Genomic DNA, 57,671 nt, shown 5'->3' with positions numbered 1-57,671 from the left:
AGACTTTGCTCGACCATCCCAAAAATTTGACCGATAATAACCAGAATTGATTATCGTTGGACTGTTCCTCGCCCCAGGTTTACCATTTATCATTTCTAAAGTAGCCTTTTCATCACCATAGCCTTTTTTGGGATCGTGACATGTCGCACAGCTTCGATCATTTGCCCCAGATAAGCGCTGATCAAAGAACAGAATTTGCCCCAGCTTTACCACATCAGCAGCCATTGGATTGTCAGCAGGGATTGGGACCTTACCTAAAGGAACTAATGGGCTATCATTTTTAAGAGTTTGAAGTAACTTTTCAGGATCTATATCTGCTTTAGACTCCTCTTTGTTGGTACAACCAGATAGAGTAACGATAGCCAATAACGCTGCAAACATTAAACCAATTTTTTTCATAAAAATGGCCTCGCTTTCAAAAATATCTCATTAAAAATATTTTTATAATATAATTATAATTCTTATTATTAAAATAACAGGTGTAGATTTTGACTAAATTATTAACAAAATCGCCTTATCTTGGAAATTGGTAACCTTGTTGGTCTTGTCAAGATTCGCAAAAAAAATGAACATAATATAAAAAGTTGTTGACAAAAGTTGTATTTTTTAGCATTATTAAATTCATAAAACCAATGAGTTTACTTGGTATTAAATTGAGGTGAGGATTCATGTACTTAACAATCGATGGAATTGAAAAAAGTTTTATAAATGATAAAAAAGAAAAATTGAAAGTACTTGATGGAATAAATTTAGGTGTTGAAAAGGGCAGCTTTGTTTCAATTGTTGGTCCATCAGGCTGTGGTAAGTCTACATTGCTTTATTTAATCGCTGGACTTGATAAGGCTGATGAAGGCGAAATCCGAATCTCTGGTAATCAAGTCACAAAGCCAGGACCCGATCGTGTGGTTGTATTCCAAGAAGCAGGTTTATTTCCATGGTTAACCGTTCTTGAAAATGTTACATATGGTTTAAAGCTGAAAAAGATCCCAAAGGAAGAAGCGAAAGAAAAAGCGCTCGAAGTTCTTAAAATGGTTCATTTAAGTAAATATGTGAATTCCTATCCACATCAGCTTTCCGGTGGAATGAAACAGCGGGTTGCGATTGCTAGAGCACTAGTGATGGAGCCAGATATTTTACTAATGGACGAGCCGTTTTCAGCGTTAGATGAACAAACAAGAATGGTTTTACACAAAGAATTATTAGAAATATGGCGAAAAACGAAGGTTACGATTTTTTTCGTTACACATAATATTCGTGAGGCTGTACTACTGTCGGAAAAGGTTGTCGTATTTGCTACTCGCCCAGGTAAAATCAAGGAAACGGTTCACATTAAAACGATGCAGGATGGAATTATGCCTGACAGTGTGACCTTAAACAAAGAGCAAAGAATCCTGACGATTTTACAAGAAGAAATAGAGAAGGTTTTGAAGGAGGAGATGGGCGATGACTACAGCTTTAAGACGAATCATATTCATCGCGGCGATAGCGATGATATGGGAAGTTACATCTAGAACTTCCGGGCTGCCGGAGTTTATGTTTCCAAGCCTGTCGCAAGTGTTTGAAACACTTTTCAATGGACTTGTCAGTGGGCAAATTACCGAAGCGGTTGGGAAGAGTATTGGACGTATTTTACTAGGGTTTTCCGTCGCAATTATTCTAGGACTTATTATGGGTTATTTCATCTGGCGCTATAAATGGGTGGAAGACACTCTAGGATTTCTTGTCACTGCCTTGCAGTCTATTCCAAGTATTGTCTGGTTCCCACTCGCGATTATCTGGTTTGGTTTAAATGATTTTTCAATTTTGTTCATCGTCACAATTGGCGCAACTTGGACGATGACAACGAATGCAACAAGTGGCTTTAAAAATGTCCCGCCGCTTTATCAGCGGGTGGCAAAAGTATACGGATCATCCGGCTTTCATTTCATCCGGACGGTGATATTGCCGGCCTCAGTGCCACAGCTTATTTCTGGCTTGCGAGTCGCATGGGCCTTCTCGTGGCGCGCATTAATGGCCGGAGAACTGTTAGGTGGTGGCGGCGGTCTGGGACAGCTTTTGGAAATGGGGCGCTCATTAGGTCAAATGGACTTGGTGTTATCGGTGATGTTTATTATCGCCATTATCGGTACGCTAGTTGATAATGTTGTCTTCACACGTTTAGAGCGTAATGTTCAAACAAAGTGGGGCGTTAAACGTTAATATAAAAATGTTTATTAAGGAGTGTAAACTATGTTGAAAAAATCTTGGTTATATCTTATTGTTGCAGCATTATTTATTGGTGTATTAGCCGGCTGCGGTAATGGTGATGATGCAAAAGAAGAGAACAAAACTGGCGGAGAAAAAGAAAAGCAAACGGTTAAAATCGGCTACTTCCCGAACTTAACCCATATCGCTACAATCGTAGCACTAGAAAAAGGTTATTTTAAAGAAGAATTCGGTGAAAAAGTAACAATCGAAACAAAAACCGTTGCTAACGGTGGACTATTTATGGAAGCTATGTCAACAAAAGCAATTGATGTTGGTACAGTAGGTCCAGGTCCACTATTAAACTTTTATGTGAAAAATAAAGAATATCATTTAATTTCTGGTGCCGTTAACGGTGGTGCTGTGTTGGTTGCTCGCGATGGTACAGGAATTAAGGAAGTAAAGGATCTTGACGGCAAAAAAGTAGCGATTCCAGTTATCGGAAGCACACAGGATGTTATGCTTCGTAAAGCGCTGAAAGAAGCAGGCCTAAAAGCAAAAACTAGTGGTGGAACTGTTGATTTATATGCAGCAGCTCCAGCAGACACCGCTGCGCTTTTTGTTCAAAAATCAGTAGATGCAGCTGCTACACAAGAGCCTTGGGGCTACGTGCTTGAAAATCAAGCAGATGGAAAGCTCATTCTTGATTGGGACGAGTTTGCGTGGGGGAAAGAGTCAACGAACACTGTTGTTGCAGCACGTAGCGATTTCCTTGAAAAAGAAGACTTAACCAAAGCCTATTTAACTGCCCACAAAAAAGCGGTTGATTTTATTAAAAATAATCCTGAAGAAGCACAAGCAATCGTGATTGCTCATCTTAAAGAATTAACAGGCAAGGAATTAAATAAAGATGAAGTAAAAGCTGCATTCTCACGTCTTGAAGTAACAACTGACGTGAATGAAAAAGTCATTCAAGAAATGGCTGATATCAGCAAAGAAGCAGGTTACATTCCAAGCAACAAAATCGACGGATTAGTTGATTTAAAGGTATTAAAAGGTTTAGCTAAATAAGCATAATAAAGGTCTGATAGATCACTCTGTCAGACCTTTTAGTATTTATCGCCAATTTCTTGATCGGAGTACACTGCTATGAGGATGACAGCTTTTTCTGGGCCGATATTTTTCACAAAATGCGGTACGCTCGCATGCCAACTGAATGTATCACCTTCCTCTAATTCTGCAAGATCTTCACCTTGGCTAGCGAGGATCTTTCCTTCCAAAACAATATGACACTCGATGCCTTCGTGGGCATTTTCCGCTCCCATTGATGCTCCTGGTGCCATCGCGACACTCATCATTCTTAAATTTCCAAAAGCGCCTAAATGTTCGATTGTTAATTCGTTATGGGTTGAATGAGTTCGTTCTGCCTTTTTTACAACTCGCATATGCTGCTTCTTTTCTAAAAGTAAATATGGAAGTGGAACATCAAGAAAGTTAGCGATGGCTTGTAATGTATTGATTGAAGGAGAAGTATTATTATTTTCAATATTACTGACAAAGCCTTTTGAGAGACCTGTTCCCTCACAAAGCTGGGCAATTGTTATTTTCTTTCGATTTCTAATTGCTTTAATTTTTGCACCGATATCCAATTTGTCCACCTCGTGTTTTCTAATAAAAAACTTATTTTTATATTAGCAAAAACAAAAATGACAATCTAGTGCAATCCAGAAGCTGACATACACAATTCGGCTGATGAAATTTTTTGAGATAGAGTTTATACTATTTCTATATGTTAAAAGAGGTTTGGACAGATGAGAGGAGAGAATAGTATGAACCAGAAACTTGACACAACTGAATTTGCTCCGTATTATGCACCATACGTAAATCGTGTCCCAGAGGGTGACATTATTGAAATTTTATCATCCCAATTGGAAAAAACGCTTAACTTCATACTAGCTTTTAGTGATGATGAAGCTTTATTTCGCTATGGAGCCGGGAAGTGGAGTGTGAAAGAAGTCATTGGTCACATCATTGATACAGAAAGAATCATGGCTTACCGCTTGCTTGCGATTGCAAGAGGGGAAACAGTCTCTTTGCCAGGTTTTGATGAGCAATTATATGTGAAAAATGCCCAGTTTGACCAATTATCAGTGAAGGAATTAAGTCGAAGTTACGAAATTGTTCGTCAATCAACGACTCAACTATTAAAATCGATACCGCATGATGCGTGGACAAGAAAGGGTTTAGCTAATGGCACTGAAACAACGGTCCGAGCATTAGCATATATTATTGCAGGTCATGAGCTTCACCATCTAAATATAATTGAGAAGCGCTATATCTCAGGCAAAAAATGATGAAGCTGTATTGACCTAAATATCATGATGGTCATGTTAAAAAAGCCCTTTAACATGACCATTTTTTCTTTAATGCTTGAATAAAGATATTGACGTTCTTTTTTTCCTGCATAATCGGTGAATAAACATAGGAAAGTGTTCGCGTAAAAGATTGATTGTTAAGCTTTATGACCTTCAAAGTTCCTTGTTGCAAATCACGTTGAATGACGCTTTGCGATAACAAAGATAAGCCGAGACCGTTAATTAAAGTTTCCTTAATCCCCTGCGTACTGCTAATCGTGAGTAGCGATTTCACCTTTAGTCCATTGGAACGAATCACATGTGAGAGATAATCACGTGTGCCGGATCCGGTTTCCCTCGATAACCATGTTTGGTTTTGTAAATCTTCAATCGTTACTTCATCCATACTAGCAAGCTCGTGATTGGTTGAAGCAACAATAACTAACTCATCTTGGAGAAAAGGTTGAACGGTTAGGCTTTTTTCATTCGTTTGGCCTTCAATTAAGCCGATATCCACTTCATACATCTTCACACAATGAACAATTTCCTCAGTATTGCCAATCATTACTTTAAGCTCAAGCTCTGGATATTCTTTTTGAATATCGATTAAAAGAGTAGGTAAAATATACTCGCCAATCGTAAAGCTGGCGCCAATTAGTAATTCTCCCTTAATCGCATGATGATGCTCCAAAATATCTTGCTTTGTTTGTTCATAAATCGTGATGATTTGCTTGGCCCGCTCGTAAAGCAACTCCCCGGTTGGTGTAATTTTTACTGTTTTCGGTGAGCGTTGAACCAATTGGGTTTGAAATTCTTTTTCTAAATTTTTTACGTGAAGGCTGACACTTGGCTGTGACATTAACAAGATTTCTGCAGTTTTCGTAAAATTTTTTACTTCAACGAGTGTCACAAATGTTTTTAATCCATCATAGTGCAAAACTACCCCACCTAATAATTAGTATTTTTAATGGTTACGATAAATTATATTTATTTTACTAATACGAGCTTATCAGGTAAAGTTGAAATTAATGAAATTATTCGGAAAAATCGTTAGGTGCGGATGTTATCGACAACAAATGCGTGATTTTTAAAATTTTCAATAAAACCTACTTGAAATATCGGAATAATATAGATAATATTAAATTATCAAATTATTATCGATTCAACATCTAAAGTAAGTAATGAAAATATGGAATTGACGCACGATAACGATATATTCCTATGTGAGGTGGATTTTGTTGCAACTGCAAGTAATGAACAGTCCGTTTAATCAGGAGCAGGCAGAGCTCCTAAATCGTATTCTGCCAACATTAACCGATTCGCAAAAGGTATGGTTGAGTGGATATTTGGCTGCTTCCGTTAATACATCCGTTTCAGCAACACCTGAAGCTGTGGTTATTGGTGCCAATCAAACAGCACCATCTTTTGCTGAAGCACCAGTTTCTAAAGAAGTTACAGTACTATTTGGCTCGCAAACCGGAAATGCCCAGCGTCTTGCTGAAAAAGCCGGTAAGACTTTAGCTGAGCAAGGTTTTAATGTAACGGTTTTATCGATGAACGATTTTAAACCGAACAATTTAAAGAAGGTTAAAAATCTGTTAGTTGTCGTGAGCACAAATGGTGAAGGGGATCCCCCAGATAATGCACTCAGTTTCCATGAATTTCTGCATGGCAAACGTGCCCCTAAATTAGATGAACTCCATTTTTCCGTTTTGGCACTAGGAGACACCTCTTATGAGTTCTTCTGTCAAACTGGAAAAGAGTTTGACATTCGCCTAGCAGAGCTTGGTGGAACACGTTTGTATCCTCGTTTTGATTGCGATCTTGATTTTGAAGGACCTTTCTTAGAGTGGCTTCAGGGGGTTACTTCTAGTCTCGGTGAAGTGAAGGGGACTGCGACTGAAGAAGCTCTAGCAACAGTTGGAGCAGCGGCGCTGGCTACCGCTGAAAAAGCATATTCTCGTACGAATCCTTTCTACGCAGAAGTGTTAGAAAATCTTAATCTGAATGGAAGAGGCTCCAATAAGGAAACTCGCCATCTAGAACTTTCACTTGAAGGCTCTGGCCTTACCTATCAGCCAGGAGATAGCCTAGGAGTATACCCTGTAAATGATCCAGAATTGGTTGATGCCTTACTTGATTCACTAAAATGGAATCCAGAATTAACGGTAACGATTAATAAAAACGGTGAGACTTCTACTTTGAAAGAAGCATTCTCAAGACATCTGGAAATTACCTTACTCAATAAATCGATGTTGTTAAAGGCTTCTGAACTTACTGATAATGAGGACTTAAAGCGCTTATTAGCTAGTGATAAAGAAACGATTAACGCTTATACAAGCGGCAGAGATTTGCTTGACTTAGTCCGTGATTTCGGACCATGGAATGTTTCACCGCAGGACTTTGTTTCAATTTTAAGAAAACTACCACCACGACTTTATTCAATTTCCAGTAGTAATGCAGCCAATCCGGATGAAGTACATATGACGATTGGTGCAGTTCGCTACGTAGCACATGGCCGTGAGCGTAAAGGTGTATGTTCAGTATTAATCGCTGACCGTTTAGAGCCAGGTGATAAATTACCAATCTTTATTCAGCAAAATCCAAACTTTAAACTGCCGGAAAACCCACAAGCTCCAATCATCATGGTTGGACCTGGTACAGGTGTGGCACCGTTCCGTTCCTTCATGCAAGAGCGTGAGGAAACTGGGGCAGAGGGGAAAGCTTGGATGTTCTTTGGAGACCAGCATTTCGTGACAGATTTCCTTTACCAAACGGAATGGCAAAAGTGGGTCAAAGATGGTGTGTTAACAAAAATGGATGTGGCATTTTCTCGTGACAGTGCTGAAAAAGTGTATGTTCAGCACCGTTTGAAAGAACATAGCCGCGAAGTGTTTGCTTGGTTACAAGAGGGCGCTTATGTGTATATCTGTGGCGACAAGGATCGAATGGCCCGTGATGTTCAAAATACGTTAATTGACATTATTGAAGCTGAAGCCGGTCTAAGTCGTGAGAAAGCCGAAGAATATTTAAATGATATGAAAAAACAAAAACGTTATCAACGCGATGTATATTGATTTTTGTCTGAAAGGAGTACAAACAAGATGGCCAATCAAGTTTTAAAAGCGCCGGCAGGCCCTCCTAGTGATGTTGAGGAGATAAAGGAAAGAAGTAATTTTTTACGCGGTACCTTAAAAGAAGTCATGCTTGACCGTTTAAGCGCAGGCATTCCTGAGGATGATAACCGCTTAATGAAGCACCATGGCAGCTATTTGCAGGATGATCGTGATGTGCGGAATGAGCGCTCTAAACAAAAGCTAGAACCAGCTTATCAATTTATGCTTCGTGTTCGCTTACCAGGAGGCGTAGCAACAGCTAATCAATGGCTGGTGATGGATGAGCTTGCTGATAAATACGGTAATGGGACTTTGAAGTTAACAACTCGTGAGACATTCCAAATGCATGGAATTTTAAAATGGAACATGAAGAGTACCATTCAAGAAATTAATGGTGCGTTAATGGATACAATTGCCGCCTGCGGAGATGTTAATCGGAACGTCATGTGTGCATCCAATCCATTCCAATCTGAAATTCATGCAGAAGTGTATGAGTGGTCCAAAAAGCTAAGTAATGATTTGCTACCACGTACACGTGCCTATCACGAAATCTGGCTTGATGAAGAGAAGGTTGCCGGAACACCGGAATTCGATGAAGTTGAACCAATGTACGGTCCGCTTTACTTACCTCGTAAGTTTAAAATCGGAATCGCTGTTCCACCCTCAAACGATATTGATGTCTTTTCACAAGACCTGGGCTTCATTGCGATCGTTGACGATGGAAAACTTGTTGGTTTTAACGTTTCCATCGGCGGCGGTATGGGAATGACGCACGGTGACAAAGCTACTTATCCGCAATTAGGCAAAGTGATTGGTTTTGTTAAGCCAAATCAGCTTTATGATGTTGCTGAAAAAACCATTACGATTCAACGTGACTACGGGAATCGTTCCGTTCGAAAAAATGCCCGTTTTAAATATACTGTTGACCGCTTAGGTCTTGAAAATGTGAAGGCTGAATTAGAAAATCGCCTTGGCTGGAGCTTAGAGGAAGCTCGTCCGTTCCAGTTTGATAACAACGGCGACCGATACGGGTGGGTCAAAGGAATCCAAGGAAAATGGCACTTCACTTTGTTTATTCAAGGTGGTCGTGTTGCTGATTTTGATGATTACAAATTGAAAACTGGTTTACGCGAAATTGCCAAGGTACATACTGGTGACTTCCATTTAACTTCTAATCAAAATGTAATTATTGCCAATGTCTCAAGCCAGAAAAAGAAAAAAATAAGTGAGTTAATTGAAAAATTTGGCCTAACAGACGGAAAGCATTATTCGGCACTTCGCCGCAGTTCCATTGCTTGCGTCTCCCTGCCAACATGTGGCTTAGCAATGGCCGAAGCAGAACGTTACTTACCAACGTTACTTGATAAAATTGAAGAAATCGTAAACGAAAACGGTTTGAATGATAAAGAAATTACGATTCGGATGACAGGTTGTCCAAATGGTTGTGCCCGCCATGCTCTTGGTGAAATCGGCTTTATCGGTAAAGCACCTGGAAAGTACAATATGTATTTAGGTGCAGCCCATGATGGCAGCCGTCTCAGCAAAATGTATCGTGAAAACATTGGTGAAGCGGAGATTTTAAAAGAACTAGCTGAAATTCTTCCACGTTACGCCAAAGAGCGTGAAGAAGGCGAACATTTCGGTGATTTCGTAATCCGTGCCGGTATCGTAAAGGCAACAACTGACGGTACAAATTTTCATGAATAATTGAGTTGTATGTAATTGAAAGTGTCTCAGCCTTTTAGTAAGCTGAGGCACTTTTTTGATTTTTATATGGCTGAATGGTTACAGTTGTTGCGTTACGTTACCTTACCTTACGTTACCTCTAGCATGCATTAGATACACTTAGGGGTAACGAAAGAGACCGAAACGTGCCCCTAAGGTAATATTTGATGCGGCTAGGGGTAACGAATGAGTCGCAATCGTACCCTCTAGGTGATTTTTTATGTGCGTAGGGGTAACGAATAAATTATCGCCCCCACATAAATTAAGTCAGGTTACATAAAAAATGTTGTAAGTAGCACAATACATTATGATTTTTCAAAAACTGAACAATTTTACATAATGATAAAATTTATGAGGAGGTAGTGGTGATGGACTTAAACCTAAAAGGCAAAAATGCGTTGGTGTTTGCATCAAGTCAGGGACTGGGTAAGGCTGTTGCTGAGCAGCTTGTAATCGAAGGGGCAAATGTCGTGATTACTAGCCGTGATGAGGGCAAACTTTTGCAAGTTCAAGAGGAATTAACCAGAATCAATCAGGGCCACGTGCTCTACAGTAAGGCTGATATTACGAAACAAGAGGAGATTCAATCGTTGGTCCGATTTGCGAGTGAAACGTTTGGAGGAATTGATATTCTCGTCAACAATGCTGGTGGACCACCTGGAGGCAAGTTTGAGGAATTATCCGATGCACAGTGGCAGGATGCATTTGAACTGAATTTATTGAGCTATATTCGTTTGATTCGTGAAGTGCTACCAGTAATGAAGGAACGCGGAGGAAGAATCATTAATATTGCCTCAACTTCAATAAAACAACCGATTCCCGGTCTGATTCTCTCCAATACATTCCGGCTTGGTATCGTTGGACTAACGAAAACGCTGTCCGTGGAGCTAGCACCATATAACATTTTAATTAATACCGTAGCGCCTGGACGCATTGCGACAGCGCGAACTGAGCATTTGGACCTACTGAATGCTGAGCGACAAGGTATTTCTCCTGAAGAGGCCACTAATCAGTCGAGACGGATGATTCCACTTGGAAGATATGGAACGCCTGAGGAATTTGCAAAGGTGGTAACGTTCCTCGTTTCTGATGCAAGCACTTATATGACAGGCAGTTCATTTTTAGTGGATGGCGGCATGGTGACTTCGATTTAAGGAGCTATGTAGAAGAAGGGTGCAGGCATAGTGACTGCTCCCTTCAAAACGATATCAAGTTTATTTTCTAAAATCAAAATGACTAGATTAATAGAGTAATTTTAGCCCATCTTCACGAAATGAAGTATCTGCTAGTAAATCAAGATTAGACTGCCCGCCTTGGTAACTCACCACTGATACACTACAATTTTCAAGCTTTGGATATTGGTCGAGCTTGTAGGCTTGCATAAGGTAATTTCCAATCGTGACTCCATGAGAGAAGATGAGAATATTACCGCCACTTTCATGGTGGCGAGCCACTACATCATCAATTGCTGCTTTTGTTCGAGCAAAGACTTCGATAAAAGTTTCGCCTTGTGGTGCAGCCAGATGTAAATCTTCCAAACTAAATATTCGCTTTAGCAGTTCCCCATCACTCCCCTTAATTTCAGGAATGACTAATCTTTCAAAAACACCAAAGCACATTTCTTTTAAACGTGAATCGGTAATAACTGGTATTTCCCTTGAGTTAAGGACATGTTTCGCCGTGCTAATGACCCGAGGGCTGTCGCTGGCGTATGCAGCTTCAAAGTGAATATGCTCCAGTCCACGCCCAACGGCTTTGGCTTGCATGATTCCATTTTCAGTTAGCGGAGAGTCGGCGTGCCCCTGTAATCTTTTTTCCAAATTAAATTGCGTTTGACCATGACGAACAAAATAAAGCCTTACCTGATTCTCATTTGGCAACCAAAAACACCTCTTTGATTTTATAAAAATATACATTCAATTATATAAGGTAATCTTGGACTGCACCATCATTAAGCTTGTAGAAGAATTATATTTGCCATGCAAAGTACAAACATTAGGCTATTTATCCAATCAAGACAATTGTCCCATGAATACTCTTAAATAAGGAGGCGATGCCATATGAGTGTGAGAAAAGTAAAGCTTTCACAACTCCAACAAGAGGGAAGAGAGTATTTGCGAAAACAAAGGCTACTTAAAGAAAGCCTACAAAAACAAAATAATCAGCTAAAGGAGGAGGAGCAAGTGACATCACCCAATCAGGAACCGGTAGCACAAGAGCAGCCTCAAGCACAAGTTAAGGAACAAGTTGTTCAGAGTGCTCAATCAGCGCAACCCCAACCACAAGCACAATTAATTCCAAAGGGACCTGCTCCGACAGCTCCGGAACAAGTTATCCATCAGCAAAAGAATCCAGTTATACAAGAACAATCGCAATCAAAGCTAACGGGTAGCAAAAAAATTAAACGAATGGTCACTAATCAAAAGGAAATATTCCATAACAAAGAACGGCAGGTAAATCCGATTCAAGTAAGCAAAGGCCAAGTTGCTCCATCAAAACAACAACTAATTTCTGATCATCCATCGCCGCAACAGGAACAAATCCCTCTAACCCTAATGAGTGAAACAGATGGGCAAACTACATTGCATCAGCCTGTACTGGCCAGCAAAACTACAGTATACGAAAATTATCTGGTATCAACTGATGAAAGTATTGCTGAAGAGTCTGTATTGGAGGACGGGGTAAGTCAACTTGAACAGGATTTATTAGAATTGAGCAATGCCGGAAGTGTTATTTATAAAATACCGGTGTTTTTCAGTCATCAAGATTTGGCGACAATCGGCCCAGCGGAAGCACCACCGTTATCTAGCGAACAGCAATTTGTAATTCGGATGTTTAAGGAGATCAAAAACGTTCTTCTTTTTCCAAGAACATTACCGCATATCAATCAATTTTCGGATACGAGAATCGATAATATCCAGACGATTGTCAAAGCAAGCTATGGTACAGCCGCCGTGCTGGTAGAACCAGCTGTGTCATCATTTGCAGAGCCCTATAATCCGTTTTCTCAATTTGAACCGGCCATGGCCTATAACAACAATCATCCATTGCTGTTGGTTATTCAAGATACGATGACAGAATCAGCTGGCGGAGTGTGGGGGGGCAAAGGGAATCTAGTGCCATTTGGTCCGCTTGTTTGGCATTCCCGAGCGGTGAGCGTCGATGAATTTTTTGAGGGTGTAACGTGGAAAGAAGCATTATTCAATTGGGCCAGCAAGGTTCGTAATCACTATTTTACGCAAACAGGTCAAAGGCGTTAAATGTTTTGAATAATAACCAAAGCTAACTGGTCTCTGACTGGTTAGCTTGTTGCAGTTGTATTGAAATGATGCTTCATTGATTAACATTTACACACCACAATCGGTTCGGTCATACACTAGGTTATAACTAAAAAAGGGTGATGGTAATGCAAGATTATAATGGATTTAGGCCCCACCAGCCTAGCCAATTAAATAACAAAAGTTCTTACTATCAAATGACTGTGCGTGGTCACGGGGAGGTCATGGTTAAACCTGACCAAGCAAAATTAACGATTGGCATCGTAACGGAAAATCAAAATGTTGAAGCGGCCCAGCAGGAAAATGCAGCAACCGCAAATCGTGTCATTAGTGCATTAAAACAGCTTGGAATCGACGACCGTTCAATTAAGACAAATCATTATTCAATTCAACCGCTTTACGATTATGTTGGTGGCAAATCAGTATTTCGAACATACCAGGTTGACCATCAGCTCGAGGTTACCGTAAAAGACATTGCTCGAGTTGGCTTGGTATATCAGGCTGCAATAAAGAATGGGGCTAATCGGGGCGGGAATATTCAATTTTCTGTCACCAACACGGATGTGTATTATCGCCAAGCTTTATCAAAAGCACTTCAAAATGCTCGTAAGAAAGCGGAAGAAATTGCAAGAACGATTGGAGCCGTTCTAAATGAGCTTCCTATCAAAATCACGGAAGAGCAAGAGCTATCCGTTCGTCCAATCCCCTTTAATACGTTTAAGTTATCTGCAGCGCAAGCTCAAGAAACACCACCAATTCAACAGGGCGAGTATACGATTGAGGCGCATGTTTCGGTTATTTATCAATATCAAAACCGTTATCACTAATTCTCAGTATTTAAATCGGATTAATTAGAAAATGTTGCTATTATCTCTTCCCAAGCCCAATATTTTCGTATATAATAAATCTATAAATTTAATAGTATCTATCTTCGGGGCAGGGTGTAATTCCCGACCGACGGTGTTGAGAAGAGATTCTCTAAGCCCGTGAGCCTTTATTAGGCAGGATTTGGTGCGATTCCAAAGCCGACTGTATAGTCTGGATGGGAGAAGATGGAGGTTTAGTGACGTTTATACAGGTTAGACGTTTATTAAGCATACCTTCATACTGCATTCTCCCTCAAGTTGATCAAGCTTGAGGTTTTTTAATGGAATGAAAGTTTGGTAGCTTACTAAATCTCCCCTCTTAGAATGATGGATCCTAATTGGAGGAGAACAGAGTATGAAGAAGAACAGAGTAAGAATTTTAGTTTCACTGGCGATGCTGAGCAGCATTTCCTACATTCTAATGTTTGTGAATTTCCCTGTACCACCATTTCCGGCCTTTCTAAAAATTGATTTTAGTGATATTCCAGCATTAATTGGAGCAATCATCTTCGGGCCAATGGCTGGCGTTGTGATCGAGCTGATTAAAAACATTTTGGATTATTTCATAAAAGGCAGCGAAACTGGTGTTCCAGTTGGCCATGTTGCGAATTTTCTTGCTGGAATTTTGTATATTTTGCCAACTTACTACGTTTATAATAAATTAACATCGAAAAAAGGGATGACTTTCGCCCTTGTACTTGGTTCCGCTGTCATGGCCATTGTCATGAGCGTGCTAAATTACTTAGTTATTTTACCAGCTTATACGTTTTTCTTAAATGCGCCAGCCATGAGTGGTGCAGAAGTCAAAGAGTATATCGTTGCTTTAATATTACCGTTTAATTTAATTAAAGGTGTTGCCATGTCAATACTGTTCATGATCTTGTTTACAAAAATGGGAACATGGTTGAATAAGCAAGCAGCAACATTTCGTTTGAACTAAAATGAACAAGCTCCGAGCCTGATGAAAAGGCCGGAGCTTTTTTGATTTTTTAACTTACTCATTGTAAACATGATCAATGTCCTTGCTTATTTCTAATGGTTTTGCGATGCTGTTATCCGTGAAAACATTGTATATCTCAACAAAATCGGCACGATTTTTTCCGCCATACAGCTTAATGCCAGGACCAGCATTTAGGAAATTTCTAATCGAAATTTGATTTAACACGACATTCTTGGCGCGATATTGAATCGCACAAATAGGATTTCTTTTAAAATCAAGATTAGGGTCACCGATGACCGTCAAGCCATTTATCACAACATTTCGATAGGCAGATACAACTAAAGCTCGCGGTGAGGAATCCATATATAACTCGCAAAAACTTGGCTCCATACTAATGAGTTGGTTCGCCAGAATATTATAAGCCGATTTGGACTCAGCGTCGGTATGTTTATGATGTCCAATATGGCGAAAATTGTACGAACGGTTATCATGGAAGGAGAGGTGCCCCACAATTTGGACATTGGAGGCTGCTGAAGAATTACCATGAGCTTTGATTTCAACCCCGCCAAAACAATATGCAGTCGAATTATAGGCAAGTAAGACATTCCGAGAGCCATCGTCCACTTCAATCCCGTTTGAATTGGAAAAACCTTTTTGATGGGAGCGGCCACTTGGGCAACACATATGGCAACGGGAAATGAACAAATAATCACTATGGTGGGTTGTAATGCCGTCATCGCCAAAGCCGAAGCCGCTCAAACCATCGAGCCATACATAGTGGCTCGAGCCACGTGCCCGATATCCATCACCTGCGTAATTATATTTAGTTGCTGATATATCAAAGCAATGAAGACCAGGATTAATGCCTTCGACATCCTTGACCCAACCAAAGGTCACGTTCGCAAAGGTTAGGCAGCTCGATTTGTTGCCACCAGCACTAGTATTTTCAACAGGACCAAGCCTTTCAACATTCCAGTCAAGACTCATCGACTCGACACAAATATGATGGTCACCTAGCCAATGATGAGCATTTGTTAGTAAGCGAGTACTTTTCGGCGCATCGTCATGGAGCTTTAGCGTTGTCTTTCCTTTACCAGCGCCAAGTATAACTGTATTAGATGGAAGTTTGACTTCCTTGACAATGTATACTCCTTCTGGAACGATAACTTTTACCCGACCCTTGCCAATGGCACTCTTAAAAGCGGCAGTACAGTCGGTTTTACCATCAGCTACGCCCCCAAAATCAAGAACATTGACCTCTTTTTCGATTGTTTCTAATAATTGCTTGTATTCTTGTTCTAATTTTTCAATCCAATCTGGTACAACCTGACCATCTGAGAAACATTTAATCGAGGTTCTTTCCAAAACCGTTGATGTCTTAGCGGTGAGACGCCATTTTCCTTCGCTCAGCTTTTGACTGAGTGAGCGAGGTAGGCGTGACTTATCGGGAGTTTTCTGTGTATCATTGGTACAAATGCGGGAGAAAAACCTCTCTGTTTCGAGCAATGCTGTTTCGATGTGAACTGAAGTACCACTAAGTTGTCTAATAAGCTCCTGATTAGTTTTCGGGTTATGTGATTTATTAAAATGCATAACCATCAAATTCCCCTTTTTCTACCACGCGGCGGATTTTATCCTCGTCCATAATTGAAAGAAAATCCACAAACCATCAACTCCTCACTTTATTATATAGAAATTCGTTATAATATAATGATGAAAATGTTCATCTTTAGGAGGTCAAAATGTATAAAATTGCCCTAGTCGAAGACGATCCAGAGCTTAGCTCCATCATTTCTAAAATGCTTCTTCATTATCAATATGAAATTGTAGTGGTAGAGGATTTCACCAATGTGGTTGATCATTTAATCGAACTCAACCCCGACGTGATTCTCTTAGATATAAATTTACCATATTTGGATGGTTTTCATATTTGTAAAGCGATTAGGAAAAAAAGCAACGTTCCGATCATTATAACATCTGCCCGAAACACAGATGCAGATCAAATTCTTGGTGTGGAACTGGGTGCTGATGATTATGTGGTCAAGCCATTCAGCGTTGAAGTTCTTCACTCAAAAATTAAAGCCAGTATCCGTAGAGCCTATGGAAGTTTTCATGCTGATAAAACCAATCAGGTGATCGGAGAATTTCAGCTTGATTTTAATACGTTCACGCTCTCCTATCATAACAAACGGGTTGAGCTAACGAAAAATGAATTTAAAATCATGAAATACTTATCAGAAAGACCGAATTGTTTTGTGCCACGCGAAGATTTATTAACTGAGCTTTGGGATGATGTTGCGTTTGTCGATAACAACACGCTCAATGTTAATATCTCTAGAATTAAGACCAAATTAGCTGATATTGGCATTCATGAGGCGATTCACACGAAACGGGGCTATGGTTATCAATTTGTTCCGTATTGGCTGGAGAGTCAACATGAATAATAGACAGATTATGTTGGACTTTTTGAAGGATCAATTATTTTTTACGTTCACTTATTTTGGCGGGATTACACTGGTCATTGTTTTTTACAGCCTTGAAGTTCAGGGAGAGCGGGAGGTGGTCTATCCAATTTTGTTAGCAAGCTTTATTTATCTATTGTTTATTGGTGAGCGGGCTGTCCGTTATTGGCGCTACCGTCAGTTGTTACTTAGTTTTCAAGGTGGCATTGGCGATCGAAAACCATACAATAATTCCTTCACGTGTGAACAGAAGCAAGCCCTCGAGACCATTAGCCAACTGGAACATGAGGCGTTAACAAAATTAGACCAACTTGAGTTGCAAAATCATGATAAATATAAAGTCATCTCGCAAATCATCCATAATATTAAAACACCGACATCGGTTATTGATTTGTTGATTCAAAATAGCAAACAGGATGGTCATCCGACGCTTGTAGTGCTTGAAAAGATAAATAAAGAAAATCGTTTGATTAACGAAAACCTTAATCAGGTGCTTAGCTATTTACGTCTAGATTATTTTCAGCACGATTTTTCAATCGAGGAAACCAATCTTGTCCAAGAATTGCGAGATCTTATTAATAAAAAGAAGGATCAGTTTATTTATAATGGCGTATTTCCGCAGCTGGATGTTCATTTGGCCTATGTTCCTATTTTGACTGATAAAAAATGGAACAGGTTTCTGTTGGAACAACTCATCTCCAATGCGATAAAGTACACTGCCATTGGTGATGGTGAAAAAGTGGTCACATTTCGCATTCAAACTGATGACAGCCATACGAAATTAATCATCGAGGACACTGGGATTGGAATCTCTCCTTTTGATATCAAACGTGTCTTTGAACCGTTTTTCACAGGCGAAAATGGTCGGAAAACGCGGAATGCCACGGGAATTGGTTTGTATATAGCAAAGAATATAGCTGATTCACTTAATCACAAGCTTTCGATTACCTCATTGGAGGAGAAGGGAACAACCGTGGTGATCACCTACCTCACAAAATCCTCATAGCTTTCCTTACAAAATTGTAATGTTACTGTAAGTTAGCGTAATTGTGTCATCGATATGGCCTGACTATAATGACAATACATGGAGCTAAGCTTAGGAGGTAAACATGAGTATGATAAAGGCAAGCAACATTAAAAAAGTTTACGGAGGCGGTAAGGATTTTGCAGAAACACTCGCCTTACATCATATTAATTTAGAAATTGATGCAGGTGAATTTACAGCAATCATGGGTCCATCAGGTAGTGGCAAATCATCGTTATTAAAAATACTAAGTGGCTTTGATCAACCAACATCAGGAGAGGTCTTTATCAATGGGAATCCTCTCGGTAAAATGACAGGTGATGAACTATCACTTTTTCGCCGGTCGAATATCGGCTATATTTTTCAGGAATTTAATTTGCTTGATAGCTTAACGATACAGGAAAACATCATGCTGCCGATGATTCTAAATCGTGAAAAGAATTCGGTGATGACCGAAAAAGCGGAACGATTAATGGAGCTTCTCAACATTTCTGATTTGAAAAATAAATATCCTTATCAGGTTTCAGGCGGTCAACAACAACGTACTGCAGTTTGCCGGGCATTAATCAATGACACGTCCGTGATTTTTGCTGATGAACCAACCGGAAATTTAGATTCGAAGTCTTCGAAAGCGGTTTTGGAATGCTTGAAAAAGACAAATGAGCTGCTAAAGACAACGATTTTACTTGTCACACATGATCCATTTGCAGCTAGCTTCTGTGATAAGGTCTTGTTTTTGAAGGATGGTGTAATCCGCACACAGTTGTATAAAAAGGAGTCACAGGATGTGTTTGCTAAACAGATCCTCGATCATTTGGCTGTGTTGGAGGAAGATGATTATGACCTATAATCAGTTCATCTTCAAATCACTGCTGTTTAATTACCGAAAATACTTAGGCTATTTTTTCTGTATCACGTTTTCAATGACGGTGTTTTTTCTGTTTTCGGCAATCTGGTTAGTGCCTGATTTTTCAGAACAGGCCTCTAGAGGGACAAGACAAATTGTCCAAATCGGAGGAGTGATTTCGGTTTTATTCTCGCTATTTTTAATCACTTATTCGTATCAGCATTTTTTTAAAAGTCGAACTAAAGAAATTGGAATTTTGCTTTCTTATGGTTTATTGCATCGCGACTTAAAACGAATGATTACCTTGGAGAATACGGTCATTTTTCTTGTCGCACTGCTCGCTGCATTTATAAGTGGAGGAATATTCTCCAGACTTTTTTTCATTTTGGCCACCGCAATATTGGGTCTTGATGACATCCATTTTTCGCTTACGTATAAAAGCTTCGTTTATACAGCAGTCATGTTTCTCCCGCTTTATTTCCTCATCGTTGTGATGACGATTGTTAAAATCAAGAAGATAAGCTTGTCTTCACTTTTAAAAGAGGGACAAGTTTCCGAAATGAAGAAGCAGGGCAGCGTGATTGCTGCTATTTTAGGCTTAGTCCTGATGGTAAGTTCATTTGTATATTTATATAACTACACGAGTAATTTTACTCATGTTGCATCCATGAAGAAGGTCATCTTGGTTTCATTGCTTGTTTGCATTTTGGGAATTTATCTTTTTTTAAGCCATTTACAGAGTCTTTTATACCGTTACTGGAATAGCAGAAAGACTGTGTATCAGCGAAATATTCTGACGTTGTCTGAATTCTCCAGTCGGTTTGCACAAAACCGTTCGATTATATTTATGATCAGTCTGCTTAGTATGGGAATTGTGTTTTTCGCAACTATCTCTTATACGCTGTATCAGCAAAGCTCTGCGATTGCCGATAAAGAACAGTGGTTTGATGTCATTGTGAAGGATAATCAAGCTGTTGAATTAACGAAGCAGGTTGATATCGATAAAATCATTCAGGAATCGGAAGTAAAGCCAACCGAGCAGCACAACTTACATGTGGTCTATACTGAAGCACCGGAGATGAAACATACAGCATGGCGAACCAACAAAACGGTCATGATAAGCTCCGTATCTGAATATAATCAGGTATTTTCAGCGCGTTTAATAGTAGCACCAAAGTCTGCTATCGTTGTCGATTTTAATCAAAGCAGTAAAGGCGAGTTGCATTATTTTAATAAAACGGTTGACTTAAAGAATGGAGATTCCACCTATAAGTTTATCCACCAAAAAACGGTGCAAAAAAAGCTGTTTGATCGATATGTCTTTGCTCAGCCTGTTATGGTGATTTTAAACGATGAAGATTTTCGTGTGTTATCTACCAATGCTCAGCCTGAAACAGTTGGAAGTATCGAAATGTTTCAGTTTAAAGATTGGCACGATAGTGGTGAATTTGTTACCAGCATGAAGGATGAAATGAAAGCTGCACAGACAAAATTGACTGATCGTCAAAAGCTTGCTTTGAAGTCGGTAATGGGGCAACAAGTTATGCCGATCATTGTTCATTCGAAATATGATCGTTATGTACATGTAAAGCAGGTCGGCGGATTTGCGCTGTTTATTATGTCGTTTATTAGTGTGTTATTCTTTTTGACCGTATGTGTGGTGCTTTATTTCAAGATTTTCACAGACCAAGAAAACGATATTCGCAAGGTTCAATTACTGCACACGATAGGCATCACTAGCGGAGAAGTTAAGGGCTACTTGTATCGTAAAATTAAGCAGGTAATGGTGCTACCAATTTTACTCGGAAGCTTGACAGGTTTGGTGTTATCGGTAGTCATCAATATGCAAAACGTAACGGAGATGGAAATGGCAAATAGTACTATTTTTGCCAATGGCTTAAAGATTTGCGGGCTGTTATTGATTTTCTTTACTCTATACTATCAATGGTTGAAGCTAAAATATCGCCGCGCGATAATCGTCTAATTGTTTGATTTGAGCTTAGGACTTAAAAGGGTTCTAAGCTTTTTTATTTGGGTTCATCTTTATTGTATGAAAAAAATGATGATGGAAAATGTTATAAGAGTGTGCAGATTTGCGGGTGCGGAAAGGTTTGACAATGATGAGAATTCGCTTTGGTTATGTTGCTAATGCTTTAGGTTTATGGAACGCTAGCCCTTCAAAATCGTTAACCTTTGCAAGATACTCTTCACTTGAAGAGTCTGAACGGCTAAATAAGCTTTATGAGGTCACCTCGGAAAATCTCGAGCATACAAAGCGGATTCTCCATTATAACATTGCTCATGAAATTGGGTTATATCGCTTCTCAAGCTCACTTGTGCCATTGGCGACACATCCGGAGGTAGAGTGGGATTTTGTCACGCCGTTTAAAGACAAATGGGCCGAGCTTGGGCGAATGGTGAAGGAGTTTGGAATTCGGCCAAGCTTTCATCCCAATCAGTTTACCTTGTTTACGAGTCCGAGACCTGAAGTGACTGTAAATGCCATTAAAGATATGGAATTTCATTATCAAATGCTTGCGGCGATGGGGGTCGCTGATGAAGCGGTGATTAATATCCATATCGGTGGTGCGTATGGTGATAAAACAGAGACGTTGCTGCGTTTTCATCAAAATATTGCAGGACTGCCGAGCCAAATTAAGAAAGTTACCACACTCGAAAATGATGATAAAACTTATAATGTTGCGGAAACACTTGCAGCATGTGAACGAGAAGGGGTACGGATGGTGCTCGATTTCCATCATCATCTAGCAAATCAAGGGGAATCTGTGCTGGATGCGCATTTTTTAGAGAGGATTTTTAAGACGTGGAAGGGTTCTGTACTTGTTCCTAAAGTGCACATCTCATCGCCAAAATCACAATCAGCATTCCGGTCACATGCTGATTTTGTTGATTTAGAGTTTGTCCTTCCTTTTTTGAAAATCGCTAAAGAGCTTAATCAGGATTTTGATATTATGATTGAAGCCAAGCAAAAAAACTTAGCCATGCACAAGCTAGTCGAAGATATTGCTGCGATTCGTGGGGTAAAGCGGATTGGAAGCTCGGCAGTAGAGTGGTGAATTTGTGTGTTCTGAGTTGTTGAAATGCATTTGCCTAAAGTTCGAAATGTTGCGCCAGGTAAATGCAAAAATGAAATGCATGTACCTAGAGTGTCAAAACGAGGTCCAGGTAAATGCAAAGTTAAAATGCATTTACCTAGGGCAGCAAAAATCCCTCCAGGTAAATGCAAAATGAAAATGCATTTATCTAGAGCACTAAAAAGGCCACTAGGTAAATGCAATCAGAATTTATATTAACTTAAACGTGCTTCCGTCAATAATTTCTACATCTTCACGTTCTCTTATCTGCTCCATTAAGACAAACAGTGCCTCATCTTTTTTCTTTGCCTCAATCATACAATCAATTTGTGGAACGCTTCCTTGTATTTCTTTTAAAAAATGAAAATACATCTCGATGTCTACATAATCGGAATGATGACGGAATTCCTGCTCACTTTTCGGACTAGAGATATGAACCTTGAGCGGTAGAGGCGAGTCGCTCCATGTTCCTACCACACGATCCCAATTTTTGACCCAATCAGAATCTTGATGATAGGCAAGATGATGATGATAATCAAATACTAATGGAATCTGGAGTTTCTCACACAAATACAAGGTATCGTCCAAACTAAATGAAGTGTCGTCGTTTTCGAGCATCATCATTTTTTGAATCGAGCGAGGCACGTCCATCCAGTTATCAACAAATCGTTCGAGAGATGTCTCGGTTTCTTTATAATTGCCACCAACATGCATCACACAACGATGTGTAGCATCAATTTTCATCGCATTTAATAAACGATAATGGAGCTTTAAGGTTTGAATTGAATTTTTGAAAATGTGCTCCTGCGGGGAGTTGATTAAGACAAAGTGGTCGGGATGAAAATCAACTCTCAAGTCATGCTCCTTAACAAAATTGCCTATATCCAAAAGCGCTTTCTGCAAAGGTTTTAGGTAATCCCAATCCAGTAGATCGTCATGATTAGCTAGCGGAATGAGCCGCGAAGTTAATCGATAAAAATGAATCTCAGATGCAGCATTATGCTTTAACAGTCGAAGCGTATTATGTAAATTTGACAGGGCGATGCGTTCCAGTTTCCTAAGAGCAGCCTCACGATCATCAATTTTTTGAAATTGAGCAAAGGTCATCGTTTGCGAGGGAGAGGAGTTTTTCACTTCCATGCTCATTGCCACATAGCCGAGTCGGATAATTGTCATATTTTCACCACATTTCACTAGCATGAGCAGGACTTGAGGATAGTACCGCTCATGCTGCATTAGATTAGCAATTTTCGGTTTTAAAATGATGAAGTGGCGGTGGAATCAGCCAGCCTTTATCCTTGCTTAGCCGGAGTGCTTTCGCCCCAATTGCTGCTTTTTGAACATGAAATTGCCCAAACAATAATGCGATATCTTCGCGAATAGACTGCCCAATTATCGCACTGCAAGCTACTAGACCTGAGGCAAGATCTGCAGATAATTTGGCAGCAATTTCATTGTCCATAAACCGTGCCCCGACGGGAATATCCTCCAAACATGCCTCAGGTCGTTCTGGTGGTGTCGGAGGAAGCCCTACACCATTTGCTTTTAATAATTCCTCGACTTGTTTTCGTTCAAGTTCACATTGTTGAATTGTCTCTTCAAGTAATTTTTTCAAGTCTACATCACCAGCGTGATTAAGTAGGGTTTGGTACGCGGCCTTCATCCCCTTACCAACGTGTAAAAATGACCAGGTACTAAACACCTCGCCATAGTGCATCGGTTCGTCTTTTGGATTTCCGCTTAATATTCCCATTGTCGTCCTCCTTATAAATACGCAATTTTTGTGCCAACTATAATAAAACGCACAAAATTAGCATGTCCATATCTGGATTTGAAATGCTACACGAAGGTTGGTATTTAATCTGGAAACATGAATTTGTGGTGAAGAAGAGGATAAATCGCTAAAAATTATATTAATAAAATAAAAATATGTACATATTTCTGATTTTACTGTATTCTGTAAATTATAAAATCATATATGAACACGATGATGGGTTTTAAGTAGTCTTTTTATTCATGTTTTAGAGAGCTAGTGGTTGGTGCAAACTAGTACAGATAAGGAGATGAATTTCACACCTGGAGTATCTTTTTCGACCTAGGCCTAGGGAAGGATAAGACGGTTTGTCTCGATATTGACTAAAAAGCCGGAGAATTTGAATTTATTATTCTCAAATAGGGTGGTACCGCGATTAGTTAAGTCGTCCCTACGTTTATGCGTAGTGACGGCTTTTTTTATTTTTTGAGGAGCCATCATGATAAACGAAATACTGCTAGGAATTGGAAGGAGTTTGCATTTTGAAAAATACAGAACAATGGTCATCGAAGATTGGATTTATCATGGCTGCGGCTGGATCTGCAATTGGATTGGGAGCAATTTGGAAGTTCCCATACATCGCTGGTGTCAGCGGCGGCGGGGCATTCTTTTTTATGTTTGTTATTTTCACCATTTTCTTAGGTCTCCCGTTACTCATCGCTGAGTTTGTTGTTGGACGGAAGACCCAAAAAAATGCAGTGGAAGCCTACCAGGAGCTAGCACCTGCTTCAAAATGGCACTGGATTGGATATTTAGGAATCATCACTTGCTTTATTTTGTTATCATTTTATAGCGTTATCGGTGGGTGGATTATTAGCTATATTTGGAAAACAGTGACTGGCCAGCTAAGTGGATTATCACAAGAGCAATATGGTGAATTATTTGGTGCAACAATAGCAGACCCATTTGGCGTTGTTTTTGTGCAGGGAATTTTTATGTTGATTACGATTTTTGTCGTCGCAAAGGGTGTTCAAAAAGGAATCGAAAAAACAAGTGAAATCATGATGCCGATATTATTTATTCTGTTTATAGCATTAATCATTCGTTCATTAACGTTGGATGGGGCAATGGCGGGTGTAAGCTTTTTATTCAAGCCTGATTTTGGTCAAATTACACCTGAAACGATATTGTTTGCGTTAGGTCAATCATTCTTTGCCTTAAGCGTAGGTGTTTCAGTGATGGTTACCTACAGTTCTTATTTATCAAAACAAGAAAGCTTGCTTCGTTCTGCAGTTTCAATTGTGGGTTTGAACTTATTTATCATTCTTCTGGCAGGACTGGCAATTTTCCCGGCGGTGTTTTCATTCGGTTTGAAGCCAGATGCAGGGCCTGTTTTGCTGTTTAATGTATTACCAGTTGTTTTCAATCAAATGCCTTTAGGGATGGTGTTTTTTGTCGCATTCCTTGTATTGTTCCTGTTTGCAGCGCTGACATCCGCTTTCTCTATGCTAGAAATAATTGTTTCTGTGATTGCAAAAGGAGACGTTAAGAAGCGTGCTAAATGGTCCTGGATCATCGGACTGGCGATTTTCATATTCGGAATTCCATCAGCATTATCGTTTGGAGTGCTAAGTGACGTGCAGATAATTGGAAAATCCATCTTTGATGTTGCTGATTATTTGGTTAGCAATGTGTTAATGCCAATTGGGGCGTTATTGATCTCGGTTTTCGTCCCTTGGAAAATCAAAAAATCTGCTTTGTATGAAGAACTTTCATTGGGTGGGGGATTTCCTTTAGGCCTATTTAAGCTTTGGTATTTTTTAATTCGCTACATAGCACCTGTAGCGATTATCGTGGTTTGTTATCATGTAATTCGTGGATAAGATATCACCTCGAAAAAGTCTGATTAGAATGAGATGGTTTGAAGTAGTTAGTGCTCTCTTATTTTGATTCTAGTGAAAAAGAGGGCACTAAAGTTTTCATTAGTGCCCTAATTTCCCACTCGATGATTAATAAAGGTAGTTAAACTTTAAATTAGTGACCTGTTTTGCAACTCAACATAAAAATAGGACACTAATACCATATTATGCAAAAACAAAAAAACGCTTGATTCCCACCATCATCAGTAGGAATCAAACGCTTTTTTACTATCATTAATCTTCCATTGTAGATAAGTCGCCAGTTGGAAGGCCAAGCTCCCAAGCTTTTAAGACGCGGCGCATGATTTTACCAGAACGAGTTTTAGGAATAGACTCGCGGATTTCGAATAAACGTGGTGCAGCGTGTGCAGCAAGTTTGTTTTTAACGAAATTACGGATTTCAGTTAGCAATTCTTCACTTTCAACATAACCTTCACGTAAGGTGATGAATGCTTTGATAATCTCACCACGAACTGGGTCTGGTACACCGATAACGCCAGCTTCAGCAACAGCAGGGTGCTCAACTAATTTACTCTCAACCTCAAATGGTCCAACGCGTTCACCAGACGTGTTGATAACATCGTCAACACGACCTTCAAACCAGAAATAACCATCATCATCTTTGTAAGCTGAGTCGCCAGAAATAAACCATCCATTTAAGAAATATTGCTCGTAGCGCTCAGGATTGCCCCATACAGTACGAACCATTGCAGGCCATTTTGGTTTAATCGCTAAGTTCCCCATATGGTTTGGAGGTAGCTCGTTTCCTTGATCATCAATGATGCTAAGTTGAATTCCTGGTAGTGGTTTACCCATTGATCCTGGACGGATTGGGTTACAACGGAAGTTTGCACAGATGGAGGAGCCTGTTTCTGTCATCCACCAGTTATCATGGATTCGCAGGTTCAAGGTTTCGAGTCCCCAACGGATGACTTCAGGGTTTAAAGGTTCACCAGCAGATAACACGTGGCGAAGCTTTGAGATGTCATACTTTTTCGGTAGTTCGTTTCCATTGCTCATCAAAAGGCGGAAAGCAGTAGGAGCACTGAACCATACGGTTACACCGTATTTTTCTAAAGTAGCAAACCACTCGTCAGCATCAAAACGTCCACCCCGGAGTACGTTTGTTACTCCGTTTAACCATGGTGACCACATACCTGCAGAAGTTCCGGTTACCCAGCCTGGATCTGCTGTGCACCAGTAGACATCGTCTTTCTTTAAGTCATAAACATATTTTCCAGCTAAGTATTGGTGAACCATGGCATCGTGTACTTGAAGAACACCTTTTGGTTTTCCTGTGGAGCCAGAAGTATATATCAATAACATGCCGTCTTCACGGTCAACCCACTCGATTACATATTCATCAGAGCTTGTAATTAAATCTTGGAATAAGATTTGGTTTTCTGCCGTTTTTTCTTCGGCACCAACTAAAATGATGTGTTGAAGCTCTGGTAATTCTGAAACCGGAATTCGTTTCAATAATTCAGGAGTTGTTACTACCGCTTTTGCACCACTATCTAATAAACGATCCTTAACAGCTTCTTCCATGAATGCTTCAAACATTGGTCCTGCGATTGCGCCAAGTCTGATAATCCCAAGCATCGCAACATATAGCTCTGGGCTACGAGGCATGAAAATAAAGACGCGGTCACCTTTTTCAACACCGTATGAACGTAAGCCATTAGCAAAGCGGCATGAAAGCGTTCTCAAATCATTAAAGGTATATTCCTCATTACGTTGATTATCGCTATAAATAAATGCTTTTTTATCTCCATTACCTTCATCTACATGACGGTCGATTGCTTCATAAATCATATTTACTTTGCCAGTTTTCGACCAAGTAAATTGCTGTTCTACATTTTTCCAATCCATTTCTTTAGCTGTTTGATCGTAGTTTTGTAAATTTGCATTTGGGTCAATTGTTTCAATCGTTACTGCGCCTAGAGTTCTTTCCATCAAGTATCCCCCTACTAATAAATTTAAACTTTGTTATAAAACAGATTATAATGCAAAACAATATACTATAACAACCATTATTTTTTAAAAAATCAAAAAATTTTTTATTTTTTGTCGAAGGGATACAAATATAAGATGAAAAGGCTTCCAAAAACGTTAATAATCTTTTAGTGAATATATCCATTTTCAATCATGAAGCTTTTTGTTTGGGGTAATTTATGATAGTACGTGATAAAAAACGAATTATCACCTACAAAAATTGACTTATCCGGAGGATTTCTTTTATGAAAATTCTTGTTGTAAAAGGTAATAACCGACCTGCTTCTGAAGGTGTATCGAGCAGAATGTATGAAACGTTTATGGAGACAATTAATAAGGCAAAAAGTCTAGATGTAACGACATTCGACGTATTTGCGGAAGATATGCCCTATTTGGGTCAAGATCTATTTACTGCTATGGGGAAACAACAAAGCGGTGGTGAGTTAACTGATATAGAACAGCGAATCTTAACAGCAAAGCAAAAGGCAATGGATGCCTTTTCAGCAGCCAATATTGTCGTATTCGCTTTCCCGCTGTGGAATCTTACCATTCCGGCCAAGTTGCAAACGTTCATTGATTACGTATATGCAGCCGGATTTGCATTTAAATATGATGCACAGGGGAATTTGATTTCCTTAATGAAAGATAAAAAGGCCATTTTCTTAAATGCCCGTGGTGGAATTTATTCCTCCCCTGAGTCAGCGCCGCTGGAAATGGCTGTGAATTATATGAGAAACGTTTTTGGTGGCGTTTTTGGAATGGAAATTATCGATGAAGTAATCATCGAAGGACATAATGCAATGCCAGATAAAGCGCAAGAAATTATCGAGAATGGCTTAAAGCGTGTAACAGAGGTAGCGAACCAGCTCGCTCTGCAGCCCGTATAACATAATCTAAAAAAAGCGTTCACAAAGTTCGATGTGAACGCTTTTTATCTAAAAGTTAGGATCATGCATCTAGTGGAAATTTGATAGCTTTGCATATTTTATAAAAATATTTATTTTTTGAAAATTATATTATAATGAAAAAAAGGAGGTGCGTCGGATGCCTCAGCTAGATATTTTCATCGGTATCGTGTTTATACTGCTGTTTATTTTTTGCTTGTTGAATTATAAAAATCGAATAGCTGCATACTTTTCGTTAATGTGCCTTTCGATTGCTGTCTTTAATATCGGATACAGCATGGAGTTACTTTCACAGACTGCGAATCAGTTGCAATTTGCTTTTATGGTCGAAATCTTCGGCCTTGTTTTCATCACTCCTTTATGGGCATTGGCGGCCTATGAGTTTCATTTTTATCGAAATAGTTCTTTCCTCATAAAATTTCTCATCTTTATCATCCCGATGCTCACCTTGTTAATAGCTGCGACGAATGAGTACCATCATTTATACTATAACGACTATATTATTAATAGATATCAAGGACTTTCGATGGCCTCCATCATGAAAGGGCCGTGGTATTATGTGTTCATTGCCTATACATATGGTGCATTTAGCTATGGTATTTTGGTATTTTTTTTGTTATGGAAAAAATCTTTATATAGTCTAAAGACCCCTGAGTGTTTGATCTTAACCGGCTCTCTCTTTCCAGGTATAGCATATGTTATTTATGAACTTAATGTTTTACCGATTCCTTATGATTTTACTACTTTGGGCTTTGCTTTATTTGCGTTAACTTTTTCGATTGCGTTGTTTAAGTTTGATTTTTTAAAGCTAAAGGAAATCGCCCGTGAATCAGTTTTTGATGAAGTGAAAGAAGGGATCATTGTGGTCGATAAAATGAATCGATTAATCGATTTTAATCGATCTGCCCATAAAATGTTCGGTTGGCTGATTTCACAAAATCTTGGAAAAAGCTTATTAGAATTTGAGGAAGGCCGGTTGATAGTGGGGCAGTCCTCCGATAATTTTGATATTCAAATTAGGCCAATGGATGTTATCAAGCATATTGGTTTTACGATGACCCCAGTATGGTCAAACAATAAAGCTGTAGGTAAAATTTTAATCTTTCAGGATATTACAACACAAGTTCGCGCAATGGAGGAATTAAAAAGAATTGCCACTCATGACACGTTAAGTGAAGTTTATAATCGAAGGAAGCTGATGGAAGAAGGTGAACGGGAATTTATCAGGGCGAATCGCTATAACACGGACCTTTCGGCACTGATGTTAGATATTGATTATTTTAAAAAAATTAATGATACATACGGTCATTTGGCTGGGGACCAAGTTATTAAAAGTCTTGCAACTCTATGCAAGCAGCGGATTAGGCTGACAGATATAATCGGGAGATATGGGGGAGAGGAATTTTTAATTCTTGCACCTAACACGAATCTCAAACAGGCGCTAGTGATCGCTGAGGACTTGCGAAGGCTTGTTGAGAAAATGGTGATTGAGTACAATGGCCATTCCATAATGGTTAAAATCAGTATTGGAGTAGCATCGAAATCAGGAGTTACACAAAAACGAAGGTTAACTGAACTGATTAATGAGTCTGATAAAGCACTTTATGAAGCTAAAAATAGTGGTAGAAACAAGGTTTGTCCTAGTGAAAAACGCGAAATAGCGAAAATTCTATGAAGCGAGGTTCGAAAGGTTAGTATAACCATTTGAACCTCATTTTTTTATATATTTATAATAATGGGAAGGATCATTGGCTTTCGTTTCGTTTGTTTAAATAAATATTGGCCGACAGTCTTTTTAATGTTTTGTTTCAGAACATTCCATTGTCGAACATTATCTAGAAGCAATTCATTGATTGACTTTTTAACCATGACATTAATGTCTTTGATTAAGTCTTCGGATTCTTTAACATAGACAAAACCACGAGTAATTGTGTCAGGTCCTTGAATGATTCGGGTGTCACGCTTACTTAAGGTTATCACGATAACGACCATCCCATCCTCGGAAAGCTGTTTGCGGTCACGTAGGACCACTTCACCTACATCGCCAACACTAAACCCATCTACATAGGTATCACCGGCAGGAATCGTGCGCGTTTGTCTCGCTTCAGAATTGACTACATCTACAACATCACCATTTTTGATAATAAAAGTGTTGCCCGGTTCAACTCCAACAGATTCCGCTAAAAGTCGATGGTGATGGAGCATTCGATACTCACCATGTATCGGAATAAAAAAGGTTGGTTTTAATAAAGTGAGCATCAGCTTTAAATCCTCTTGGTAACCATGACCAGATACATGCATCCCAGTTGAACTGCCTGAACCATAGATGACATTGGCACCGAGTTGATAAAGATTGTCAATAACGCGCGAAACATCCTTTTCATTTCCCGGTATAGGTGAGGCGGCCAGGATGACTGTATCGCCACGTTCAATTTGGGCATCGCGATAATTCCCAGTCGCTAATCGGGCAAGGGCGGCATTCGGTTCACCTTGACTACCTGTACAAAGAACAACGATTCTTTCAGGAGAAAAATTTTCAATTTCAGATATATCAATGAGTATTCCTTCTGGAATATCGATATAGCCACGTTCCATAGCAACATTCACGACGTTGACCATACTTCGACCTAACAGGGCAAGCTTCCGATTGCTTTTAATGGCTGAATGTACCACTTGTTGGACTCGATTAATATTGGAAGCGAAGGTAGAAATGAAAATTTTCCCGGTGGCTTTCATAAATGCTGCATCCATATGGCTTGCAACGATTTTTTCAGATGGTGTTAGCCCTGGTCGTTCAGCATTTGTACTTTCTGATATTAGTACCAACACTCCCTGTTTGCCGATGTCTGCCATTTTATGAATATCGGAATATTGATTATTCTCTGGGGTGAGATCAAATTTGAAATCCCCTGTGTGAACGATGTTTCCTTGCGGCGTATGAAAAACAATTCCAAGACAATCTGGGATACTATGACTTACTCTGAAAAATGAAATATCAATCTCGCCAAAATTTAGCTTTGAGTTGCTATCAATTTGAATTAATTCAGTGTCTCGAAGCAATCGGTGCTCAGCTAGCTTTAATTCAATTAGTCCAAGCGTAAACCGAGTTGCATAAATCGGTATTTGAAATTTGTTAATTAGAAAAGGTACACCACCAATGTGGTCCTCATGACCATGGGTGACGATTAATCCGCGTATATTGCTTCGATTTTCCTCCAAATAGGTCATATCAGGTATAATTAAATCAATACCTAGCAGGCTTTCATCAGGAAATTTACCACCACAATCAACGATAAACAGATCATGAGCGTATTGAATAACATACATGTTTTTGCCAATTTCATTAATTCCGCCTAATGCCATGATAGATAGTCTATTTTCAGTGGATGTCAATGTTAGCCCTCCCAATTTCAATGAAATATGTATAGTATTCCCAACTTATTGCTGAATATTTGTTAAATTATGGTACTGTATAATCGAGGTGGTTTATTATGAAAATTTTTGAAGCTACGAAAGTGATGAAAAGGATTGATGATTTTCAGATCCTAGCAAATCTTTCTTTATCGATTCATCAAGGCGAACGAATTGCAATTACCGGTCAAAACGGTTCAGGTAAAAGTAGCCTATTAAAGCTGATTGGTGGAATTTATGAGGAAACAAGTGGGAAAGTATGGCGTGATCAGCTTCGGATAGCGTATGTTCCAGAACATTTTCCTGAAACCATTCGATTTAAATTATATGAATATTTGATGTTAATGGGAAAAATGAATGGACAATCAAAGAGCATAATTCATGAGGCAATTACGCAGTTTGCAAACCGTTTTGCGATTTCACATTTCTTATCAACACCATTAAAAAAATGCTCAAAAGGCACAAAGCAAAAAGCGGGTATCATTCAGGCATTATTGATGAAGCCAGAGCTTTTGTTAATGGATGAACCCCTGACAGGGTTAGATGATGATTCGCAAAAAGAATTAGTCAATCAACTGAACCAACTTCCAGCTGAGACTACAATTATTTTTACTGCACATGACTCACTATTAATTGACCATCTTGCACATCGAGTGATTAGGGTTGATGATGGGGCCATTAGTTCAGATACATATAAACAACAAAAGGAAAGAGTTTTGCTAATCAGAGCGCGGATTCCATCAAAGGAAGTAATAACGGATATGCAGCTTGGTCCGCAAAAATTTGTAGGCGATAATTTAGTTGATTTGCTTGTTTTGGAGTCTGAATCGGATCAGGCACTACGATTGTTGCTTGAACGAGGCTGCTCAATCTTAGAAGTCATTGAAAAGAGGTAGGGTGTTGAGTGCATTTATTCGATATCAATTAACAAGTTTTATTCGTTCGTTAAAGTTTATCCCGCCAACGACACTTTTTCTTGCTTGGGTTTTCATATTGTATGCGTATAATAACGCACCGATTTTAAGCAGCTATGGTGTTTCCTCGATTGGGCTGTATATAACGATGACATGGATGACAATGGCGTTGTTTTCTTTAGAAGAGGACAGCGAGAAACATATGTTGTTTTTTCAGTTAGGTAGAAAGTTGAATTTTCTGATTGGAAAATGGCTTTCACTATTAATTGTGATGATTCCTTTAATTATATATGGAATGCTTTATCCTATAATTGGAAATCTCTTTAAAGGGGAATTAACGCTTAATGTCATTGGTTTATCGATATTCAGCCATCTCGTGTTCCAGGCATTTGGGATTTTAGTCGGGACATTGTTTTCGTCAACTAACTTTTCAATTAAAAAATATGCTTGGATTACAGCTGTATTAGTGATTGTTGTTTCTTTGGCATCCACCGCAATGATTGAAAGGCTGCCTATATTGAAATGGGTATTATGGCTGTTCCCCCCGGTGTTTAAGATTATTAATCACATGGAAGGCGAAGATATGATTGTTTTGTTAGATTCACTTGGATTTGATATTTTGTGGGTCGTATGCTATATCACTCTTGGAATCATCTTAACTATCTTTCTTTTTAGAAAAAAAGAACAGTAATCTAGAAATTTAGGCAATCATGAGACTTCAAGAGCTTCTGGATAATGGAAAAAGGATAATAGGGAGTGTTTTTTATTACGATAGCAGCATTAAATGGTTTTATTGGGTTATACAATCTTTTTATGGGGTTCATACAAGACTCAATGGGGCAAATTAGCTTTAGTTCTTATGTTTCAATTGTTTCTTTCGCAGCTGTGGCATTAATCTTGATTTTTGTGGTCGTGCCAATTGTAAACAAAATAAGCGAGTTAAAGAAAGAGATCCAAATTAGAGAATAGTGCAATTGCTAAAATACACCATTACTAAAAAGACCGCAAAATCTTAATGGTTTTTTATGAAATATCATCATTAAAAAGGAGGAAAACCAAGTGTTTTCCTCCTGATGCTTTGTTAGAACGCACCCGATCCACCACCGCCGCCACCTACACCACTGCCGCCGCCTCCGATAGAACTGCCTGAACCTCCTGTTGAGATTTGAGTCGTATCATTGGCGGAGTGAAAGGACGATGACGCAATTGAGCCAAAATAGACCATTGATGCCATATTAACGGGGTAATTATCATAAAATGCATCTTGGACAGGTAACTCAAATGATTCTGTTAACTTCGTGCTTTTATTCATAAACTTTTTATCTTTTATGCCTATCGCAAAAATGTAGACCCGCATTTTTTCATCTTCATTGAGGGATGACCATTCATCCAATTGCACTTCTTTTAACCGTTTTTTTATCATTCCCCATTCTTCAGTTACGGTAAGGCCCAACCAGGTTTTGGGGTAATAGGTTAAAGCGTATAAAATTGTGGTGATAAACAATACTAGAGCTGCCGCAAACCAGCCAAACAAATCATTGGCAGGAAATAAATATAAAAACGGACTTAATATCAAACTAGATAAGCCCACGATCCAGCGGTATCCTTTTTTATTTTCATATAATTCATGATGCTTTAATTCGTCTTTTACAGCCTGAAGCCACTTTGTTTGACTAGCTTGATATTTTTGATGATTTTTCTTTATTTTTGTAAAGGATGCTAAATCATCAAAGCTAAATTTCCCATCTCTTCCAATTTCCTTGAATAAAAACTCAATAAGCATTTCTTCATGCTTTAATAATGGTTTGCGAATGTCGTTTAAGCTAAAGTTCTTCTCATCAATTTGGATAACTGCGCGTTTTCTCACTAAGTCCATCATTGCAGCAGCCATTGTCTCTGCAGGATAATACGCGCCGTTGGTATATACAATTGTCGCTGGGAGGCTCATCGTTTGCTTTGGGATAAACGGCGCTGACTGTTCCGCCTCACGCCTTACTGCAGTACGATTAACCCGTGCACGCAACCATGTCATTAACATAATAAAACATATAATAAGCGCAAATGAGGGAACAACTACCATCGCAACCTTCGAGTAAAAGTCTTTCTTTTCAATAGCTGAAGCAACATCGTCATATAGAGTTTTTTTATCATTTACAATTTCATTTTTCATCGATTTATTTGCAGCAATGGTAGCTGATGGAAAGAGCTTTGCATCATAGGCGACTCTAATATCACCATTTTCACCACTTGGTACCTCGCCGAGATGAAACTGGACAGTTCCATTTTTGTTTATTTTTTCAGTATCAAAGGCTTCATCATAGCCAAATGCTATAACTCCACTCGTTTCTTCGGGTGGGTAAATGGTTATAATATAATTTTCATACGTGGATTCATTGTTTTCATCAAAGAAAGGCCAATAAAATTCAGCCACATCAGAATATACATCGACTCCATTTTGAATGGTGTAAGTGAGTACGATTGTAATAGTTTCGTCTTCACCTTTTCGGTAAATTTTATATAATCCATCCTCGCGTTCGACCTTTAACGATTTCCCATTTTCTTTGGCTTTCAATGAAGATATTTTCGTGCCTTCTTTTGAGATGATTTCCCTAGTAATGCCATTAAATTCACCATCAAAGCTGTAGGTAAAGGTTTCTTCAACATGAACATTTCTATCTTCTAAAAGGTATGCATCGATCTTACCCTTATCGATTGAAAACTCAACCGCTAAACCTTTGTTTGGAACTACAAAAAATACCACAATCATCCCTAATAGTAGAATAATAGATTTTATTCCATACTGTTTCATCAACATCACCTACCTATGATTTGTATTACGATTTACAGAAGAAAAAGGTTTCATTAGATGTTTTGCACACTTTCATGTTACATGAATTTTATAGAAAATGAAAACAGGTGAGTTAGATCTACTCACCTGCTTTGGACTACAATGCGAAAAGAGTACTATTGAATATTCGATACTTGGTTAATAGACGGCATTCGTAAAAGCCGTTTTAACCTATAGGTATTTAGCTTAAATAAATACATTAATCTAAAACCTATGTGTCTTAAGTCGTTGAATAAGACAAACAGAATATTCAAGCGAATCCCTCCACATTGAAGTATAGTGTTAATGAATAACACTAGGTATAGTATTGATTTATTTTGAAAATTTAATCCCTATTTTTAGAAAACTAAGCCTCAGAAAAGAATTGGAAAAAATGAATGAATATATTAGAATAGACAAGTATGAAATGGGGGAATGTTAAGATGTCGAATTTACCAAATTGTCCAAAATGTAATTCTGAATATACATACGAGGATGGAAGCTTGTTGGTATGCCCGGAATGTGCTTATGAATGGAATCCGGCTGATGCAGTAGAAGGCAATGAAGATGTGAAAGTGATTAAGGACTCAAACGGAAACATCCTTCAAGATGGGGATACTGTTACAGTCATTAAAGACCTTAAAGTAAAGGGTAGTTCTACACCATTAAAGCAAGGAACGAAAGTGAAGAACATTCGTTTAGTGGACGGCGATCATAATATTGATTGTAAAATCGATGGTTTTGGGGCAATGAGCCTAAAATCGGAATTTGTAAAGAAAATTTAAGAAGTTTTATCCCAAAATAACAAAAGCGCCTCAATATGGAGTGCGCTTTTGTTTATGTATACTGTTTTAAGTGTTATATATATGAGTTAGACCTCCTGTCACGAATCAACCTTTTTAAAGCATATGTTATTAGCAGATTGAGCATAGACAGGAGGGAAAAGGATGTATTCATATTATCCATACATGTCCACATACCAAAATTATCACAGCTTCCTGGAACAAGCAGCTCCGTTCTGGGGTGATTCATTTTATCGTTTTACCGAAGAAGACGTTAATTGGTATCGACAACGACCCATAAGAGGTCAAGCAACGTGGACAGATGGAGGCAGAATTACAAAGTGTGGTATTCCATGGTCAAAAAACCGCTATTTAACCGCAGCTGTTGGTGCTAATTCGCCATATCGCTGTGGACAGTCACTGAAAATCAGAAACCTTTCCGTACCAGGGGGGAGAGAAATTATTGTCACCGTTGTTGACCAAGTAGCTGGTTATCCTGCCAATCGAATCAGTCTCCACCGTCGAGCATTTGAGGCACTGGGTGCACATCCTAGCTTAGGTGTGATGAATATAGAAATCATACCATCACCTGAACTTGAACAGGAGAGATGGGGAAAGTATTTATTAGAAGTCACCCAGACAGCATATCCAGGCTATAACATTATTGATTACCGATTTGTTGGAAAACAACAGCAATCACCGCAGCAAATAAGAGAAACATATGAGTTTATTTTACAAGCACCACGAGAAAAAATTCGAGTACGCGGTAATGTCGTTTACAATCCAAGCACCAATCGCGTCATATCATTTAACTTAGTAGAGACCTAACATAAAAAAATCAGTCCCGATAATATTAAGGACTGATTTTTTTAGTTAATCGTTTCCATCTGACTATTTAGCGAACAAACCTTGTTTCGTCCAGTGTTTTTCGCCAAATACAAGGCTTTGTCAGATTCATTTATTAATTCATTTAATGCCATTGGCTCACTAAAACTGGAGGTCGAAGCAACACCAATACTGATTTTTGCGAAAATAGTTTGCTCTTCAAATGTAATGGGCAATTTTTCAATCATAACCCGCAAATCCTCCGCAATCTTAAGGGCGTTCTGAAGATTGGTATTCGGAAGGAGAATGAGGAATTCCTCACCACCGAATCGACCGATTATATCAGATTGACGAAGACGCTCCTTACATTTCTGGATTATTTCTTTGATAACCTGATCTCCGGCTAGATGGCCGAACTGATCATTAATATACTTGAAAAAATCAATATCCAACATTAAAAATGAGAGTGGGTTTCCAGAGCGGTAGGTGCGATATAATTCTTTTTCTGCTTCTTCGATCAGTTTTTTACGATTAAACACATTACTCAATCCATCGAAAGACGCCATTTCCTCAAGTTTTTCTAATATAATTGTTTGCTCGGTTATATTCTGAAAAATGAAGATTTTTCCATCTGGTTGATTCTTTTTGTACATGAGCGTAACAGTAAAACCGAGATACATTTTTTGATTATTTCTGGTTAACTCAATTGTAAATTGTTGCGAATTTTGATTAGTAAGCAAAGGACCTTCTGGGTACATTTCAATACTTTTACCAAAACTTTTATTGCTTAACCAAGGGAATACTAAAGTCCCTGCTTTATTAAAATCAATGATTCTGTTTCGCTGATCAATAACGATAAAACCTTCTCTAATATTATCAAAAACACGTTCACGGGCAATTTGTTCAAGATTTAAAAATTCATATTGAAAGATAGCAATAAAAAAGCAAAGGGCAAATATGGCAAAGCCAAAGGTGGTAATATCGTAGGGGATTGCAACGATGTCAAATAAGTATAGTACATAGGCAATCCCCGGACTTGAGGAGCCGAGGTACATCCAAAATGCTTGTGATTTAATATGAAAAGAGACTTCTATCCATTTTTTTAAAAAAAGCAAATGACTTAGCAAAATAGCTAAAAAGGTAAAGGGAATGAATATGTAGAACCAAGGACCACGCACAAGCGTCGTAGTAGTATTGCCTTTGTAATGATGGATGACAAGGTCAGAAAAATACAAATGATGATATTGATTTGTTAACACAATGAAAAAGGTGATGACAGGAATGGTGAAAATGATCAGTTTTTTGAGTATTGAAAGTGGTTTAGGGTAAAACTCAAATGCAATGAGGATTGACAGAGCTGGGATAAATGCGAGACCTGATAACTCTACGATGATTGCAAACTCAACCTCTTGATAAGTTTCTGCTTGTAATTCAAAACCATATCCAATCGTGAATATCGCAATTAATAGACAAGATAATGCAAACAAGTCGGCCATTCTGTTTTTATATTTATAAAGTGAATACAAAAATAAAATGATAAAAAAAATTCCTATGAGAAATTCAATAATTGGCATTTGAATCACTCCGGTCATTTTAAAAACTTCTGTAAGATCATTAATAACTCTATTATAAAATAACAACCGATTTAAGAAAACGATATTGGATACCTTTTATATCTGATACCGTTTTTTTTATTTTTTGCAATACACATAAAATATAGTTGACAGGTAGGAATTATTGGTATTAAAATTTGAATTAATCAAAAAACTTATTTGCTAAAAATGGAAGGCTGATCGGACAACTGAAGGAGTTCAACATATATTTTTTATATAGAAAACTGTAAACTAAAATGCTTACGGCTAAAAGTCGACTGAATTAGTCAACTTTAGAGAGGGGTAACATGTATGAAGATATCCAGTAGAGGTGAATATGCACTTAGAGCACTTATCGTCTTAGGACAGCATCAGGGAAATTTGATGACGATTGAAGAAATCGCCAAGAAAACTCTGGTGACGGTCAATTACCTTGAAAAAATCCTTCTCCAATTAAAAAAATTAAATTACGTTACCAGTAAGAGAGGGGTAAGTGGGGGATATCTTCTTCAACAAAAACCAAGTGAAATTAACATAGGCGAGGTTGTTCGCCAGCTTGAAGGCCCATTATCACCAATGGGGTGTGCTTCGATCACGAAATATGAACCGTGTGAGCTTGAGCAAGGCTGCTTATTAAAACCGCTTTGGTCACTAGTTAGAGATACGATCGCCTTTGTACTAGAACGGACTACTCTTGAAGATTTACTTGAAAATCGGGTTAGCTTACTGAAAGGAGAGGATTTTGTTGTCTTCAAAAAATAAAAAAATTGATCAAGAGGTCATTGATAAAATTGTGAGTTTTTTAGAAAATATTGAGTTCGGAACGATCCAGATTACAGTTCACGATTCACAGGTTACCCAAATTGAAAAGGGTGAAAAATACCGCTTCAGTGTCAAAAAAAGTAATCAACAAATAAATGAAGTACCAAATAACTAAATTCGCAATTATCTTTGAGATTATTAATTATTATTAATCATTCTTATCTAGCTGATTGGTCATCCAAAAGCTCCTGTATGTACATTGCATGCAGGAGCTTTTTGATTATAACAATATATAAAAAATTCGCTGAAACTGGAGGAACGGAAATGAGTGATAATTTAGGGGGGATAGGATGAACAAAATTTCACCAGAACAAATCACGATATCGGAGCTTGATGATAATGATAAAGAGGCTGTACGACAATTATTAATTGAAAGTTATCGGCAGTATGAACCAGAATATTCTAGCCCACAAATATGGGAAGAGTATTTAGCAGATATGATAGCGTCTGTTAATAGTCGAGATGTAGATAAGATTTTCGTTGCGAAAAATCACCATCATATTTTGGGGACATTACAGCTTTTTCGCAATTCAGAAAAAGCCTATGGTATGCCTGAACTAGGAATCTCTGCACCCATCATTAGATTATTAGGGGTTCATCCAAAGGCTAGGGGTTTCGGCGTTGCTCAAAAGTTATTGAAAGCAAGTATTGAGTATGCCAAAGACCAGGGGGCAGTGAGTATATACCTACACTCAAGCGATAAAATGTCCAAGGCAATTTCATTGTATAAATGGTTTGGCTTCATCCGAGACCAATCAAAGGATTTTAATAAACATGACATATATGTGAAGTGTCTAAGGTTAGATTTATAGGCATTTATTCAATAAATCTTTTTTGCCAAATGTTAAACCAAGTATTCTTATTTGATAGATAAATTATAAAGATAGGGGATTTGAACATGAAAAAATTAAAATGGATTTCAATTGCCGTGCTTTTTCTAATGACATTCATGCTGGGGGCTTGCGGTAAGGATGAAAAAGCTTCCACAACACCAAATGACGATAAGCAGGTTACCTTAAAAATAAGTGCGTCCTCAACACCACATGCAGAAATTTTAGAACATATCGCCCCGGATCTTGAAAAAGAAGGTGTAAAACTAGATATTGTGATTACCCAAGATGGCATTCAGACAAACCAACAAACGGCAGATAAAGAATTGGACGCTAACTTCTTCCAACATACTCCATATTTGGAGCAGGTGAATAAGGACAGTGGCTTAAATTTAGTAAAAGTAGTGGGTGTTCATATTGAACCTTTTGGAGTCTATTCAAAAAAAATCAATTCGATTGAGAAATTATCAACGGGTACTAAAGTAGCACTTCCAAAAGATCCTGTTAACTTTTCACGTGGCTTATTATTATTTGCGGACAACGGTTTAATTAAGCTTGATTCTGCTAAGAAAGGCAATTTCACATTAGCGGACATTACCGAAAATAAGAAAAAAATTGAATTTATCCCAGTTGATGGTCCTGTATTAGTTCGTTCTTTAGACGATGTTGAGGCTTCTGCGATTAATACAAATTATGCATTAGAGGGTGGCTTCAAACCATTAAAAGATGCATTGATTATCGAAGGCAGCAACTCACCATATGTAAATATCCTCGTCGCACGTCCTGATAACAAAGATGATGAAGCGATTCAAAAGCTGGCTAAGGCGTTGACATCTGAAAAAGTGAAAAAGTTCATTGATGAAAAATATGAAGGTGCGGTCGTACCTGCATTTTAAAAACGGGAAAATAAGGAGGGGCAGCTTTGATTGAATTCCGTCATGTTTCAAAGGTGTTTGATACAGGAGAGAAGAAAATTGAAGCGTTATCAGATATCAATCTAAAGATTAACAAAGGTGATATTTTCGGCGTGATTGGGATTAGTGGTGCTGGAAAAAGCACTCTCATCAGGACAGTGAATCGTTTAGAAAGCCCAACATCAGGTGAGGTAATCATCGAAGGGAAGAACTTAGAAGATTTGACAGAGAAGAAATTGCGAGATGCCAAGAAAAAAATTGGGATGATATTTCAGCATTTTAATTTATTAAACTCGAAAACTGTTTTTGAAAATGTAGCAATGCCACTGGTCTTAAGTAGAAAAATGAAATGGAAAATAGAAGATCGAGTCTATAAACTACTCGAATTTGTCGGGTTAAGGGATAAAGCAAATGATTATCCACATCAACTGTCAGGTGGACAAAAGCAACGGGTGGGGATTGCAAGAGCACTTGCAACTAATCCTTCCATACTATTATGCGATGAAGCAACTTCTGCATTAGACCCACAAACAACAAAATCTATACTAAATCTCTTAAAGCGGATTAATGAAGAATACAACATTACGATTCTCATGATTACACACGAGATGGAAGTTGTGAAAGAAATCTGCAATCGTGTAGCCGTTATGGATGCAGGGGGTGTGGTAGAAACCGGTAGTGTCTTTGATGTATTTGCCAATCCGCAAACAAACACAGCGCGAAATTTTGTTCAATCAGTAATCGATGAAGTAATTCCAGAAAGCGTATTTGAACTATTAAAGGCATGTGGTAGTAAAAGTAGAATCGTTAAATTTGATTTTCTCGGTTCAAATTCTGGTCAATCAATTGTTTCAAAAATAGCAAAACTGTTCAACGTTGACCTTAATGTATTATTTGGGAATATTTCCGAACTTCAAGGGATACCGTTTGGTCATTTAATTATCGAGCTAACTGGTGATGAGGCAGAAATGGAGAGAGCACTTTATTTCATTGAAACTCAAAATGTGATTGTGACGGAGGTGACAAAGGATGGAAGTGAGCGCAGACCTCATCTTGAATGCCTTGTGGGAAACGCTATACATGGTTAGTATTTCGCTGTTCTTCGGAGGTCTTCTCGGTTTATTCTTAGGCATTTTGCTTGTTGTAACACGGAAGGGACATGTGCTGGAGAATAAATGGATCTTTTCGTTTGTAAATCCAATTGTCAATGTTTTTCGGTCAATTCCATTTATTATTTTACTAGTGGCGATTATTCCGTTTACGAGGCTGATCGTTGGTACATCAATCGGAACCACGGCAGCAATCGTTCCACTTGTGCTTTATATAGGACCTTATATTTCTAGACTAGTGGAAAACTCTTTGCTAGAGGTTGACGAAGGCATCATCGAGGCAGCTAAGGCGATGGGGGCGACTCCGCTTCAGATTATGACTAAATTTTTAATCCCCGAAGCCTTTGCCTCGTTAGTTCTTAGTATTACAACTGCGACGATCGGTTTAGTCGGTGCTACGGCAATGGCCGGGGCTATCGGTGGTGGCGGGCTTGGTGATGTAGCAATTTCTTATGGATATCAGCGATTTAGCACGATTACGATTTTAGTAACAGTAGTAATCCTCGTGTTAATCGTCCAAGGAGTCCAAACCATCGGCAACCTGCTCGAGCGAAAATTCAGACGGGTAAACTAGCCAAATTTTTATAAAAAATCTGCCTAAAAGGGTAGAAAAAGTTAAGCGATATTTTCAATTCTGGGGGAAAAGGAAATGAGCAAACAAAGACAAATTAAACTTGCGGCATACTTAATCGGAACAGGAATGCACATTGCCTCATGGCGTCATCCTGATGCACAACCAAATGCAAGCATTGATGTAAAGCAATTTCAAAAGCTAGCCCAAATTGCTGAAAAAGGAAAATTTGACTTAGCATTCATTGCAGATACCCTGGCAATTAATCATGAATCACATCCGCAAATACTAAATCGTTTTGACCCAACTGTTTTAATCACAGCTATCGCTGCGGCGACTGAAAAAATTGGGATAGGCGCTACTGCCTCAACGACATATAGTGAGCCTTATCATCTCGCACGTCAATTTGCATCTGTTGATCATATCAGTAATGGTCGCGCTGCTTGGAATCTAGTGACAACCTCTGATGCAACAGGAGAGACAGCCTTGAATTTTAGTCGCGATACACATTGGGACCATGATGAGCGCTATAAACGAGCCGAGGAATTTGTGGACGTAGTGAAAGGTCTATGGGATTCGTGGGAAGATGATGCTTTTTTATACAACAAGCAAACTGGTGAATTTTATGATAAAAATAAAGTCCATGAACTTAATTATAAAGGGAAATATTTTTCGGTAAAAGGTCCTTTGAACATTGCCCGCTCTAAGCAAGGCCAGCCGGTGATTGTTCAAGCAGGAGCATCGGAACCCGGGCAGCGACTTGCTGCTCGAGTTGCTGAAGTTGTCTTTGTTCATTGGGACAATATTGCGGAGGCAAAACAATTTTACAAAAAGCTTAAATCACAACTTAGTGATTTTGGCCGAAGCGAAGCTGAATTACACATTCTCCATGGTATTTCACCAATCGTTGGAGAAACCGAAGAAATTGTCTTGCAAAAATATCAAGAATTACAGAAGTTAATCGACCCCTACGAAAGTCTTAAATTTGTTTCAGGATATATGGGGAACGTTGATTTTTCAAAATATGATTTAGATACCCCAGCAAAAGGAGTGGAGTTTCCAGTCGTTAACTCAATCCAAAGTCATTTTTATGAAATGAAAAAAATCATTGATTCAGAGGATCTTAAAGTGGGAGATCTATATAATCGCTTCTTTGGGCCAGGACGACGGGACGCATTTGTTGGAACACCAACGCAAGTTGCGGATGAAATCGAAAGATGGTTTACAGAAAAAGCTGCCGATGGATTTATGCTTCAGTTTCCCCTTTATCCGAATGATTTAGAGAATTTTGTTGAATTAGTTGTCCCAATTTTACAAGAACGTGGATTATTCCGGCTTGATTATGAAGGCGAAACGCTTCGTGATTATCTCAGCTTAAAGAAACCTGAAAATATCTATTCACACGCAAAAGTAGTTTCGAAGCAAAAATAAAGAAGGGAGGAACACCAATGTCATTTGTGCGCCAAGATTTATTTATTCGAAATCAACGGGAAGCAGAGCTTGTAGCATATGCAGAGCGATTAGCGAATGAAATTGCAAAGACAGCTGTTTACTATGATGAAACAGGTAATTTTCCGTTTGAGCAGTTTGAGTTCCTAAAAGAAGAAGGTTATTTTAAACTGACTGTTCCGAAAGAATATGGTGGAGATGAGATATCTTTATATGAAATGCTATTGGTACAAGAACGATTGGCTAGGGGTGATAGCTCAATAGCCTTTTCAGCAGGCTGGACCCTATTAACTTTTATGAATGTTCGTGAGACTAGAGGGTGGCCTGAGCATATCCTAGAAAAGCTATCCCGAGCAGCTGTTGAAAATGGAGAGCCTATTAATGTTATCAATACGGAACGAAATGCCGGTAATATTGCACGAGGTGGTCGTCCAGGAACCATTGCACGAAAAACAGCTGGTGGATATATTATCAGTGGACGAAAGGCGTACGCTTCACTTGCGCCAATTTTGAATCATTTTACCATTATGGCGTATTTAGAAGATGAAAATGTCAATGCCGAATTCCTGATAACAAAAAATGAGAGGGTCAAGATGGTAGAGACTTGGAATACGCTTGGTATGCGGGCTACTGGCAGCCATGATATTGTCTTAGATCAAGTTTTTGTTCCAGAGGATGATTTATTGGCAAGGCATGAACCGAACAAGCCAAACCGATTTATCGCAGACGGTAGAGTGTATTCCTTAGAGGTTCCGGCGGTATATATAGGGATCGCTGGCGCGGCGAGAGATTATGTGCTTCATTTTGCGAAATCAACCTACTCCCATAGTCTTGGAGACTATATTTCAGCAGCGGCACATGTTAAACAAAAAATAGCTGAAATTGAGGTCCTTTATCAAACCTCACGTAATTTTCTGTACTCGATCGCTAGCCGAATTGAAAATAATCCAGAACTTAAAGCTCAGCTTGGTAATGAAGTCAAAATTGCCAAATATGTTATTTGCAACAACACGGTTGAAATCATTGCAAAAGCCATGAAAATAGTTGGAGGCAAAAGTCTTTCGAAAGGGAACATTCTTGAGCGTCTATTTCGAGATGCTCAGTGTGCTGCGTTTAACCCTCCTCAAGATGATATGGTTCTTGAACAGCTGGCTGAATCGTTATTGAAGGTAGAAACAGAAATAACCGCACCCTCGTAATAAAGGTCTTGCAAAGTAGACAATGGTAATGATGAAATCTGATTTGAAAAAATATACAGAAAAGTCTTGATTATTTGCAAGATGCATTATATGATATAAAAAACAGATAAAGCATATAAAGTTAGTCGGAATTAAAAAGAATCGATTTTAATGACAACTAAAAACCAGCTGCCTTTAAAAGTCGACTGATTTAGTCCACTTTAGAAGATATAGAGGAGAGGATTATCATGGGACAAAAAACGAGAATTGATCAGGAAGTAATCGAAAAATTAATTAGCTTTTTAGAAACAATTGAATTTGGAACCGTGCAAATTACCGTTCATGATTCACAGGTAACCCAAATTGAGAAAGGTGAAAAATACCGTTTCGCCCTAAAAAAAGCGGTAAGCAAGTAAGTAACGATTATTTTTTATTTATAAATCATACTAATCCTATTAAATAACTATAAATTAATATATTCTGGGAGGAATTAACATGACAAATGAAAGAGTACAAAGATTAGAAACAGTAGCGATTCACGGAGGACAACAACCTGATGCAGCAACAAATTCTCGCGCAGTACCAATTTATCAAACATCTTCATTCGTGTTTAACGATAGTGATCATGCAGCGAACCTTTTCAATTTAAGTGAAGCGGGAAATGTCTACAGTCGGATCATGAACCCTACATCAGATGTTTTTGAACAGAGGGTTGCTCAGTTAGAAGGTGGAATTGGTGCCCTTGCCGTATCATCTGGGCAAGCAGCAACTACCTTTGCCATTGTCAATATTGCCTCTTCAGGAGATGAAATCGTATCGTCAAGCAGCTTATACGGAGGTACCTACAATTTATTTTCAGCTACCCTAGCGAAATTTGGAATTAAAGTTCACTTCGTAGATCCAGAGGATCCTGAAAATTTCCGTAAAGCAATTACGCCTAAGACGAAGGCTATTTACGCAGAGTCCGTTGGAAATCCTAAAGGTGATGTCCTAGATATTCAAGCTGTTGCTGATATTGCCCATGAAAATGGTATTCCGCTTATTATTGATAATACTGTTCCAAGCCCGTATTTATTACGTCCGATCGAATTCGGAGCTGACGTTGTTGTACACTCTGCTACCAAATTTATTGGAGGTCATGGAACAACCATTGGTGGTGTTATTGTTGACAGTGGTAAATTCGATTGGAAAAAAAGTGGGAAATTCCCTGGCTTAACTGAACCAGATCCAACCTATCACGGTCTTGTTTATACAGAGGCAGTTGGTGAAGCCGCATATATTACAAAGGCTCGTGTTCAATTACTAAGGGATCTTGGTGCAACATTATCACCATTTAATTCATTCTTGCTGCTTCAAGGTTTAGAGACCTTACATTTACGACTTGAACGTCATAGTGAAAATGCCTTAAAAACCGCGCAGTTTTTAGAGCAGCATGAAGCCGTTGAATGGGTAAGCTATCCTGGTTTACCAAGCCATCCTTCATATTCTAAAGCACAAAAATATTTACCAAAAGGTAAGGGGGCTATTTTAACCTTTGGAGTAAAAGGCGGGCAAGCGGCAGCTAGAAAGGTGATCGATTCGATTCAATTATTCTCGCATTTAGCCAATATCGGGGATTCAAAATCACTTATTATTCATCCAGCTAGCACAACTCACCAACAACTTTCTGAAGCAGAACAAAAATCAGCTGGTGTAACGCCAGAATTAATTCGCTTATCAATTGGAACAGAGGCAATTGATGATATTCTAGAAGATTTGGATTTCGCGCTTAAAGCGAGTCAACGTGCAACAGTTAATGCAAAAGTAAACCAGTAGATTTGAGGTATTCAGCGTATTAAATCATACTTGACAAATAGGAATGGTATGATGTGATTTACTTACCAATCATAACTAGATTGTGCTGACTAGAACACTAGAGGCCCTCTGTTTTAAGATGAATGAATCTTAAAGGGAGGGCCTTTTTTGTTCAAAATCTCAGATTACTACTCAGAAAAGAGTTATGAAGGAGTGACGAGTATGGGAGAAATTTTTCGAAATGCATTGGAAAGTAGACGAAAAAAATTAATAGATAAACTAATTGCCTTTAATGTGTTTAAAAAGGAAGATAAGCATTTGTTTGAACTTACGCTTACTGAATTGGAGCGGGAATATCGTCGGTTTTATTCAAATGTTCATCCTCATGGCGAATTTGGCTCGATTCAATTTAATAGCCAAAAATCAAACCAGTAGGCATCAATGGAGGTGTGATCATGGGAACAAAAAACATGAAACTAACAAACAAAACCCAAACCAAAGCTGGTGATTTTCAATCATGCAAATATTTAAATTTGCCAGACTTGCAGTTTTTCAACTGGTGCAATCAATTGTATGGGATTAATCGGGGTGTTTATAATACGATTGACCAATGGCTGTTTGAATTTGGCATTATTTCTATCTATAATCGGAGAATTAATTTGCTGGCATTTCTGGATGAAATTCAAGCAGACAGCATAGAGAAAAACAATCATAAATTTATCCGATTTGGCCCAGGTGGGTTAACGAGTAGATTAAACGAATTTGTAAGTCAAATAGGAGATACTGGAAAAGTTATCCCGCTAAAAAAACGAAGATAATATTTTTTGATTTAAATAATACAATTAAGGTCGGAATAGTAGAGATAAAAACAATCCTAGCATACGGAGGAGGAGAAACGTTATGAAGTCTTTGTTAATTATTGGTGGCGATCATCTCGGTAAAATCACACAAAAGCTTGAAGGGGAAGGCTTTAAAGAAGTTATCCATATCAATGGTCGAAAGACCCAAATGGTCCGAAAGGGTATTCCTAGTCACGTTGATTTAATCTTAGTGTTAACGGACTTTATCAATCACAATCTATCTGGTGCTATTAAACGAAAAGCCCAAGAAAAAGGAATTCCGATTCGATTCTCTAAGCGGTCTTGGAGCGCAATTTATGAGGAAATACAAAATATTACGGCATAATATTGGGACTGAAAAACGGCTCAGTCCCTTGTGCTAATCTTGTTTTGTTTTCATCAGTAAATCTAATAGCCTAACGCGCCATTGCTCAGCAAGCTCAGGAACGTCTAAGATTTTTTGAATCGATGTTTGCTTAGGTTTGTTCTCGTGAAAATAAAGCTGATGAATCTCGGCAACTGTTATTGCGCTAGAATGAGATGTAAGTTTTGTGATTGTGGATGTGGCTGTTATTCTACCTTCTTTTATCACTCGAAAAAAATAACCAGTAAAACCTGTTTCGATGATTTTTTTTAATAAAAATGGATTATCGTTACGTTTATTGATCGTTGCGCATGGAAATCGCCCCTGTGTAACTTGAAGAAGCGCATCACCGATTTGAAAGATGTCACCAATACAAACTTGATCTTCTTTCATATTAGTAGCAGTTAAGTTTTCGCCAAATGCAGAGGGTGTTAGCAGTTCGCCAAATTCCTTTTCCCAGTATGCATAATGTTCAAATGGATAAAAACATATCACACGATCTTCGCCACCATGAAAGTCATGATTCGCTACATCATCGCCAGCAATGTTCAGCTTTCCAACATGAAGCTCAGTGACAACGTCCTTCCAAATTCCTGAGAGATATTCCTCGTTATGATGAATCTTTGTCTTTGGCAGACCTTTTGACAAATAAATAATTTTTTTCACTGCCACTTTGACACCTCCCCCTTCTAACCATATATTTTACTATAATATTTGCGAATAATCTTATGTTTTCAGAACCTTTACACTCAATTTTCGATATGCTATATTGAAAAGGAAATCTACCTATGATGGGAAGTATGTTTTATGTTAGGTGTCGTTCTTAACTAATCCAATCAATTGGATAATGTCATTCCTGCCAGATTTTGTTCAAATGTTGTTCGAACAAAGTCTTGTTTAAGCATGGTTACGGAATGAAGTTAAGAACAATGGTCAAAACATGCATACTATCCTTAACCGATTGTAGCTGTGTACCTTTGTGTAAACGGCTTTTTATTTTGGTTAAAAATAGTGCAACATGTAGATTTTTTCTGCATGGGTTATTTTAGGCCGCGTTGACATTGTTCAACGTGGCCTTTTTATTTAGGAGGAGATAATAATGAATCAGCATACATTTAATGTTTTAGAGTTTAACAAAATCAAAGAAAATATTGCGAGTTATGCCCTAACACCTGCAGGTAAGGAGACAGTGCTAAATTTAATGCCGTCTACAAACCTTAAACAAATCCAAGCCTTGCTAGATGAACTTTCAGAAGCGGTGCAGATTATGAAAATTTCCATGAGTGTTCCCGTCCATGGGTTGGAGGGGATGGAGCTACTACTTAAAGGGATCAATAAAGGTGTCGCACTAAGACCGGAGCAATTAGTAAAATTAGCGGATTTCTTGGATTGCTGCGGGAAAATGCGGCGGTTTATGAAGGATAAACAATGGGTGGCACCACGGGTTTCCAGTTATATTTTTTCCACTGAAGAGTTACCAAGGCTTGAGGAGGAAATTGTTCGCTGCATTCGCAACAGCAGAGTCGATGATTATGCCAGTAAAGATCTATTAAAAATAAGAAAACAAATCTCCATTCAGGAGGACCGATTAAAGGAAAAGCTGCAACAGATGGTCCGATCTGGAAAATTAAAGTCATATCTACAGGAACATGTCGTAAGTCAACGAGATGGAAGATATGTATTGCCAGTGAAAAAAGAATATCGCAATAAACTGAAAGGAACTGTATTGGATTCGTCTGCATCAGGTTCAACACTATTCATTGAGCCGGAAGAAATCGCAACGTATCAAGAACAGTTAGCTTGGATAAAAGCTGAGGAGGAGGCTGAGGTTCAGAAAATTTTGTTCTATCTCACTGGATTGGTCGAAGAAAATGAACAGTCGATTCGCTTGGCTGTGGAAACGATGATTCATTATGATGTTATATTTGCCAAAGCCAAATATACCTTGGCAATTGACGGAAAGAAGCCAAGCGTAAATGAGTCCCATTACTTCAATTTGAAAAATGCCCGACATCCTTTGCTTGGATCATATGCTGTTCCGATTACGTTTGAGTTAGGTAAACAGGAAAACGCACTTGTGATAACAGGCCCAAATACAGGGGGAAAGACGGTTACGATAAAAACAGTGGGACTGTTGACGTTGATGGCGCAAACAGGACTACATCTACCCGTCGATGAGGGTAGTGAGGTCTCTATGTTCCATCATATCCTTGTCGATATTGGCGACGGTCAAAGCATTACGGAAAATCTAAGCACGTTTAGTTCAAGGATTGTCAATATTATCGAAATTTTAAAAAATACAAATGATCGTACGCTTGTCTTGTTAGATGAACTTGGGTCAGGAACAGATCCAGGAGAAGGCATGGGCTTAGCGACAGCAATTCTTGAGCAATTGTATTTGAAAGGTGCTACGTTACTTGCAACTACACATTATAGTGAAATCAAAGAGTTTGCTGATCACCATGAGGGCTTTATTAATGGGGCAATGGAATTTGACATTGAAACATTGCGCCCAACTTATAGGTTGAATATTGGCAAGGGCGGTGAAAGTCAGGCATTTGCGATTGCTTTAAAGCTCGGGATTCATCCAAAACTAATCGAACGCGCTCACGAAATTACGTATAAGGAAAAGAAATCCTATCAGGATGATAATTCCAGTTTAGATTTGGCTGCAAAACGTGATAGAGAGAAACAAATGATTGTCAATAAGCACCAGCAAAGAGTGAAGAAACAAGCAACCGCTCCACATAAGGCGACGATTTTTCAACAAGGTGATAATGTGTTGATTTCACCAACAAATGAGTACGGGATTGTCTATAAGGGTCCGGATGAACAGGGGAACTATATTGTTCAAGTTAAAGGAGAAAAAGCGAGTTATAATCACAAACGCCTCACCTTGCACATTTCAGCAAGCGAATTATATCCTGATGATTACGATTTTGACATCATTTTTGATACGGTGGAAAATAGAAAGAAGAAGCATCTTTTATCTCGAAAACATGAAGATGGAGTAAGCATTTATCATGAGGAATAATCTGTAATTTCCTTATCCAATTTTACTGGAAACTTATTTACTCCACACCAATTGACTAAATTTTCAGAATTATATATGATTCAGATAGTATTTATAAATAGTTGTATTTAACAAAGGTCAGGAGGAGAAAGATGACAATCAATTTTTTACAAAAAAAAGAATCGTTCCGATTTCATGATAGCAAAGGTAATGCGATAGAACGTACAACTATAATTCGTTTTGATCCACTTACAGGAGAATCATCACGACTCGTACCAGATAGTGGATTAAAGTTGACACCACCAGATTATACAGAGTTGGGTCAGCAGACAAGTGGGGCAAAATGTCCGTTTTGTTCAGAAAATTTGTTGAAAATGACACCCGTTTTTCCAAATGAAATCGCTGAAGAAGGGCGGATTTTACAAGGAAAAGCGACGTTATTTCCAAATTTATTCCCTTATAGTAAGCATAATGGTGTAATTATTTTTTCAGAACAGCATTATGTCCGCCTGGAGGAATTTACAGCCTCCATGATTCAGGATGGATTTATTGCAGCACAGCGCTATATTACTAAGGTACAAGCATATGATCATGAAGCTCGCTATGCTTCAATTAATTGGAACTACCTTCCGCATTCTGGAGGAAGCATTCTCCACCCGCATATCCAAGTTCTCATTTCCGATTCGCCAACAAATCAACAAGCATTATTGGAGGACAAATTGGCTGCATATGATGAAACACAAGATTACTATACATCTTTACTAGAAACGGAAAAAGCGGTTGGTGAGCGTTGGATTGGCGAGAAGGGAAATGTGGCATGGTTGCATGCATTTGCTCCGAAAGGTCATAATGATTTTATGGCCATATTCAGAGGGGAAACGTCTATTCAGGCGATTACTGAGATTGATTGGCTTGATTTTGCAGAGGGTTTAAAGCGGATTTTTAGTGCCTTAAATGAACAGGGATTTGCGAGTTTTAACATGTCGTTAAATCTATCATTTGATTCAGAGAATACAAACTCAGTTACAGCACGTCTGATTCCGCGTTTCTCGTTTGGCGGTTTAGATACTAGTGATGCCAACTTTTTTCATACTTTACACGGGGAACCGTTGAGTTACAAGGTGCCGGAAGAAGTTGCTACAATCGCGAGGAAGTATTTTTAGCTCATGAGTTCAAAATCAGGGGAAAATACTTGAGAAATGAACACATGAAGGGCTCATGAGTTCAAAATCAGGGAAAAATACTTGAGAAATGAACACATGAAGGGCTCATGAGTTCAAAATCAGGGAAAAATACTCGAGAAATGAACACATGAAGGGCTCATGAGTTCAAAATCAGGGAAAAATACTCGAGAAATGAACTCATGAAGGGCTCATGAGTTCAAAACCAGGGGAAAATACTCGAGAAATGAACACATGAAGGGCTCATGAGTTCAAAATCAGGGAAAAATACTTGAGAAATGAACTTATGAGTGGTTCATAAGCTCAAATCCTGAATAAAAAACCCGAGAAATGGACTCATGATAGTTCATTTCTCGTTATTTATCTCAATGTAACATTTGCTTTAAAGTTTCAACATGGGAGCGACTTGTATTAATGACATCTTCTGCTATTTGTCTGCTCTCCGGATCTAAATCCCCTTTCACCAACTCTTCAGAATATTGAACACCATATTGATTAAAGCCTTCAATTGCATCCTTAATAATATCATCGTTATTTTTAGACAATGTCATTTTATGCATAAAACTGTGGATTGAGCCAGATATACCTTCATCGTCCGCTGGTTCTCCACCAAGATTCTGGATTCGTTCGGCGATGATTTGCGCATTTAACTTGACGTCCTGCTGCATTGATTGAAAGCTTTTCTTTAACGACGGATCATCGACGGTCTGAATATAGTGTTCTAAAGAGCGAATACCCATAAATGACCCGCGTAGTAACGTATTTAACTCTTCAATTACAATTCCAATATCCATATTAGTAACCTCCCATTTTATTATTTTAGTTCAAGTCATGAATTATTCGAAAATGATTGAAAAGCTGACAGGAAAAAGCGAAAAACATTTTCTACAAGTGAATTTTTTTAAAAAATTAGCTTGTTTTTTTATGTTATCAGAATTATAGTTATAAATGATAACGATTCTCATTTTCAATTAAAATATTTAAAGGGAGAGATCATAATGACAAACGCAATCTTAGTATTCGCGAGCATGACTGGTAACACAGAAGAAATAGCACAATTAGTTGCCAAAGGTGTTCAAGAAGCAGGTGTAAATCTAACTATTCGCGAACTACCTGCTGGGGAACCACAGGAATTGGAACAATATGATGGGATTCTCCTAGGTTCATACACATATGGTGATGGGGATTTGGCAGATGAATTTATGGATTTCTATGATGATATGAACGGACTAAATCTGGAAGGTAAAATTGCTGCCGTTTTTGGTTCTGGCGATACTGCTTATGAACAATTTTGCCTGGCTGTTGATATTCTTTCGGAAAAATTGCAGGAGTGTGGGGCAACGATTGTTCAGGAAGGGTTGAAAATTGAATTGGCGCCAGAGGATGAGGAACTATGCATACAATTCGGGAAAAGCTTTGCTGAAAAACTTAAAGAGGTGAAGGCAATTTTTTAAAGCATTTTTAGCTTGGGCAATCCATAAAATGTTCAACAGGGATACTGTTTTATTTCTATACTAATTTGGAAAACATCCTAAACTGTTAAACTATGTTAAAGGAACGGAGAGGGGATACACGAATCCTCTGAGAATGGTTTGAATTTTGGAGAGGGAAGGAGTGTATGAATGGGAACATTTCTCGGGGCAACTTCCGTGACGAAATTAAATGATGGTGCTTATATTATTGCTGCTGATCATGAAGGTATCTTTGTGAAACAGAAGGATGAATGGGTCAAAACGCTAACTTTAACAAAAGAAAGAATTCTTGATTTAAAGGGCACGGACCAAATCGTCTATGGTGTCGGTGATGCTGGTCTGTTTATTATGAGCAAGAATGGTGGAGAAACATGGAGAATGAAGCGGTTTCACACGAATAGTTCAATGTGGAGTGTTTGCTGCAATAACGAAGGATTCGTCTTAACCCATTCTGAAAAATCACTTTTTCTATCACGAAATTTTGGGGAAACATGGCAAAGAATTGAACCGTTTACATTTTCAAAAAATCCTCCTGCAATCCGCTCTCTCTGCTTACACGAATATTACTTATTTATCGGAACAAAAATACACCCGACCAACGGAGGAATATGGAGGTTAAACTTAAAAACTGGTGAGATAAGGAAGATTAGAAAAGAAAAGGGCAGCATGATTGCTTCGATGGAAGTTAATGATGACACGCTACTAGCAGCATGCGGTTCGTGTCGTGGCAAGAATGGAAAAATCATCTTTTCCGAATTATCTCAGGTAATCGGTGCAGATTCACCTATTTGGAAGGTATGTATAAGTGAAAAAAGTGAAGCATGTTATTTAGATCTGTCATGGAGTGAAAACGTACTTTATACAACATCTGCAAAAAATAAACACGGGATTGGAACCATTTCTCGCGTATTTCTAAATGAGAAGAAGGTAGTCCCTTTCGGAGAGGTTAAAGGGCATGGCTGGCGCATTGTGAATAGAGAAGAAGAGTATGTCGTCGCGGGCTTGTATGAATCATACCATTATAAAAAATTTCTCCATTAGGGTAATGAAACAAGGGTACGGGCGCTAATTGTTGTCGGCGTCTGGAAGTTTTTTGATTAACAATGGCAAATCCTTTTAGAAAATTATGAAAAATAATCAATTCTTACTTGACCCATAGGATTAATTAAGTTACTATTCAATTAAGATATTTTTACCCATAAAGCTGACTGGATCACCAGAGGCTCTCGATTGCAAGGATTACCCTTGTATCGAGAGTTTTTTTGTTTCTTTTGCCTTATTTTTTACGATGAAAGGGAGATGTGTACGTATGGTAAATTTAGAAAGAGAAAAGCTTGATCATATTTTACAGCTTTTAAAAAGTATAGATTATGGCTCAATTTCAATAATTGTTCACGATGGCCAAGTTACAGGAATCGAAAGCACGAAGAAGAAGCGTTTTTCGGTGGAAAAGAAAAAAATCAAAACCAAACAATATTAAATCGAAAATATAAGCGAGATAAGTTTGTGTTTAAAGTTGAGTAAAATTATAGGAAAAGTAAATATTAATTTAATTTTTTAAGGAGAGATTTCGATGTCAAATATTGTAATTGTATCTGGTAGTCCAGCAAAAGTGTCAAGAGCTTCATCGCTAGCAAATTATATCGGTGGTTTACTAAATAATCATGGCCATCAAGTCGAGCACATCAAAGTACGTGATTTGCCAGCAGAAGATTTATTGCACGCCAAGTTTGATAGTCCAAAAATTGTTGAAGCTGTAAATTTGATCGTCAATGCAGATGCTGTTGTAGTTGTTAGTCCCGTCTATAAAGCCAGCTACACAGGCATTCTTAAAACATTTTTTGATTTGCTTCCGGAAAAATCATTGGCGAAAAAACCGATTTTGCCAATCTTTAATGGAGGAACTACAGCTCATTTACTTGCACTGGAATATGCGCTTAAACCATTATTCTCTGTTTTAGGCGCAACCGAAATCATTAATGGGGTATTTGTGGGTGATGCTCAAGTTTCATATTCTGAAGAGGGTGTGGTCTTTAACGACTCCGAACTTGAAAACAGATTAAGAAGTAATACAAATGACTTAGTTCAAGCAGTAATTAAACATTCAAACGCTATCGTAAGTGTAAAATAAACAAAAGCAGGGAGTCATAAATAACTGGCTCTCTGCTTTTTTAGGTTATGAACATTTTTTTAACTTAAGTTGCATAAACTCGCGCATTAATAAAGCGCCATCCAATATTTGTATCTAAAGTCGACATAAATGTATGGGAGAATTCTTTGCTTCTTTTCAGTAAAGTAAAGTATGTTAATATATAAAAACCAAGTATTAATAGTTGACACTATGCTTATTCAGTCATATTCTATAACTTGATTATGTAATTTTCTTTCGACTTGAAAGGAGAAGGCTTGAATGGCAGCGTTGTATATCGGCATAATAATTTTGGTAATGTATCTGGTGCCTAGGTACATTCCCGTTACAGGAATACCAAAGATACACTGGAATGATCTTGATTCAAGTAAGGTCACGATTCTTGATGTTAGAGATTTTAATGAATCCCATAAAAACGCTGTAATTGGAGCGATAAATATACCTATTGCATACTTGAACAGAAGCTTACATGAGCTTCCAGTTACTGATATACACCTTGTAACAGCAAACTTACTTGAAAAAAATATGAGTGCACGCCTGTTGCGAAAAAAGGGTTTCCGTGTTAGCGGGTATACGCTTTTGACAGCTAATTTTCCAACTACAAATGAGAATGATATCGAAATTGAAACTTCATTTTAAAATAAGTAGTAATAGTATACGATTTTAGCATATCAATGGACGATAAAATTGGTATGCTTTTTTGTGTGATTTTATAGAGGAATTCCGGTGATACTTAACGCGGCACTTTGTGATACATTATTTAATGATTAGCTTAATTTTTAGGATGTGAATGTATGGTGAATTTTAAAATGAACAATGAATTAACAAATAAAGATTTACAGGCAGATTGTGAAAATTGTTTTGGCTTGTGCTGTGTTGCTTTACCGTATGCTAAATCCGCTGATTTTGCCTTTAATAAAGAGGGTGGAACACCTTGCCGAAATTTGGATTCTGACTATCGTTGTAGTATCCATGAGAATTTACGTAAACAGGGATTCCGTGGCTGTACCGCTTACGAATGCTTTGGCGCCGGGCAAAAGGTATCTAAGTTTACATACGCTAGCAAGGATTGGCGTGACAATCCTTCGATAAAAAAAGAAATGTTTCAGGTTTTCCCAATTATGCAACAGCTGCACGAAATGCTCCTGTATTTACATGAGGCATTACACCGT

The 57,671-nt window shown here is 38.4% G+C and carries 57 protein-coding genes, 1 riboswitch and 1 other annotated feature (2 of these 59 cut by a window edge); of the genes, 44 read left to right on the top strand and 13 right to left on the bottom strand.

The features are described from left to right. A protein-coding gene (locus HHO41_RS12045; protein ID WP_169098881.1) for a cytochrome-c peroxidase crosses the window boundary here: on the bottom strand, positions 1 to 399 show its beginning. The gene continues 654 nt to the left of window position 1, outside the view; 399 of the gene's 1,053 nt are visible here — the first part of the coding sequence; it begins with the start codon at positions 397 to 399; its stop codon lies off the left edge, out of view. Positions 400 to 668: 269 nt separating this feature from the next. Between HHO41_RS12045 and HHO41_RS12040 the strand changes: the two genes are divergently transcribed. The 3 genes from HHO41_RS12040 to HHO41_RS12030 are packed head-to-tail and all read left to right on the top strand — an operon-like array spanning position 669 to position 3,255. Next, positions 669 to 1,511 (top strand): ABC transporter ATP-binding protein, encoded by an 843-nt coding sequence (locus HHO41_RS12040; RefSeq protein ID WP_169098879.1) that lies wholly within the window; start codon positions 669 to 671, stop codon positions 1,509 to 1,511. Next, positions 1,444 to 2,199: an ABC transporter permease gene (locus HHO41_RS12035; RefSeq protein ID WP_169098877.1), complete on the top strand. Its 756-nt coding sequence runs from the start codon at positions 1,444 to 1,446 to the stop codon at positions 2,197 to 2,199. Before HHO41_RS12040 ends, HHO41_RS12035 begins: the two co-directional genes overlap by 68 nt. A 30-nt stretch (positions 2,200 to 2,229) precedes the next feature. Continuing rightward, a complete protein-coding gene (locus tag HHO41_RS12030; RefSeq protein ID WP_169098875.1) occupies positions 2,230 to 3,255 on the top strand; it encodes an aliphatic sulfonate ABC transporter substrate-binding protein in 1,026 nt (341 codons plus the stop codon). Between the two features lie 38 nt (positions 3,256 to 3,293). Here the strand turns inward: HHO41_RS12030 and HHO41_RS12025 are convergent, their stop codons facing one another. Further along, on the bottom strand, positions 3,294 to 3,833 hold the full coding sequence (locus HHO41_RS12025) for a helix-turn-helix domain-containing protein (RefSeq protein WP_169098873.1): 540 nt from the start codon (positions 3,831 to 3,833) through the stop codon (positions 3,294 to 3,296). Between the two features lie 180 nt (positions 3,834 to 4,013). Between HHO41_RS12025 and HHO41_RS12020 the strand changes: the two genes are divergently transcribed. Then, a complete protein-coding gene (locus HHO41_RS12020; protein WP_169098871.1) occupies positions 4,014 to 4,538 on the top strand; it encodes a DinB family protein in 525 nt (174 codons plus the stop codon). A 49-nt stretch (positions 4,539 to 4,587) separates the two neighbouring features. Here the strand turns inward: HHO41_RS12020 and HHO41_RS12015 are convergent, their stop codons facing one another. Further along, positions 4,588 to 5,475 carry a LysR family transcriptional regulator gene (locus HHO41_RS12015; RefSeq protein WP_169098869.1) on the bottom strand — a complete coding sequence of 296 codons (888 nt, stop codon included), beginning with the start codon at positions 5,473 to 5,475 and terminating at the stop codon, positions 4,588 to 4,590. Positions 5,476 to 5,776: 301 nt separating this feature from the next. Here HHO41_RS12015 and HHO41_RS12010 point away from each other — a divergent pair, with 301 nt between their 5' ends. The 3 genes from HHO41_RS12010 to HHO41_RS12000 all read left to right on the top strand — a co-directional run bounded on the left by HHO41_RS12010 (position 5,777) and on the right by HHO41_RS12000 (position 10,533). Beyond that, positions 5,777 to 7,615, top strand: coding sequence for an assimilatory sulfite reductase (NADPH) flavoprotein subunit (locus HHO41_RS12010; protein WP_169098867.1), 1,839 nt, complete (start codon positions 5,777 to 5,779; stop codon positions 7,613 to 7,615). 27 nt (positions 7,616 to 7,642) lie between these two features. After that, the gene (gene cysI, locus HHO41_RS12005; RefSeq protein ID WP_169098865.1) at positions 7,643 to 9,361 is read left to right on the top strand and encodes an assimilatory sulfite reductase (NADPH) hemoprotein subunit; all 1,719 of its coding nucleotides are present in this window, start codon (positions 7,643 to 7,645) and stop codon (positions 9,359 to 9,361) included. A 386-nt stretch (positions 9,362 to 9,747) separates the two neighbouring features. Beyond that, positions 9,748 to 10,533: an SDR family oxidoreductase gene (locus tag HHO41_RS12000; protein ID WP_169098863.1), complete on the top strand. Its 786-nt coding sequence runs from the start codon at positions 9,748 to 9,750 to the stop codon at positions 10,531 to 10,533. Between the two features lie 87 nt (positions 10,534 to 10,620). On the opposite strand, the gene HHO41_RS11995 is transcribed toward HHO41_RS12000, so the two are convergent. Next, entirely contained in the window at positions 10,621 to 11,259 is a 639-nt protein-coding gene (locus HHO41_RS11995; protein WP_169098861.1) for a histidine phosphatase family protein, read from the bottom strand. 180 nt (positions 11,260 to 11,439) lie between these two features. Between HHO41_RS11995 and HHO41_RS22360 the strand changes: the two genes are divergently transcribed. The 3 genes from HHO41_RS22360 (at position 11,440) to HHO41_RS11980 (ending at position 14,463) form a co-directional block, all read left to right on the top strand. After that, positions 11,440 to 12,639, top strand: coding sequence for a hypothetical protein (locus HHO41_RS22360; RefSeq protein WP_248278440.1), 1,200 nt, complete (start codon positions 11,440 to 11,442; stop codon positions 12,637 to 12,639). Positions 12,640 to 12,785: 146 nt separating this feature from the next. After that, positions 12,786 to 13,484: an SIMPL domain-containing protein gene (locus tag HHO41_RS11985; protein WP_169098859.1), complete on the top strand. Its 699-nt coding sequence runs from the start codon at positions 12,786 to 12,788 to the stop codon at positions 13,482 to 13,484. 96 nt (positions 13,485 to 13,580) lie between these two features. Next, positions 13,581 to 13,715: riboswitch (FMN riboswitch) on the top strand. A 163-nt stretch (positions 13,716 to 13,878) separates the two neighbouring features. Next, positions 13,879 to 14,463: an ECF transporter S component gene (locus HHO41_RS11980; protein ID WP_169098857.1), complete on the top strand. Its 585-nt coding sequence runs from the start codon at positions 13,879 to 13,881 to the stop codon at positions 14,461 to 14,463. Between the two features lie 54 nt (positions 14,464 to 14,517). Here the strand turns inward: HHO41_RS11980 and HHO41_RS11975 are convergent, their stop codons facing one another. Continuing rightward, the gene (locus HHO41_RS11975) at positions 14,518 to 16,056 is read right to left on the bottom strand and encodes a glycosyl hydrolase family 28-related protein (RefSeq protein WP_169098855.1); all 1,539 of its coding nucleotides are present in this window, start codon (positions 16,054 to 16,056) and stop codon (positions 14,518 to 14,520) included. 149 nt (positions 16,057 to 16,205) lie between these two features. Between HHO41_RS11975 and HHO41_RS11970 the strand changes: the two genes are divergently transcribed. The 5 genes from HHO41_RS11970 (at position 16,206) to uvsE (HHO41_RS11950) (ending at position 21,873) form a co-directional block, all read left to right on the top strand. After that, positions 16,206 to 16,907: a response regulator transcription factor gene (locus HHO41_RS11970; protein WP_169098853.1), complete on the top strand. Its 702-nt coding sequence runs from the start codon at positions 16,206 to 16,208 to the stop codon at positions 16,905 to 16,907. Beyond that, complete coding sequence (locus tag HHO41_RS11965) at positions 16,900 to 17,931, top strand: sensor histidine kinase (protein WP_169098851.1); 1,032 nt, start codon at positions 16,900 to 16,902, stop codon at positions 17,929 to 17,931. The genes HHO41_RS11970 and HHO41_RS11965 overlap by 8 nt, the downstream gene beginning before the upstream one ends. A 103-nt stretch (positions 17,932 to 18,034) precedes the next feature. Beyond that, complete coding sequence (locus tag HHO41_RS11960) at positions 18,035 to 18,799, top strand: ABC transporter ATP-binding protein (RefSeq protein ID WP_169098849.1); 765 nt, start codon at positions 18,035 to 18,037, stop codon at positions 18,797 to 18,799. Beyond that, the gene (locus HHO41_RS11955; protein WP_169098847.1) at positions 18,789 to 20,780 is read left to right on the top strand and encodes an FtsX-like permease family protein; all 1,992 of its coding nucleotides are present in this window, start codon (positions 18,789 to 18,791) and stop codon (positions 20,778 to 20,780) included. The genes HHO41_RS11960 and HHO41_RS11955 overlap by 11 nt, the downstream gene beginning before the upstream one ends. 136 nt (positions 20,781 to 20,916) lie before the next feature. Then, entirely contained in the window at positions 20,917 to 21,873 is a 957-nt protein-coding gene (uvsE, locus tag HHO41_RS11950; protein ID WP_169098923.1) for a UV DNA damage repair endonuclease UvsE, read from the top strand. 228 nt (positions 21,874 to 22,101) lie between these two features. On the opposite strand, the gene uvsE (HHO41_RS11945) is transcribed toward uvsE (HHO41_RS11950), so the two are convergent. Both uvsE (HHO41_RS11945) and HHO41_RS11940 read right to left on the bottom strand, forming a co-directional pair. Further along, a complete protein-coding gene (gene uvsE, locus HHO41_RS11945) occupies positions 22,102 to 23,067 on the bottom strand; it encodes a UV DNA damage repair endonuclease UvsE (RefSeq protein WP_169098845.1) in 966 nt (321 codons plus the stop codon). Between the two features lie 64 nt (positions 23,068 to 23,131). Further along, positions 23,132 to 23,644, bottom strand: a complete 513-nt coding sequence (locus HHO41_RS11940) for a DUF3231 family protein (protein ID WP_169098843.1) — start codon at positions 23,642 to 23,644, stop codon at positions 23,132 to 23,134. 225 nt (positions 23,645 to 23,869) lie between these two features. Then, positions 23,870 to 24,100: a binding site (T-box leader), on the top strand. 86 nt (positions 24,101 to 24,186) lie between these two features. On the opposite strand from HHO41_RS11940, the gene HHO41_RS11935 reads away from it, so the two are divergent. Next, positions 24,187 to 25,527 carry a sodium-dependent transporter gene (locus tag HHO41_RS11935; protein ID WP_169098841.1) on the top strand — a complete coding sequence of 447 codons (1,341 nt, stop codon included), beginning with the start codon at positions 24,187 to 24,189 and terminating at the stop codon, positions 25,525 to 25,527. Between the two features lie 270 nt (positions 25,528 to 25,797). On the opposite strand, the gene acsA is transcribed toward HHO41_RS11935, so the two are convergent. Further along, entirely contained in the window at positions 25,798 to 27,519 is a 1,722-nt protein-coding gene (gene acsA, locus HHO41_RS11930) for an acetate--CoA ligase (RefSeq protein WP_169098839.1), read from the bottom strand. Between the two features lie 284 nt (positions 27,520 to 27,803). Here acsA and HHO41_RS11925 point away from each other — a divergent pair, with 284 nt between their 5' ends. Together HHO41_RS11925 and HHO41_RS11920 are read left to right on the top strand one after the other, a co-directional pair. Next, on the top strand, positions 27,804 to 28,445 hold the full coding sequence (locus tag HHO41_RS11925; RefSeq protein ID WP_169098837.1) for an FMN-dependent NADH-azoreductase: 642 nt from the start codon (positions 27,804 to 27,806) through the stop codon (positions 28,443 to 28,445). Positions 28,446 to 28,602: 157 nt separating this feature from the next. Next, a complete protein-coding gene (locus tag HHO41_RS11920; RefSeq protein WP_169098835.1) occupies positions 28,603 to 30,138 on the top strand; it encodes a histidine kinase N-terminal 7TM domain-containing diguanylate cyclase in 1,536 nt (511 codons plus the stop codon). A gap of 44 nt (positions 30,139 to 30,182) precedes the next feature. Here the strand turns inward: HHO41_RS11920 and HHO41_RS11915 are convergent, their stop codons facing one another. After that, positions 30,183 to 31,856, bottom strand: a complete 1,674-nt coding sequence (locus HHO41_RS11915; protein ID WP_211171134.1) for a ribonuclease J — start codon at positions 31,854 to 31,856, stop codon at positions 30,183 to 30,185. Positions 31,857 to 31,954: 98 nt separating this feature from the next. Here HHO41_RS11915 and HHO41_RS11910 point away from each other — a divergent pair, with 98 nt between their 5' ends. From HHO41_RS11910 to HHO41_RS11900, 3 genes are all read left to right on the top strand, one after another. After that, positions 31,955 to 32,770 carry an ATP-binding cassette domain-containing protein gene (locus tag HHO41_RS11910; protein WP_169098833.1) on the top strand — a complete coding sequence of 272 codons (816 nt, stop codon included), beginning with the start codon at positions 31,955 to 31,957 and terminating at the stop codon, positions 32,768 to 32,770. A 4-nt stretch (positions 32,771 to 32,774) separates the two neighbouring features. Beyond that, positions 32,775 to 33,479, top strand: coding sequence for a hypothetical protein (locus HHO41_RS11905; protein ID WP_169098831.1), 705 nt, complete (start codon positions 32,775 to 32,777; stop codon positions 33,477 to 33,479). A 65-nt stretch (positions 33,480 to 33,544) separates the two neighbouring features. After that, on the top strand, positions 33,545 to 33,757 hold the full coding sequence (locus HHO41_RS11900; protein ID WP_169098829.1) for a hypothetical protein: 213 nt from the start codon (positions 33,545 to 33,547) through the stop codon (positions 33,755 to 33,757). A 112-nt stretch (positions 33,758 to 33,869) separates the two neighbouring features. Here the strand turns inward: HHO41_RS11900 and HHO41_RS11895 are convergent, their stop codons facing one another. After that, positions 33,870 to 35,597 (bottom strand): DUF2207 domain-containing protein, encoded by a 1,728-nt coding sequence (locus HHO41_RS11895; RefSeq protein ID WP_169098827.1) that lies wholly within the window; start codon positions 35,595 to 35,597, stop codon positions 33,870 to 33,872. Positions 35,598 to 36,058: 461 nt separating this feature from the next. Here HHO41_RS11895 and HHO41_RS11890 point away from each other — a divergent pair, with 461 nt between their 5' ends. Together HHO41_RS11890 and HHO41_RS11885 are read left to right on the top strand one after the other, a co-directional pair. Continuing rightward, entirely contained in the window at positions 36,059 to 36,400 is a 342-nt protein-coding gene (locus HHO41_RS11890) for a zinc ribbon domain-containing protein YjdM (protein ID WP_169098825.1), read from the top strand. 162 nt (positions 36,401 to 36,562) lie between these two features. Further along, complete coding sequence (locus HHO41_RS11885; RefSeq protein WP_248278439.1) at positions 36,563 to 37,225, top strand: DUF3889 domain-containing protein; 663 nt, start codon at positions 36,563 to 36,565, stop codon at positions 37,223 to 37,225. 41 nt (positions 37,226 to 37,266) lie between these two features. Here HHO41_RS11885 and HHO41_RS11880 read toward each other — a convergent pair whose 3' ends face one another. Continuing rightward, the gene (locus HHO41_RS11880; RefSeq protein WP_169098823.1) at positions 37,267 to 38,796 is read right to left on the bottom strand and encodes a histidine kinase N-terminal 7TM domain-containing diguanylate cyclase; all 1,530 of its coding nucleotides are present in this window, start codon (positions 38,794 to 38,796) and stop codon (positions 37,267 to 37,269) included. A gap of 330 nt (positions 38,797 to 39,126) precedes the next feature. On the opposite strand from HHO41_RS11880, the gene HHO41_RS11875 reads away from it, so the two are divergent. From HHO41_RS11875 to HHO41_RS11815, 13 genes are all read left to right on the top strand, one after another. After that, complete coding sequence (locus HHO41_RS11875) at positions 39,127 to 39,576, top strand: RrF2 family transcriptional regulator (protein ID WP_169098821.1); 450 nt, start codon at positions 39,127 to 39,129, stop codon at positions 39,574 to 39,576. Beyond that, positions 39,560 to 39,751, top strand: a complete 192-nt coding sequence (locus HHO41_RS11870) for a YezD family protein (RefSeq protein ID WP_169098819.1) — start codon at positions 39,560 to 39,562, stop codon at positions 39,749 to 39,751. The genes HHO41_RS11875 and HHO41_RS11870 overlap by 17 nt, the downstream gene beginning before the upstream one ends. 175 nt (positions 39,752 to 39,926) lie before the next feature. Next, positions 39,927 to 40,448, top strand: a complete 522-nt coding sequence (locus HHO41_RS11865; protein ID WP_169098817.1) for a GNAT family N-acetyltransferase — start codon at positions 39,927 to 39,929, stop codon at positions 40,446 to 40,448. Positions 40,449 to 40,534: 86 nt separating this feature from the next. Then, on the top strand, positions 40,535 to 41,362 hold the full coding sequence (locus HHO41_RS11860) for a MetQ/NlpA family ABC transporter substrate-binding protein (protein ID WP_169098815.1): 828 nt from the start codon (positions 40,535 to 40,537) through the stop codon (positions 41,360 to 41,362). A gap of 26 nt (positions 41,363 to 41,388) precedes the next feature. Continuing rightward, entirely contained in the window at positions 41,389 to 42,468 is a 1,080-nt protein-coding gene (locus HHO41_RS11855) for a methionine ABC transporter ATP-binding protein (protein ID WP_169098813.1), read from the top strand. Beyond that, positions 42,410 to 43,063, top strand: a complete 654-nt coding sequence (locus HHO41_RS11850) for a methionine ABC transporter permease (protein ID WP_169098811.1) — start codon at positions 42,410 to 42,412, stop codon at positions 43,061 to 43,063. The genes HHO41_RS11855 and HHO41_RS11850 overlap by 59 nt, the downstream gene beginning before the upstream one ends. Positions 43,064 to 43,138: 75 nt before the next feature. After that, positions 43,139 to 44,491, top strand: coding sequence for an LLM class flavin-dependent oxidoreductase (locus HHO41_RS11845; RefSeq protein WP_169098809.1), 1,353 nt, complete (start codon positions 43,139 to 43,141; stop codon positions 44,489 to 44,491). A 17-nt stretch (positions 44,492 to 44,508) separates the two neighbouring features. Further along, a complete protein-coding gene (locus tag HHO41_RS11840; protein WP_169098807.1) occupies positions 44,509 to 45,708 on the top strand; it encodes an acyl-CoA dehydrogenase family protein in 1,200 nt (399 codons plus the stop codon). A 227-nt stretch (positions 45,709 to 45,935) separates the two neighbouring features. Then, the gene (locus tag HHO41_RS11835) at positions 45,936 to 46,103 is read left to right on the top strand and encodes a YezD family protein (protein WP_169098805.1); all 168 of its coding nucleotides are present in this window, start codon (positions 45,936 to 45,938) and stop codon (positions 46,101 to 46,103) included. A gap of 79 nt (positions 46,104 to 46,182) precedes the next feature. Then, a complete protein-coding gene (locus HHO41_RS11830) occupies positions 46,183 to 47,502 on the top strand; it encodes a homocysteine synthase (RefSeq protein WP_169098803.1) in 1,320 nt (439 codons plus the stop codon). 147 nt (positions 47,503 to 47,649) lie between these two features. Continuing rightward, positions 47,650 to 47,916, top strand: a complete 267-nt coding sequence (locus tag HHO41_RS11825; RefSeq protein ID WP_348981265.1) for a Fur-regulated basic protein FbpA — start codon at positions 47,650 to 47,652, stop codon at positions 47,914 to 47,916. Between the two features lie 20 nt (positions 47,917 to 47,936). Next, positions 47,937 to 48,299, top strand: coding sequence for a hypothetical protein (locus HHO41_RS11820; protein ID WP_248278438.1), 363 nt, complete (start codon positions 47,937 to 47,939; stop codon positions 48,297 to 48,299). Between the two features lie 82 nt (positions 48,300 to 48,381). Continuing rightward, entirely contained in the window at positions 48,382 to 48,666 is a 285-nt protein-coding gene (locus tag HHO41_RS11815; protein WP_169098801.1) for a DUF2325 domain-containing protein, read from the top strand. Between the two features lie 33 nt (positions 48,667 to 48,699). Here HHO41_RS11815 and HHO41_RS11810 read toward each other — a convergent pair whose 3' ends face one another. Beyond that, the gene (locus HHO41_RS11810) at positions 48,700 to 49,356 is read right to left on the bottom strand and encodes an MOSC domain-containing protein (protein WP_169098799.1); all 657 of its coding nucleotides are present in this window, start codon (positions 49,354 to 49,356) and stop codon (positions 48,700 to 48,702) included. A 427-nt stretch (positions 49,357 to 49,783) separates the two neighbouring features. Here HHO41_RS11810 and HHO41_RS11805 point away from each other — a divergent pair, with 427 nt between their 5' ends. Then, positions 49,784 to 51,718 carry an endonuclease MutS2 gene (locus tag HHO41_RS11805; protein ID WP_169098797.1) on the top strand — a complete coding sequence of 645 codons (1,935 nt, stop codon included), beginning with the start codon at positions 49,784 to 49,786 and terminating at the stop codon, positions 51,716 to 51,718. Between the two features lie 131 nt (positions 51,719 to 51,849). Next, the gene (locus HHO41_RS11800; RefSeq protein ID WP_169098795.1) at positions 51,850 to 52,860 is read left to right on the top strand and encodes a hypothetical protein; all 1,011 of its coding nucleotides are present in this window, start codon (positions 51,850 to 51,852) and stop codon (positions 52,858 to 52,860) included. A 383-nt stretch (positions 52,861 to 53,243) separates the two neighbouring features. On the opposite strand, the gene HHO41_RS11795 is transcribed toward HHO41_RS11800, so the two are convergent. Next, the gene (locus HHO41_RS11795) at positions 53,244 to 53,672 is read right to left on the bottom strand and encodes a DUF2383 domain-containing protein (RefSeq protein WP_169098793.1); all 429 of its coding nucleotides are present in this window, start codon (positions 53,670 to 53,672) and stop codon (positions 53,244 to 53,246) included. 204 nt (positions 53,673 to 53,876) lie between these two features. On the opposite strand from HHO41_RS11795, the gene HHO41_RS11790 reads away from it, so the two are divergent. From HHO41_RS11790 to HHO41_RS11765, 6 genes are all read left to right on the top strand, one after another. Next, entirely contained in the window at positions 53,877 to 54,332 is a 456-nt protein-coding gene (locus HHO41_RS11790; protein ID WP_169098791.1) for a flavodoxin, read from the top strand. A gap of 168 nt (positions 54,333 to 54,500) precedes the next feature. Next, positions 54,501 to 55,391, top strand: coding sequence for a WD40/YVTN/BNR-like repeat-containing protein (locus HHO41_RS11785; protein WP_169098789.1), 891 nt, complete (start codon positions 54,501 to 54,503; stop codon positions 55,389 to 55,391). Positions 55,392 to 55,659: 268 nt separating this feature from the next. Then, positions 55,660 to 55,830 carry a YezD family protein gene (locus HHO41_RS11780; RefSeq protein ID WP_169098787.1) on the top strand — a complete coding sequence of 57 codons (171 nt, stop codon included), beginning with the start codon at positions 55,660 to 55,662 and terminating at the stop codon, positions 55,828 to 55,830. Between the two features lie 93 nt (positions 55,831 to 55,923). Continuing rightward, positions 55,924 to 56,481, top strand: a complete 558-nt coding sequence (gene ssuE / locus HHO41_RS11775; protein ID WP_169098785.1) for an NADPH-dependent FMN reductase — start codon at positions 55,924 to 55,926, stop codon at positions 56,479 to 56,481. A 279-nt stretch (positions 56,482 to 56,760) separates the two neighbouring features. Beyond that, positions 56,761 to 57,138: a rhodanese-like domain-containing protein gene (locus tag HHO41_RS11770; RefSeq protein WP_169098783.1), complete on the top strand. Its 378-nt coding sequence runs from the start codon at positions 56,761 to 56,763 to the stop codon at positions 57,136 to 57,138. 170 nt (positions 57,139 to 57,308) lie between these two features. Further along, positions 57,309 to 57,671, top strand: the 5' portion of a protein-coding gene (locus HHO41_RS11765; RefSeq protein WP_169098913.1) for a pentapeptide repeat-containing protein. It continues 468 nt past the right edge of the window; only the first 363 of its 831 coding nucleotides appear in the window; its start codon is at positions 57,309 to 57,311; its stop codon lies off the right edge, out of view.

Origin of the sequence: Bacillus sp. DNRA2 (assembly GCF_012843265.1) — a bacterium.
Classification (GTDB): domain Bacteria; phylum Bacillota; class Bacilli; order Bacillales; family Cytobacillaceae; genus Bacillus_BU.
Note: the sequence above shows the minus strand (reverse complement) of the source record. Positions and strands in the feature narration are given on the sequence as shown.

Coding starts and splice junctions, on each gene's coding strand:
- HHO41_RS12040 (WP_169098879.1), top strand. CDS start 669: ATGTACTTAACAATCGATGGAATTGAAAAAAGTTTTATAAATGATAAA.
- HHO41_RS12035 (WP_169098877.1), top strand. CDS start 1,444: ATGACTACAGCTTTAAGACGAATCATATTCATCGCGGCGATAGCGATG.
- HHO41_RS12030 (WP_169098875.1), top strand. CDS start 2,230: ATGTTGAAAAAATCTTGGTTATATCTTATTGTTGCAGCATTATTTATT.
- HHO41_RS12020 (WP_169098871.1), top strand. CDS start 4,014: ATGAACCAGAAACTTGACACAACTGAATTTGCTCCGTATTATGCACCA.
- cysI (WP_169098865.1), top strand. CDS start 7,643: ATGGCCAATCAAGTTTTAAAAGCGCCGGCAGGCCCTCCTAGTGATGTT.
- HHO41_RS12000 (WP_169098863.1), top strand. CDS start 9,748: ATGGACTTAAACCTAAAAGGCAAAAATGCGTTGGTGTTTGCATCAAGT.
- HHO41_RS22360 (WP_248278440.1), top strand. CDS start 11,440: ATGAGTGTGAGAAAAGTAAAGCTTTCACAACTCCAACAAGAGGGAAGA.
- HHO41_RS11985 (WP_169098859.1), top strand. CDS start 12,786: ATGCAAGATTATAATGGATTTAGGCCCCACCAGCCTAGCCAATTAAAT.
- HHO41_RS11980 (WP_169098857.1), top strand. CDS start 13,879: ATGAAGAAGAACAGAGTAAGAATTTTAGTTTCACTGGCGATGCTGAGC.
- HHO41_RS11975 (WP_169098855.1), bottom strand. CDS start 16,056: ATGCATTTTAATAAATCACATAACCCGAAAACTAATCAGGAGCTTATT.
- HHO41_RS11970 (WP_169098853.1), top strand. CDS start 16,206: ATGTATAAAATTGCCCTAGTCGAAGACGATCCAGAGCTTAGCTCCATC.
- HHO41_RS11965 (WP_169098851.1), top strand. CDS start 16,900: ATGAATAATAGACAGATTATGTTGGACTTTTTGAAGGATCAATTATTT.
- HHO41_RS11960 (WP_169098849.1), top strand. CDS start 18,035: ATGAGTATGATAAAGGCAAGCAACATTAAAAAAGTTTACGGAGGCGGT.
- HHO41_RS11955 (WP_169098847.1), top strand. CDS start 18,789: ATGACCTATAATCAGTTCATCTTCAAATCACTGCTGTTTAATTACCGA.
- uvsE (WP_169098923.1), top strand. CDS start 20,917: ATGAGAATTCGCTTTGGTTATGTTGCTAATGCTTTAGGTTTATGGAAC.
- uvsE (WP_169098845.1), bottom strand. CDS start 23,067: ATGACAATTATCCGACTCGGCTATGTGGCAATGAGCATGGAAGTGAAA.
- HHO41_RS11940 (WP_169098843.1), bottom strand. CDS start 23,644: ATGGGAATATTAAGCGGAAATCCAAAAGACGAACCGATGCACTATGGC.
- acsA (WP_169098839.1), bottom strand. CDS start 27,519: ATGGAAAGAACTCTAGGCGCAGTAACGATTGAAACAATTGACCCAAAT.
- HHO41_RS11925 (WP_169098837.1), top strand. CDS start 27,804: ATGAAAATTCTTGTTGTAAAAGGTAATAACCGACCTGCTTCTGAAGGT.
- HHO41_RS11920 (WP_169098835.1), top strand. CDS start 28,603: ATGCCTCAGCTAGATATTTTCATCGGTATCGTGTTTATACTGCTGTTT.
- HHO41_RS11910 (WP_169098833.1), top strand. CDS start 31,955: ATGAAAATTTTTGAAGCTACGAAAGTGATGAAAAGGATTGATGATTTT.
- HHO41_RS11895 (WP_169098827.1), bottom strand. CDS start 35,597: ATGAAACAGTATGGAATAAAATCTATTATTCTACTATTAGGGATGATT.
- HHO41_RS11890 (WP_169098825.1), top strand. CDS start 36,059: ATGTCGAATTTACCAAATTGTCCAAAATGTAATTCTGAATATACATAC.
- HHO41_RS11885 (WP_248278439.1), top strand. CDS start 36,563: ATGTATTCATATTATCCATACATGTCCACATACCAAAATTATCACAGC.
- HHO41_RS11880 (WP_169098823.1), bottom strand. CDS start 38,796: ATGCCAATTATTGAATTTCTCATAGGAATTTTTTTTATCATTTTATTT.
- HHO41_RS11875 (WP_169098821.1), top strand. CDS start 39,127: ATGAAGATATCCAGTAGAGGTGAATATGCACTTAGAGCACTTATCGTC.
- HHO41_RS11865 (WP_169098817.1), top strand. CDS start 39,927: ATGAACAAAATTTCACCAGAACAAATCACGATATCGGAGCTTGATGAT.
- HHO41_RS11860 (WP_169098815.1), top strand. CDS start 40,535: ATGAAAAAATTAAAATGGATTTCAATTGCCGTGCTTTTTCTAATGACA.
- HHO41_RS11850 (WP_169098811.1), top strand. CDS start 42,410: ATGGAAGTGAGCGCAGACCTCATCTTGAATGCCTTGTGGGAAACGCTA.
- HHO41_RS11845 (WP_169098809.1), top strand. CDS start 43,139: ATGAGCAAACAAAGACAAATTAAACTTGCGGCATACTTAATCGGAACA.
- HHO41_RS11840 (WP_169098807.1), top strand. CDS start 44,509: ATGTCATTTGTGCGCCAAGATTTATTTATTCGAAATCAACGGGAAGCA.
- HHO41_RS11835 (WP_169098805.1), top strand. CDS start 45,936: ATGGGACAAAAAACGAGAATTGATCAGGAAGTAATCGAAAAATTAATT.
- HHO41_RS11830 (WP_169098803.1), top strand. CDS start 46,183: ATGACAAATGAAAGAGTACAAAGATTAGAAACAGTAGCGATTCACGGA.
- HHO41_RS11820 (WP_248278438.1), top strand. CDS start 47,937: ATGGGAACAAAAAACATGAAACTAACAAACAAAACCCAAACCAAAGCT.
- HHO41_RS11815 (WP_169098801.1), top strand. CDS start 48,382: ATGAAGTCTTTGTTAATTATTGGTGGCGATCATCTCGGTAAAATCACA.
- HHO41_RS11805 (WP_169098797.1), top strand. CDS start 49,784: ATGAATCAGCATACATTTAATGTTTTAGAGTTTAACAAAATCAAAGAA.
- HHO41_RS11800 (WP_169098795.1), top strand. CDS start 51,850: ATGACAATCAATTTTTTACAAAAAAAAGAATCGTTCCGATTTCATGAT.
- HHO41_RS11795 (WP_169098793.1), bottom strand. CDS start 53,672: ATGGATATTGGAATTGTAATTGAAGAGTTAAATACGTTACTACGCGGG.
- HHO41_RS11790 (WP_169098791.1), top strand. CDS start 53,877: ATGACAAACGCAATCTTAGTATTCGCGAGCATGACTGGTAACACAGAA.
- HHO41_RS11785 (WP_169098789.1), top strand. CDS start 54,501: ATGGGAACATTTCTCGGGGCAACTTCCGTGACGAAATTAAATGATGGT.
- HHO41_RS11780 (WP_169098787.1), top strand. CDS start 55,660: ATGGTAAATTTAGAAAGAGAAAAGCTTGATCATATTTTACAGCTTTTA.
- ssuE (WP_169098785.1), top strand. CDS start 55,924: ATGTCAAATATTGTAATTGTATCTGGTAGTCCAGCAAAAGTGTCAAGA.
- HHO41_RS11770 (WP_169098783.1), top strand. CDS start 56,761: ATGGCAGCGTTGTATATCGGCATAATAATTTTGGTAATGTATCTGGTG.